The following is a 53549-nucleotide window of genomic DNA, read 5'->3' as shown; positions in this document are numbered from 1 at the left end:
CGGCTGCGACGACGGCCGCCGCCGCCCGCAGCCGGGCCCGGCGGTGCGTGTGCTCGGGCCAGATGAGCGCGTCGAGCCAGGCCAGATCCGCCGGGTCGGTCACGTCGAGCGGGTTCAGGTCCAGGCCGGCCCGCCACACCACCTGGGGCAGGGTGGCCGGCGGCGTCAGGCCGGCGGCCGTGCAGGCGATCACCGGGTCGCCGGAGCCGACCAGGTGATCGCCGTAGCGGTAGCCGTACCGGTCGGGGTAGAGGCACAGCCCGGCGGACGCGCCGACCTCCAGCAGCGCGAGCGGCTGCGGGAGCGCGTTGAGCACCGGCAGCAGGACGGCGCACCGTCCGGCCTCGTTCGTCTGGGTGGTCCGGGTGCGCATCTCCGCCTCGATCGCCGGCCAGTTCGCCACCGTGTAGTCGTGGAAGGCGGCCGGATCGTCGACCGGCCCGCCGAGCAGCCGGACCACGCCGAACAGCAGGTTGGGCTGCCGTTTGGCCGGCGGAAGCCCGGCGAGCAGGTCCAGGAGGCCGGGATCCCGCGCCACCGCGGAGGCCAGGCGTTCGTACGTGGGCGACACACCGTGCGCCTCGCGCGCGGCGAAATCAGCGTAGATCGCGGCGATCGTCATGTTCCGATGATCGCAGCCGGGTGCGATCCCGGACGGCCGTGTCCTATGCGCCGCTACGGGCACGGTCGTCCTGGGCGTGCGGGAGCCGGCGCACGGCGGCGGAGGCCAGCGGGAGGACGGCCGCCACGGCGTAGACCAGACCGGCGGTCGCGGCCACCTGGAAGCCGTCGAACCTGTCGGCCAGCAGTCCCACGGCCAGCTGGCCGACGGGGATCGCGAGGTAGGACAGCAGGTCGTCGTAGGACGAGACGCGCGAGAGCACGTGCGCGGGAACGTGCTCCTGCAGGGAGGTCTCCCAGCTGACGGCGGCGGCCGAGGAGCCCAGTCCGGCGGCGAAGGCGACCGCGATCAGCCAGGGGGCGTCCAGGCGCGCACCGAGCGCGAGCAGGGGGATCGCGCCGAGCGCGCTCATCAGCTGGCCCAGCCGCAGCAGGTGCCTGACCACCAGCCGGTAGATCAGCGCGCTCATGACCAGCATGCCGACGCCGCGGGCGCTGAGCACGAACCCCCACGTCTCCTCGCCGCTGAGCTGCCTGGTCAGTACGGGTCCCAGGATCTGCCAGGTGCCGACCTGAACCAGGTTGACCACGCAGAAGCACGCGGACACCGTCCACACCCAGCGGATGCGGCGGAACTCGCCCCAGCCGTCGCGGATGTCGGCCGCCATCCCGGATGAGGGCCGCGGCGCGGCCGGCGCCGCGGGGAGGGACAGCCGGGCCAGGCATCCCGCGGCCAGGAGGTAGGTCAGTGCGTCGAAGGCGATGGCGGGGCCGCCGCCGACGGCGGCGACCGCGATCCCGGACAGGCTCGGCCCGAGGATCTTCGTGGCGTTCCGCACCGATCCCAGCAGCGCGTTCGCCTGCCGTATCCGGTCTTTGGCGACAAGCTGCGGCACGATGCCGCGCAGGGCCGGCGTGGTGAACGCGGCGAGAGTGCCGTTCAGGAACCCCAGCGCGGCCACCGGCAGCAGCGCGTACCTGCCGGTGAGCAGCAGCGCGGCGACGCCGCCCTGGGTGAGGGCCGAGCCCAGATGGGCGGCCGTCAGGACCGTCCGGCGCGGGAGGCGATCGGCCACGGCCCCGCCCACCAGGAGAAAGGCGAGCAGCGGAACCATGTAGGCGGTCAGGACGACGCCGAGGTCGCTGGTGTTGCCCGAGGCGTCCAGCACCCCGAACGCCAGCGCGACCGGCGCCATCGAACTGCCCAGCAGCGACACCGCCTGCGCGGAGAGGAACCAGCGGAAATCGGTCTGTCGCAGGAGGGCTGAGAGCATGGGCAGGAGTCTGCCGACATACCGGATCGCACACTATCGTTTCGGCAGGAGGCGAAAGATGACGCTGCTGCGGTTGAGCACCCTGGCCCTGTCGCGGTCGCGGTTCGCGCTGTCGCCGCTCGCCGAGACGCTGGGATCGCTGATGGTGCTCGACAGGCCCTGCGCCGATCCGTGGCTGGCGTCCTGGCACGGCCGCCACCGCGGCGCGTTCCGCGCCGTCCTGGAGGCCGATCCTTTCGCCGGGGGCCTGGTCAGGTTGCTGAGCTCGACCAAGTGGCTGCCGAGCCACGTGGTGCTTCCGCCGACGGGCGGCATGCGCACCACTCTGGACAGCGAGCTCGCGTCGGTCGCGCGGGTGCCCGACGAGGAGGTGCGCGCCGAGCTGGCGGAGTCGGTGGCGCACAGCTGGAAGCAGCACGATCTGGCCTGGCTGACCGGACGCGGCTGGGCGGCCCGTACCGCCGACCTGCTCAGGTACGTGTGGGACGCTCATGTGGCCCCCGACTGGCCGCGCCGGCGGGCGCTGCTGGAACGCGACGTCACCTACCGGGCGGGGTTGCTGGCCGCCTACGGGTGGCCGCGCGCGCTGCGGCACATGAGCCGCCGCAGCGCCTGGGTCGGCGACGACGCCATCCGCTTCAGCGACCAGCCCTCCCCCGACCGGGTCGTCGGCGACGAGGGCATGCTGTTCGTCCCGGTCAGCGTGCTGAGCAGCGGCACGTGGCTGTGCGAGGCGCCGCCGACGTCGTACGCGCTGGTCTATCCGGCCCGCGGATCCGCCGACGGCACGGCCCGTTCCCCCCGCGCCCGGTCGCTGGAGCGGCTCATCGGCGCCGGTCGAGCGGCCATCCTGGACGAACTCGAACACCCCGCGACCAGCAGCGAGCTCGCCGCGCACCTGGGCCTGTCACTCGGCACCGTCGGCGGCCACCTGGCCGTCCTGCGCGACGCGGACCTCGTCGTCGGCACGCGGGCCGGCCGGCGGGTGGTCTATCGGCGCACCGAGACCGGTCACCTGCTCGCCGGCCAGGGAGAGGGCTGAGCGGGACGGGCCGGATGATCCCCTTGCGTTTTCATCCCCCGCGACGGATCATTTCGTGCGCATCGTACCGTTTCCCTGCGAATCAGGAAGGACGATCCATGATCCGTCGCGTACTGGCCGTCGCGGTTCTGGCCGCCGCCACGCTCGCCACCGTCCCGGCCGCCGCGCAGGCCCTGCCTGCCTGCCCGGTCGGTTACCTGTGCAACACCCAGTACTTCTCCGACGCCGCGCGCACCAACCTGGTGGGCGTCAGGACGCAGTTCTGCGACCGTTCGGTCTCGACCTGGGGCACGCTCAGCGGCTACGTCACCTGGTCCTCCAGCCCCTGCAACTGATGGCGGGCCTCCGGCACAGGGCCAGGAAGCCTCAGCCACTCGCCCTCCTGCCGGAGGCTCGGGGACGGCGTGGGCTCGGTTCGCGGCCGGGCGGCTGGTGGATCCGCTGCTCCGGCGCCGGTCGCGACGGGTTGGGCCGGGTGACCTCCGTCCCGTCCAGGAGGATCTGCTCGCCGTGGTGGGTCACCGTGATCGACGGCCCCCGCAGCAGCCGGTAGACCGTCGACTCCGGGGCGACGCCGACGCTCAGCAGGCTGCCGCGGTAACGCAGCCGGAAGGCGAGCCGGGTGATGCCGGGAGGCAGTGACGGGGTGAAGCAGATCCGTCCCCGGCCCGCGCGCATCCCGCCGAAGCCCGAGACGAGGGCGATCCACGCCCCGGCCAGCGAGGCCATGTGCACGCCGTCCATGGTGTTCTTCTCCAGATCCGCCAGGTCCATCAGCGCCGCCTCGCCGAGATAGCGATAGGCGAGCTCCAGATGCCCCACCTCGGCGGCGATCACCGCCTGGGTGCAGGCCGACAGGGACGAGTCCCGTACGGTCAGCGCCTCGTAGTAGGCGAAGTTACGGGACTTCTGCTCCGGGGTGAAGGCGTCCCCGCGCAGATGCATGGCCAGCACCAGGTCCGCCTGCTTGACCACCTGCTTGCGGTAGAGGTCGAAGTACGGGAAGTGCAGCAGCAGCGGATACTGGTCGGGCCTGGTGGCCGCGAAGTCCCAGGCCGCGTGCTGGGTGAAGCCCTCGCACTGCGGGTGGACCCCCAGCCGCTCGTCGTAGGGCACGGACATCGCCTCCGCCGCGTCCCGCCAGCGGCGGATCTCCTCGGCGGTGACCTGGAGCCGTTCCGCCGGGCCCGGATGGCGGTCCGCGGCCTCGGCCGCCGCGCGGAGGTTCTGCTGGGCCATCAGGTTCGTGTACACGTTGTCGTCGACCACGGCGGTGTACTCGTCGGGGCCGGTCACACCGTCGATGCGGTAGTGCCCGGCCGGGTCGTGGTGGCCGAGGGCGCACCACAGCCGGGCCGTCTCGACCAGCAGCGGCAGGCCGGTCCGCTGTTCGAACGACAGGTCCTGGCTGGCGTCCACGTACTGGATCGCGGCGTGCGCGATGTCGGCGTTGACGTGGAAGGCCGCGGCTCCGGCGGGCCAGTAGCCGGAGCACTCCTCGCCGTGGATGGTCCGCCAGGGGAAGGCGGTGCCGTGCAGGCCGAGCTGCTTCGCGCGCTCGCGGGCCAGCGGGATCGTGGCCCGCCGCCAGCACAGCGCGTCCGCGACGGCCGCGGGATGGGTGTAGGTGAGCACCGGCAGCACGAAGATCTCGGTGTCCCAGAAGGCGTGCCCGTCGTAGCCGGAGCCGGTCAGGCCCTTGGCCGGGATGGCGCGCTCCTCCAGGCGCGCGGCCGACTGCACCAGATGGAACAGCCCGAAACGCACCGCCTGCTGCACCTCGGCGTCGCCCTCCACCTCGACGTCCGCGCCCTCCCAGAAGTCGTCGAGGTAGCGTCGCTGGTCGGCGTGCAGGCCGTCCCAGCCGTCCAGGCGGGCGGAGGCCAGCGCGGCGGCCACCTGGTCGTGCAGCGCGGCCCGCGAGCGCTGCGCCGACCATCCGTAGGAGAAGAACTTGACCAGCCGCAGTGTCTGGCCGGGCGACAGGCGGGTGGCCACGGTCAGCCGGCTGACGTCGTCGCTGCCCTGCGCCTCGATCCGGGTGCCGTCCGGCCCGTCGATCTCGTGGCACATCCCGGCGGCCACGCGCAGGCCGCTGGCCCGGGTGCGGTGGACCATGATCGCCGTTCCGTCGCTGCTCGGGACGTTCTCCTCCGCGACCAGCGGCGCGTGCAACGGGGCGGCGGCGCGCGGGTCGGCGCCCTCGTAGGTCTGGGTCTCGTTGGCGATCAGCTCCGACTGGAGGACCACGCGCAACGGCCGCTCGACGGCCTCGACCTCGTACAGGATCGCGGCGACCGCGCGGTGGGTGAAGGACACCAGCCGGGTGGACGTGATCCGGACCGGGGCCCCGGTCGGGGAGCTCCAGTGCGCCGTGCGCGTCAGGGTGCCAGCGCGCAGGTCGAGGACCCGTTCGTGCTGGTGGAGCGTCCCGTACCGCAGGTCGAACGGCTCGTCGCCGACCAGCAACCGGATCACCTTGCCGTTGGTGACGTTCACCACGGTCTGTCCGGATTCCGGGTACCCGTAGCCCGCCTCCGCGTACGGCAGCGGCCGCACCTCGTAGAACCCGTTGAGGTACGTGCCCGGCGTCCCGTGCGGCTCGCCCTCGTCCAGGTTGCCGCGCAGCCCGATGTGTCCGTTGGACAACGCGAACACCGACTCGGTCTGCGCCAGCACCCGCAGGTCGAGATGCCGCTCCCGGACCGCCCACGGCTCGACGGTGAACGCCGGATGCCGGATCATCCGGCCTCCCGGGACGGCGCGCCCCGCTCCAGCAGGTCGGCCAGGTCGGTGACCACGACGTCGGCGCCGTGCTCGCGCAACGCGTCCGCCTGCCCCGCCCGGTCCACGCCGACGACGTAGCCGAAGCCTCCCGCCCGGCCGGCGGCGACTCCGGCCAGGGCGTCCTCGAACACCGCCGCCTCCGGCGCCCGCAGCCCCAGCGCCTCGGCGCCCGCCAGGTACATGTCCGGAGCCGGCTTGCCGGCGAGCCGCCGATCCCGGGCCACGACGCCGTCGATCCGGGCCTCGAACTGCCCGGCGAGCCCGGCGGCGGCGAGGACCTGCTCGGTGTTGGCGCTGGAGGACACCACCGCGCGGCGCAGCCCCGCGTCCCGGACCGCGGCCAGGTAGCGGACGGAGCCGGGGAACACGTCCACGCCGTCCCGGTCGATGATGGCCTGCACCAGGGCGTTCTTGCGATTGCTCAGGCCGTACACGGTCATCGTGCCGGGCGGGTCGTCCGGCGTCCCCTCGGGCAGGCTGATGCCTCGGGCGTCCAGGAAGCTGCGCGCGCCGTCCGCCCGTTTCCTGCCGTCGACGTAGCGGTCGTAGTCGGCGCCCGCGTCGAAGGGGACGAACGCGGCCCCGGTCTGTTCGCTCCAGGCCCGCAGGAAGTCGTCGAACATCGACTTCCAGGCCCTGGCGTGCACGGTGGCGGTGCGGGTCAGCACGCCGTCCATGTCGAACAGGCACCCTCGAATGCCGTCAGGCAGCCCCAGCATGGATCCCCCGTTCGCCCTCACGCCAGCTCCCACCTGCGCATACCCTCCGCCTGCGGTCCTCACCCGCGCCGCCGCCCAGGCGGCGTTTGCCCACTTCGCCCAGGGGCATGTCGGCTGGACGGCGTGCGGTGCCATCGGGGGGAAGGGGAACCCATGCCACTCGTCAACGTGAAGGTGATCGAGGGTGTGTTCAGCGCCACCCAGAAGGCCGAGATGGTGCGGAAGCTGACCGACGCGATCGTCGCCATCGAGGGTGAGCACATGCGTCCCCTGACCTTGGTCGTGATCGAGGAGATCAAGAGCGGCGACTGGGGTGTGGCGGGACAGCCGGTGACGGCCGCGGAGGTGAAGGCGCTGTCCTCGGGCGGGCCCGGATGACGTCCTTGGGACGGTACGCGTCCGCCCTCTAGACGCCCAGCGCTGCCAGGGTCTCCCGTAGCCAGCCGATCTCGGTCCTGCTGGTGGCGGTGGCGATCGTGAACAGGCCCTTGCGGAACGGGTCGTCGAAGTCGGCGGCCCGCAGGGGCCGGTCGCCGTCCCAGAAGAAGCTGGCCGGTTCGGTGAGGAAGGTCAGTCTGCGTCGCAGCACACCTGCCTGGAGCGCGGGGTCGTCGAGGTGGCGCAGGAACGCCAGCATCGTGAACCAGCGGTTCTCGTCGGTGATGAACGGCTCGTCCGGCTTGGCGAGCCGCCGCCGGAGCTCGGCGCGCCCGGCGTCGGTGAGGGTGAGCACGTGCCTGGGTGCGGCCTGGGCGCCGGGCTGCAGGTCGCGCTGGAGCAGGCCGTCGCGCTCCAGACGTTTGATCGCCGGGTAGAGGGTGCCGTCGGCGATGGGCCGGACGTGGCCGGTCAGAGCGGCGACGCGTTTGCGCAGCTCGTATCCGTGGAGCGGTTCGTCGTAGAGGAAGCCCAGGATCGACAGCTCAATCATGCCGCTATGCTATCTCGATGTCTTGGTACATCGGCATCGAGGTATCTCGGAGGGGATGGTCATGAGGGACGCGCAGGTGCTGCCGGACGGGAGCCGCATCCGCTGGGCCGAGGTGGCCGGTCGCCAGCCGGTCCGCGTCTACGTGCATGGGCTGGGCGCGGCGGCGGCGCCGTACTTCCTGGAGGTCGCGAGCCGGCCGGAGCTGGCCGGGCACCGGAGCCTGTTCGTGGACCTGCTGGGGTTCGGCACCAGCGACCGGCCCACCGCGTTCGGCTACACCATGGAGGAGCACGCGGACGCGCTCGCGACCGCATTGCGGGCGGCGGACGTGCGCGCGGCGCAGGTGGTCGCGCACAGCATGGGCGGGACGGTCGCGGTGCACCTGGCCGAGCGGCATCCGGAGCTGGTGGCCGAGCTGGTGCTGGTGGACGCCAATCTGGACCCGGCCGATCCCGCGCCGCGGCCGGGCAGCTCGGGCATCGCCGCCTACACCGAGGCGGACTTCGTCCGGCACGGCTGGGAGGAGACGCTGACCCGGGTCGGGCCGCACTGGGCGGCCACGATGAGGCTCGCCGGGCGGGAGGCGCTGCACCGGAGCGCGGTCCACCTGGCGCGCGCGGATGTGCGGGAACGGCTGCGGAGGCTGCCGATCCTGCGCGCCTACCTCTACCCGGAGGCGGACGGCGAGCTCGGCGGGGCGGCCGAGCTGGCGGCCTCCGGGGTGCGGCTGGTCGCCGTCCCGGACACCGGCCACAACATCATGATCGACAACGTGGACGGATTCGCCAGAGAGGTGAGCGGCCTCCTCGTCGGCCGGTGAACAGGCCGGCCGGCCCGTCGTCCCACCACGCAGGAAGGCCGAGGGCTGTCGTCGGCGTTCCTCGCCTGGCCGTCAGCCGTCGACGGCGGAGGTAGGTGACGGAACCGCGCACGAGGCGGTTCGGCGGCGGGTTCATTCCTCGGCGGCCGACCGGATCCGGGCATCGTCCTCGTAGGCGGCGAGTTCCGCGGGCGTGCCGGCGAAGGCGGGACCACAGCCGGGCGGAAGGTGTTCGACGACGACGGCGATCGCCTCCTCGGCGGTCGCGGCGGGCCCGATCGACTGGGTGCGGAGGGGGCCACAGATCCGGTAGCCGCCGCCGACGGCGGGCTGGACGTAGGGGATGTCCCAGGTCCATCGCTTGCCGGTGCAACGGCTAAAGTGGAGTTCTCCCATGCCGGTCCAGGGGAAGAGCTGTCGCAGCCGGGGCTCGGCGTAGGCGGCTTCGGCCAGTTCCTTGCGCACGTGGCCGTCGTCGCGGATGTCCCGCCAGGCGGCCTCGACCAGGTCGTGCGCTGTCGCATCGGCGCTCATGGCGACATCCTCCCCCAGTTCACCCGTCCCTGAAGGGCCCCGGAGAACGACGTGGCGGGCGCCGGGCGGACATGGCCGGATGATCTCTGTGGACCGTGCCGAGCTCCTGCCCCTAGCATCCCGCTTCATGATGATCCGCGTGCTGGCTGCCACGGCGGCCGGACTGATGGCGTTCTCCGGTACGGCAGCCGCCTACTCGGCTGTCTGAACGATGCCTGGGGGCCGTTCATCCCCGACTTCAAGCCGGTCCAGATCGATATCAGAGCCACCTACGAAAAGGGCCCCTGCTACAACGGCATCGGGATCACCGGCTCGTTCGTCACCACCTGTTACTCCCAGCTCCAGGTCCAGCTCGCCGCCGACTGGAGGCGCCAAGGACGAACTGCCGATCCGCACCCAGGTCGTCCAGGCGTGGAGCGGCGTGGTCATGGGCCAGACAGGCATCGGTGCGGCCTACTGGGCCATGCCGAACGACGCCGACGAGAAGCAGCTCGACGAGCAGGGGCGTCGCTTCGACATGCAGCGGCTGTGCCTGTCCGGCGTGACGCTCAAGGCCCTGGGCGCGAAGTCCAAGAACTGGAAGGCCACGCTGAAGGCCGAGGAGCACACGCCGAAGGACAAGCGCTGGCGCGACCGCTTCAGCAAGGACAAGCTCAGCGCCAACGATCTCCACTGGTTCACGCAGGGCTACACCAAGGGCACGCCGGGCGCGTGCAACACCTGGAAGGCGCCGGAGTCCAAGGTCGCGTGACGAACTCCTCCGCCGCCTTCTCCCAGGCGGCGGGATTCACAGCGCACCACGCCGAGCGCGGCCACGTGCTGTCGTGGATCTTGGCCCTTCATTTGTGAGCGATGCTCATGTATGGTCGCCGTCACTATGAGGAACCGCTGGTTGTCGCCGATCGTCGTCGTGGTACTGGCCGCCGTCATCGCGCTGGGAGCGGTGTTCGACCCGTCGGGGCTGGCCGCGCCGTACACCTGGACCGGGGCCGATCTGCTGCCCGTCGCCGGGCTCTGGCAGGTGGCCGCGCCGGCCGTCTACGTGCCGCTGCTGCTGGCGGGGGTCGGAGCGCTGACCTGGACGGTCGCCCGTGGACGTGCCCCGCTGCGTACGGCGCTGCTGGTGTGGGGCGCGGTGGTGTGGTCGGCCATGGCGGCGAAGCTGCTGATGTCGCTGGCGATGACCTTCGACGACGTGCTCTACCTGGTGTGGTCGACCGGCTTCACCGGCGTCAAGGCGGCGGTCTTCGGCCTGCCGGTGGCGGCGGCCGCCTGGCTCGCCCAGCTTCTGCACCGCCGCCTCGTCCCACCTCCTCCCACGTCGGCGTCCACGGAGCCCGCCGAGGGCTCGGGGGCGTCGGCGCCGGGATGGGTTGCGGCGGGAGTTGCCGTGGTCCTGGCCGCGTCGGTCGGCGCGGTGTGGTGGGGCGGCTCGCCCGTCGGCTATGCCATCGGCGACTCGCCGCTGGCCCCCGCGCCCGAGGCGGGACCGCTGGGCTGCCTGGCCGCCGTCACTCTGCTCGGCGTGCTGACCTGGGCGTCGCACCGCCGGTTCAGCGCCACCACCTCGCCCAGGGCCGTCGTGGCCGGGCTCTCCGCGCTGGGGGCGGCCGGGACGCTGGGCCTGGTCGAGGCGGCCGTCGGGATCCCCGGTGACCTGGCGGGCGGCGGCCTGTTCTGGGCGCCGGCGATCATGCTTCGCCTCGCCCCCGCGCTCTCCTTCGGCGCCCTGCTCGCCCTGGCGACGGCACTGCTCGTCGCCCTCCTCGACGCCACCCGTCCGGCGCGCAGGGGCGTCGCCCTGGCCGCGCCGATCCCGATGGCGGTCGTCGTGGCCGCGGCGGCGCTCGCCTTACCGCTCCTGCAACCCGGCGCCACGACCGCGCAGCCGCCGCCGCGCACCCCGGGGCTGACGCTCTCGGCCGACCGCAGGATCGTCGACGCCGACGGCAACGAGGTGCTGCTGCGTGGCGTGAACGTCAACCAGCTCGAAGACTATTTCCAGCAATTTCAGGACAAAGCGGTGACGCGGCCGCTCACCGAGGCCGACTTCGCCGGCATGGCGCGGATGGGCTTCAACGTCGTCCGTCTCGCCCTGTCCTGGTCGGCGCTGGAGCCCCGGCCCGGCCACTACGACCCGGCCTACCTCGCCAAGATCTCCTGGGCCGTCGAGACCGCAGCCCGGCACGGCCTGCGCACGGTCATCGACATGCACCAGGACGCCTGGGGAAAGGGCGTCGCCGCCGCCCCCGGCACCACCTGCGCCACCGGCTCCCCGATGCACGGCTGGGACGGCGCCCCCACCTGGGCCGACCGCTTCGACGGCGCCCCCAGGTGCGAGTTCACCGGACGCGACATCTCCCCCGCCGTCGCCCGCGCCTTCACCAACTTCTACCAGGACCGGGACGGCATCCAGACCCGCCTGGTCGCCGCCTGGGGCATGCTGGCGGAGCGGTTCGCGAACGAGCCGATGGTCGCCGGATACGACCTGCTGAACGAGCCCGGCTTCGGCGAGGCGCCGCCGATCACCTCCGGCGTCCTGCTCGGCCGCTACTACGACCGGGCGATCAAGGCCATCCGGGCGGGCGAGCGGCGCGGCTTCCCCCACCTGGTCTTCTTCGAGCCGTCCGTGCTCTGGTCGGGTCTTGGCTTCGAGGTCCCGGTGCCCAAGGACTTCACCGACGACCGGCTGATCGTCTTCGCTCCCCACCTCTACAACGAGTCGATCACCATCGAGCAGGGCACCGGCCTCACCGTCACGAGCATCGAGCGCGGTTTCGAGCTGGCGAGCCGGGCGGCGAAGTACTACGGCGCCGGGCTCTGGTCGGGCGAGTGGGGCTGGTTCGGCGACCCCGCCGCCGCCCCGATCGCGCGATACGCCGACCAGGAGGACCGGCACCGCATCGGAGGCGCGTTCTGGGTCTGGAAGCAGTCCTGCGGCGACGCCCACGCCAGTGCCGGCGCCGAGACCGGCGGCAACCTCATGATCGAGGACTGCGCCACCGGCAAGGACCTGACTCCGCCCGCCGAATACGTCGCCGAGCTCTCACGTCCCTACCCCCGCTCCGCCCCCGGCCGCCTGACCGGCCTGACGTCGGACCGCGCGAGCCTCACGGCCCGGGGCGAGGGCAGCGGGTGCGGGCTCGACGTCTGGTTCCCCGGCGACGCGCGGCCGGCCGTCCGCGGCACCGGGCTCAGCGGCGTCGCCGTCCGGCAGGCGCCGGGCGGCTGGCGCGTCACCGGCTGCACGTCGGGCTCCTACAGCGTGACGGCGGACGCGTAGCGCCCCGGTGGGGGCACGACCGGTCACGTCACCGGTGTTCACCGGCGTGGAAGGCGCGGGCGGCGAAGCCGATCCATTCGGGGCGTTCCCAGGTGGTCCAGCGGGCGCGCGCCTGTTCGTCGATCCGCGCGGCCGTCTCGTCGGCGGAGGCTCCGGCGTCGCGCAGCCGTGCGACCTCGCCGTGCACGTAGCCGAGGTAGTCGCGGACGTCGCGGATCAAGGAGACGCCGCCCACCTCCCCGTGGCCGGGCACGACGATCTCGGGCGCGCCGGCGATCAGGTCGTCGAGCACGCCGATCCAGCCGGGGCCGTCCACGTCCACGTCGTACGGCGGGAAGTACGGCGCGATCGGGAAGATGCGGGTCTCGATCAGGTCGCCGCCGAACAGCACCCGGTCGTCGATGACGACGACCTGGTCGGAGCCCGTGTGCGCGGGCCCGACCGCCCGCAGCGCCGCCTTGCGCCCGCCCAGGTCGATCTCGGCCCGGCCCTCGTAGACCAGGTCGGGATCGACGAGCTCGACGCCTTCGAGCTCGGCCGCCGCGGCGGCGCTCAGCCCCTTGAACATCTCGACGTAGGCGGCGCCCTTACGGTGCAGCTCCGCGCGCTGAGCGGCGTTGTAGACGATCGTCGCGGCGCCCTTGAACGCCTGCGCCCCGAACCCGTGCTCGGGGTGGAAATGCGTGATGGTCAGGTACAGCCGCCGGTCGCCGGCCAGGCGCCGGGCCTGCTCCAGGACATGGTCGCCGTTGCGGGGGCCCATGCCGGTGTCGACGACCAGCGCGGCGTGCTCGCCCACGACGATGCCGACGTTCGGGACGAGCTCGACGCGGTTGTCGGGGATGACGTACACGCCGTCGCAGACCTCGACGGGCTCGCCGCGCACGACCGGCGGCGGGCTCGTCCGCACGTCGGGAAGGTCGGTCAGGTCAGGGGACGGGTTCGGCGTCACATCGGCGGGGCACATGATCCGGCTCCAATCTGAACACTGTTGAGATGCTGGCGAGCGTAGCAGAGATCTGATCAGTGTTAAGATCGGGCGATGGCGAAAGGGCGATACCACCACGGTGACCTGCGCAGCGCGCTGCTCGACGCCGCCGAGGCTCTTGTACGTGAGCGCGGCGCCGACGGCTGGTCCCTGCGCGAGGCCTCGGCCCGCGTCGGCGTCAGCCCCAGCGCCGCCTACCACCACTTCGCCTCCCGCGACACGCTGGTGCGCGCCCTGTCCGAGCGCACGCTCGCCTGGCTCGGGGAACGCCTGCGGCAGGACTGTGAGCGCGCACCCGGGCAGGCCGACGACCCGCAGTTGCGGCTGATCGCCCTGGGGTGCGGCTACGTGCGCTGGTCGCTCGACGACCCGGCCGTCGCCCGGCTCGTGCTGCGTGGCGGCGCCACCGCCCCCGACTCCGCCATCTCCCCTCACCCGCACGACGTCCTCACCGCGGAGCTCGACCGGCTCGCCGGGGCCGGCGGCCTGCCGGAGCCCGCCCGCGAGGGGGCGGAGTTCGTGGTCTGGGCCGCGCTGCACGGGCTGGCCGTGCTGCTGGCCGATGGCCTGGTGCACTTCGACGACCCGCGCGCGGTCGATCTCCAGACCACGCGCGTGGTCCGGACCACGCTCAACGGCCTGGCCCAGGAGGCCTCGCACGCGGCGGGCCGCCCCGCGGGCCGCTCGGCGCACACCGACCGCCTGGCCCGCCGTTCTCCCGGCTGACCCCTGCAACGGGTGCATGCGCGTACACCGATCGGTGTACGCGCAGGTGTCCGCGCATGGACGACGCGGAGCACCAGAGGCCGCTCATAACGTCTGGGCCATGAAGAAGACAGTTCTCGCCGGTGTCGGCATCGGCGTCGCGGCATTCGCCGTCTCGGACGTGGTCAACAGGGAAATGAGCCCGATCGGCGAGACGATCAGCAGGTTCGTCAACACGGGGGCCGGTTGGCTGGTGCCGCTCGGGCTGGTCGCCCTCGCGCTCGGCGCGGCGGCGCTGACGGTGGCGGTGGCTCGTACCCGCACCAGCCGCGCGGGCACCTGGCTGCTGGGCGTCTGGTCGCTGGGGCTGCTGCTGGCCGCGATCTTCCCCGCCGACCCGCCGGGGCGGTGGGACGACCCGTCGGTCTCGGAGAGCGTGCACGGCTTCTCCGCCTGGGCGGCCTTCGCCGCCTTCACCGCCGCCGCCGTGGTGCTGACCAGGGCGTGGCCGCGGGACGGCCTGCTCACCGGTGCGACCGTGGCCTTGGTGTCTGGAATGATCCTGTTTGTGGTCACTCTTGTCGATGTCATGGCCTCCCGGTCACTTCCTCCCGTTGTGGGACTGACCGAGCGCATCGCCATCGCCGCCGCCCTCGGCTGGATGGCACTGGCCGCCGTCCGTCTGCCCCGCACCGGCCGATGATCTCCGCTGTCCTGGCCGTCGTGCTGCCGGGGGTACTCACGACCATCGCCGTCCTGACCGGGACGGCGGCGGTCGGGGCCCCGATCGGCTGGCCGGTGGTCACGATGGCGCTGCTGCTCGGCGGGTTGCTGGTGGCGCGGCGGCGCCGGCCGGTCGGCGTCCTGCTGGCCTCGGCGCTGGTGCTGGTCGCCTTCCAGGGAGCGGGGCTGTTCGAAGGGGGCTGGGTGTGGCCGCTGACCGCGGCCGCCTACACCGTGGCCGCGGCCGGCCGGACCCGCTGGGCCGCCGGCGTGGGACTGTTCCTGCTGCTGTACGCGCCGGCCTGGGACTGGGCCGTCGCGGGCGGCTCACCCGCCCGCGCGCTCGCCTCCGGCGGCGCCGAGGTGCTCTGGCTGGCGCTGGTGCTGGCGGTCGGCAACGCCCGCCACCTCCAGGCGCGCTGGCGGGCGCAACTGGAGCAGGCACGCGAGGCGGACGCCCGCCGCCGGCTCGCCGAACAGCGGCTGGAGATCTCCCGCGAGCTGCACGACATCATCGCCCACACCCTGGCCGTGGTCGGCGTGCATCTCAACGTGGCCGCCGACGCGCTGGACGACTCTCCCGAGGAGACGCGCGCGGCCCTGCGCACCGCGATGGACGTGCGCGGCAAGGCCATGGCCGACCTGCGCTCGCTCATCGGCGTGCTGCGGATCGACGGTGACGCCGCCCCGCAGCCGGACCTGGGCGGCATCGCCGATCTCGTCTCCGCCGCCCGGGCCACCGGCCTGAAGGTGGAGCTGCACGAGGAGGGCGATGCCGCCACGGTCACCGGCCCGCAGGCCGTCGCGGCCCACCGGCTCGTCCAGGAGGCGCTGACCAACACCATCAAACACGCCGACGCCACCCGGGTGTCGGTGCGGCTGCGCTATGCGAGCGACGCGGTGACGGTCGAAGTGGCCGACGACGGCCGCGGCGCGACCGCACCGGCCGATGGCGTCCTGGCCGGGGGCCACGGACTGACCGGCATGCGCGAACGTGTCACCACCCTGGGCGGCACGCTGAGCATCGAAGGGAGCGAGGGGTTCGCCGTGCGCGCGATCATCCCCATGGCAACATGACGATCAAGGTGCTGCTCGCCGACGACCAGGCCCTCGTCCGGGCGGGTTTCCGCAGCCTGCTCAACCGCTCCAAGGACCTGACCGTGGTCGGCGAGGCCGCCACGGGCGACGAGGCCGTCCGGCAGGCGCGCGCCACCGAGCCCGACGTGATCCTCATGGACATCCGCATGCCGGGGATGGACGGTATCGAGGCCACCCGCCGGGTGCTGGCCGAACGTCCGGGGACCAAGGTCGTCATCCTGACCACGTTCGACACCGACGACCACGTCTTCGCCGCGCTGCGCGCCGGCGCCAGCGGGTTCCTCACCAAGGAGGTCGAACCGGCCGAGCTGCGCCACGCCGTGGCCGTGGTGGCCGCGGGCGAGGCGCTGCTGTCGCCGAGCGTCACCCGGCGGGTCGTCCAGCAGTTCGCGCACCGGCCCGCCCCGCTGAGCGGCGACCGGCTCACCGCGCTCGCCGTGCTCACCGATCGCGAACGCGAGGTCGTCCGCCTGGTGGCGGAGGGGCTGTCCAACGACCAGATCGCCGCCAGGCTCGTGATCAGCCCGCTGACCGCCAAGACGCACATCACCCGCGCCCTGATGAAACTCGGCGTCCGGGACCGGGTGCAGCTGGTCATCCTCGCCTACGAGAGCGGCCTGGTGCAGCCGGGCTCCTGATCGCGTCCTCCGCCGAAGTCGGCGGCCACGAGCCGGCCAACCGGTGAGGCACTCCCGGGAGCGTCGTGCAACAGCAGGGCCTCCGTCCTGATCCTTGGTTTCGCGGAAGATCTCGACGAGTTCGTCCGAGCACGGGGGGACGCGCTCCTTCGGTACGGCTACGTGCTGACAGGCAACTCCGAGGACGCGGCCGATCCCGTGCAGGAGGCGCTGGCCCGCCTGGGGGGACGCCTCAAGCGCGTGTTTCAGCAGGCACAATGAGCGACGAGGCCAGGTTGGCCATGATCCGCCGAAGCATGCCCGTGACCTGCTCGATCTCCTCCCCGGAGAACCCGAGATGGGACGCCGACGAGAAGTCCTACGAGCGGTGCGCGAACAGAGGGAGCACGGCCGCGCGAGGGCGGCCTCGGTAGGGCTGGCCCTACCTGTTCCAGGCAGTGCGTACGCCGAAAAATGCGCAGGTCAGCGGCATCGTCTGGGCATCCGGGCGCGTCATACGGTTCTTGGCGTCAAGTAATGGCGACACCAAGGAGCAAGTGACATGACCGTTGGCCGGAAGCTCGCCGCCCTCGCGGCGGGCCTGACCCTCGTGCCCGTCCTGGCCCAGGCGGCCTTCGCGGCCGCGCCCGCCGCGCCCGCCGAGCCCGTGCGAGCTCTGGAGGCGGCGGCGCAGGAACTGCGCTCGACCGAGCCGGGCGCGGAGTCGGGCGACCTCAGGGCGTTCGGCCGGATGGTGGGTGACGCTCGGGTCGTCGGCATGGGCGAGGCGACCCACGGTTCGCATGAGTTCTTCACGGTGAAGGAGCGGGTCTTCCGTTATCTCGTGGAGCAGAAGGGTTTCACCACGTTCGCGCTGGAGGCCAGCTGGTCGGGAGGGGTGCGGCTGGACGAGTACCTGCGGACGGGGAAGGGCGACCTGCGGGCCATCGCCAAGGAGGTGCTGCGGGCCTCGCCGTGGGAGCGTGCGGAACTCGTCGGGATGCTGGAGTGGATGCGCGAGCACAACCGCCGCAACCCCGGACGCCCGCTGCACGTCATGGGCGACGACGTCGGCGCGCCGAAGGTGGGCGAGGAGGTCTTCGCCCGCATCGCGCGGTACGTCCGGGGCGCCCACCCCGACTCCACCGCTCCCCTGGCCGCGCTGTACGAGGGGCTGCGCCCGCTCGACGACGTCTTCGCCTACCTGAACCGGCCGCTGGACGAACGGCGGCAGCTCGCCGCCAAGGCTCAGCAGGCACTCGACCTGCTCGTCAGCCTGGGAGGGCCGCAGGCGTCGGCCGCGTACGACAGCGCCGTCCAGGATGCCCGGTTCATCGCCCAGACCGCCAAGTTCGCCGGCTACGACCTGGCCGACAAGTCGTGGCTGAGCGTCATCGAGCGCTACCGCGACCAGGTCATGGCCGACAACACCGTCTGGTGGCTGCGACACCACGGCGGCAAGATCCTCATGTCCGCGCAGAACACCCACGCCGGTTACGTCGCCGGCGACCCGAAGCTCTACCCGAAGACGCAGGGCGCCTACCTGCGCGACATGCTGGGCAAGAAGTACGTCGCCGTCGGCTTCACCTTCGACCGCGGATCCTTCCTGTCGAAGGACGCCGCGCTGGGCGGCGACTGGAAGCAGTTCACCGCCGGTCCCGCCGAGCCCGGCAGCAACGAGCACACCCTCGACCGGGTCCGCTACGACGACTTCTACCTCGACATGCGCACCGCGCCGGCCGCCGCGCGCGACTGGCTCGCGGTGGCGCGCCCGACCCGCAGCATCGGCACGCAGTACCCGTACCCGCTGCTCGACACCGCCCTGTCCCGCGCCTTCGACGTGCTGGTCCACCTGCACGAGGTGCGTTCGGCGCAGGTGCTCAAGTAGCGAGGCGGTCGGTGGGGCCCGCGGCAGACGCCCCGGGCCCCACCTCATTCAGCTGTCCGTCCGGTCATCACCCGGTACGCCGCAGGCGTCCCGGACGGCTCAGTACCAGCCGCCGGTGGTGGTGATCGTCTGGGTGTTCATGGTGGACCCGCTGCAGTTGACGCTCACGTCGAAGCAGGTCATGTCGCAGTACATGAGGCCGGCCTCGTCGGCGGCCGGCAGCATGTCCAGGGCGGAGACGTTCAGCTCCATGGCAATTCCCTTCCCTATGGTGGTGAGCGGGCGGCCGCCTCGCGCGGCGCCCCTTTTCACGGCCGGTCCCGGAGCGCGTCCGTACCGGCCGAGCCGGTGAGCTACGCGCCTGGGCCGGCGCGGAGGAAGTCGACGACGCGGTCCAGGGCCGCGGTGTCGCGGACGTCGTGCTGCAGGTCGTGGCCCCCGCCGGGGACCTCCAGGTAGGTCGGTGCGGCGCCCTCGGGCCACTGGTCCGCGCGCAGACGCGCGTACAGACGGCGGGAGTGCTCGACGGGGATGATCGGGTCGTCGTCGCCGTGCACGATGAGCAGCGGCAGCCGCATGCGGCCGGCGAGCCGCAGCAGGTCGCGGGGGCCGAGTTCGTCGTCGATGCGGGTGCGTCCGCCGAGGCGGTCCAGCAGGGCGCGGACCGGGGGCGGGCCGTCCTCGTACAGCTCCCGTCCGGACAGGAAGGGCGCGACGACCGCGGCGCGGGACCACAGGTCCGCCTGGGCGGCGCAGGCCAGCAGCGCGAGATAGGCGCCGTAGCTGGCCCCGTACACCATCGGCCGCGGTTCGCCGGGGTCGCGGGCGGCGGCCAGCGCGTGGCCCAGGGCGAGGACGTCGGCGAGGTCCGGGCCGCCCCAGGCGTCGCGGATGGCGTCACGGTGGGCGGCTCCGTAGCCGGTGCTGCCGCGCTGGTTGGGCGCGACGACGGCGACGCCCGCCCCGGACAGGCGCTGGAAGAGCGGTTCGTGGGCGAACCGCCAGGCGGCCTCGGGGCCGCCGTGCAGCGCGACCACCACCCGGTGGCTGGTCGCGGGATCGCCGTACACGATCGCCTCGATCGGGCCCGCCGCCCCCGGGCAGGACAGCACCCGGGCCGGGGACGTCTCGCCGCCCGCGGCCGGCGGCCGCGACACGGAGCAGCCGGCGATGCCGACCAGGCCGGCGGGGCGGCCGGGGGCGCTGTGGACCAGGTGCAGGCCGCCGGTGTTCCAGCGGGCGGCCGGATGGATCACCCCGGCGGGCAGGCCGGCCTCGGCGCCGGCGTCCTCCGCCAGGTCGTGCAGGACGAGGTGGGAGCGGGTGCGGCGGTTCACCGCGAGGGCCAGCCGCCGTCCCGAGGGGTTCAGCGCCAGCGGCGTCACCTCGCCGTCGAAGGCGTTCAGCCGCTCGGGGTGGCGGGTGGGCCCGTCGTCGTCGCGGTGGCGAACGCCCAGGCGGTACGCGCCCTCGCGGCGCACGGCCGTCAGCAGCACGCCCGCGCCGGGGGCCGCCAGCAGGACGTACTCGTCGCCCGCCGGCCCGGCCAGCGGGGTGAGGACGCCGTTCGAGGTGTCCAGGACCACGGTGGCCGGCTCGGTCCCGGCCCTGGTCAGGGCGAGCCGGTGGCCGGCCGCGTCGAGCCAGATCCCGCCCCTGACCGGGTACGGCGCCGTGGCGATCCGCTCCGGCCGTTCCGCCCGGCCGGACAGGCGCCACACCGAGGTGCGACCGTCGGCGCCGGTGGCCAGCGCCAGGGCGGCGATCCCCGGGGCCGCGCCCGCCACGCCCCTGACCACGCCGCCGCGGAAGACCGCCAGCTCGTGCTCCTCGGCGTCCGCGTCGTCGTGCGACGGCGCGGTGACCAGCGTCAGGCGGTGCCCGTCCGCCCCGGCGCGGCACAGCAGCACGTCGCCGCCGTCCGTGGGCGTCGGCACGCTCGCCGAGGTCTCCCCGGCACGGGTGGGGAGGGTGCGCGGGCGTGCGCCGGCGACGTCCCACACCTCCGGGACGAGGAGGCCGCGGCCCCGCCGGGCGAGGCAGGCGGCGTACCGGCCGTCCCCGGAGAACCGGAAGTTGATGCGGGTGACGTCGGGCAGGCGGCCCTTCTCCGCTGTGGTGACGTGGCTGCTCATCGGGCGGGCCCCCTGGAGTCGTCGTCCGCCGTCCAGGGGCGGGGCCCGCCGTGCCGGAGCCTGTCCAGGAAGCTCAGGACGCCCGCCAGCCCGGTGTTCCAGCCGACGCCCGTCGCCGTCCCTCCCTCGTCCGGCGTGACCAGCGAGCCGCCGCGCACGACGGCGCGGCTCCACAGGACCGCGGCCAGCTCCTCGGCCTGCGCCCGGTAGCGGGGCTCGTCCAGGAAGGCGGCCAGGTCGAGCAGGAACTGCCCGTCACCGGCCAGGCCGTGGCAGGCGGAGGTGCCCGAGGCCAGGCGGCGGGCGTACACGGTGGCGGCGGCGCCCTCGGCGGCCTGCCGGAAGCGCGGGTCGCCGGTGGCCACGTGCAGGCGGACGAGGAACGTCCCGATGCCCGACGATCCGCTGCACCAGTGAGGGATCCTGCCGCCGCCGCCGGGAGAGTCCGGCCACCAGGCCGTCCCGTCGCGATCCTCCGCCGCGGCCAGCAGCGTCTCCCCCGCCGCCACGGCGGTCTCCAGGCAGTCCGCGCGATCCAGCGCGGCGCCGGCGGCCAGCAGGAACGTCGCGATCCCCGCGACCCCGTGGGCGAAGCCGTAGTGCACGAGGCCGGCCAGCGTGGAGTCGAAGTCGGCGGGGACGGGCCACAACACCGCACCGTCGGCGTGCCGGGCCGCCTTGATCAGGGCGTCCGCGCACTCACCGGCGCGGTCGCCGAAGCGGGCCTCGCCGGTCTCCCGCCGGAAGTGCAGCAGGGCCAGCCCCGCGCCGGCCAGGCCATGGCACACGTCCGGGTTCGGCCAGGTCACCGGCAGGGTGAGCGCCATCTCGACGCCCGCGGCGCGGACGGCCTCGTCGCCGAGCCGGCGTCCCGCCTCGAACAGGCCCCAGGCGATGCCGGCCCGGCCGAAGTACAGGCCGGGGGACGGCCGGTGCTCACCCTCCAGACGGCGGATCGTCCAGGCCGCGGCCTCCCGCAGGACCGTGCCGGCATCGTCGCGCGCCTGCGGGGTGAGCGCCCGGTCACCCGCGAGGACGGACGCCAGCAGGTGCAGCACCCCCGCCGAGCCGTACTGGACGGCACACGGATCGGCCGTCGCCCCGAACCCGGAGGCGGGCCACAGGGCGCCCGTGGGCCGGGAGGCGGCGAGCGCCTCCGGTGACATCGCGCGCCGGAGGTGGGCGATGCCGTCGTGGAGGAGGCGATCCTGGCCGGCCCCGTCCAGGCGGCGGACGTCGGCCGCCACGAACGGCACGTCGCGTCCGGACAGCTCGCCCAGGAACTCCTCCGCCCGGCGCAGGTCCCACCGCTCCTCGGGGTCCTCCGCCATCAGGCCGAGCAGCAGGGGCGCCATCGCGGTCGCCACAGGGTCGCCGGCGGTGGCGACGCCGACCAGCGTGGCCAGCCGCGCGTCGCGTGACCGCCCGCCGGGGGCGTCGTCGTCCAGCAGCATCGGCGTGGACGCGGTGCACAGGTGGTACAGCGTCGCGCCCAGCGCGTACAGGTCGGCGGCGCGGCCGGGCGCGGGCGCGTGCACGGCGGCGGCGCGCTGCTCGGGAGCCGCGTAGCCCGGCGTGTGGCTCCGCTGGACGACCGTGCCGGGGACGGCGGCCAGTTCCAGGTCGATCAGCCGGCATTCCCGCTCGGGAGTGATCATGACGTTGTTCGGCGTCAGGTCGCGCAGCACGTACCCCTGGTCGTGCACGGTGGAGACCAGGGCCACCAGACTCCTGGACAGGCGCAGGACGTCCTCCGGCCACGCCGCGTCGGAGCCGGCGCGGCGGTGCTCGCCGGCCCAGCTGCTCAGCGTGGTGCCGGGCAGCAGTTCCTGCGCCAGGAACAGGTTGCCGTCCTGCTCGAAGAGCGCCACCTTGCGCGCCGTGACGCCCGGCGGGCCGAACAGGTCGAGCATGCGCGCCTCGTGACGGAGCAGGTCACGCATGTCACGCCCGTCGATCGACGCGCCGAGGTGGGGGCGGGCCTGCTTGATGACCACCTCGCCACCCTCGTGCCGGTCCTCGGCCAGGAACACGCCGCCCTTGGCGCCGTGCCGGACGGCCTTGCGCACCACGAACCGGCCGGCGAGCAGCACCTGCTCCGGGCGGGCCGCCTCCGGCGGCGTCTGTTCCGGCTCGAAGGGGCACGCCGCCCACGACGGCGGGGAGTACCACGCCGCACGCCGGTCGATCTCCTTGGTGCCGTCGGGCGCGGTCAGCCGGGAGACGTAGGCGCCGTCGAGGCCGAGTTCGCTCGGGGCGGCGAACACCCCGTAGCGGTAGTGCACGAGGCTGCCCGGCCGGTAGGCGCGATCGGACAGGATCGGCGGCCCGCTCAGGGCGTAGGTGGCCGCGTGCAGGTCCTCGGCGATCAGCACGGCGGTGCGGTCGTCCGGCGGGTACACGGTGACGAACTTGCCGACCGAGCCGCGCGGCGTCTCCCGGGACAGGAGTGCGGCCACCTCCTGAAGGCCGGAGGCGAACTTGAACGCGCACCGGTGGCGGCCCAGCACCTCGACGACCCGGGTCAGCACCAGGGGCGCCGACAGCGGGGTGGCAGACACGTGCAGCTTCCAGCCCTGCGCCCGCTGGACGGAGCCCACCGGGGTCACGTAGGTCCACGGAGTGCCGGGGTGGATCTCCCAGCCGGCGATCGCCGCCTGCCCGGTCGCCCGCGCCAGTGCCGCCCTGGCGACGTCCTGGAGCAGGAGACGATCCCCCTCGGGGCGCTCACCGTTGTCCATGGGCTCACTTCCGTCCTCGCGTCTGTGCCGTTCCCGTTCCGCGCGGCGTCGCGCGGAACGGGGACGAAGGTACGGCGAGGAGTTGTGGCCGGCTTGTGGCCGAGCCCGGCGCACTGGACCGCCGGGCTCGCCCGGAGCGGCCGGTCGCCACAAGTGATTCCAAGGTCCTGCCAGGACGGGGACGGCGAACCGTCACCGTCGGATGAAGGCGCCTCCTCCGGCGCCGCTCCGTCAGTACACGTCGAACATCACCAGCCCCTCCACCACGGTCCTTCCGCAGCCGGTGAACCCGCAGCTCATCATGCAACCGGAGAGCTGGGCCTCCTCGTGGGCGGGAAGCATGTCCAACGCGAAGATGTCGAGTTCCATGCGGACGACTGTTCAGCACCGACCTTGTGGCTCACATGTGGCCGGGGATGAGAACTCGCGGACGGCTCACTTCTCGGCGATGAACCCGTGGTACCGGCCCATCCAGTACGGCAGCAGGTACGAGGTGCCGTCGTTCTCGCCGTGGCCGTCGCCGCCCTGGTCCAGCTTGTACGGGTCGTGGTTCCAGTGGCTGATCACCCGCTCGTCGATCGGGAGCACGGTGCCGCTGCGGAGCATGCCGAGCTTCTTCGGGTCGGCGTCGGGCCGGATGTGCCGGCCGAGGTTGACGATGTCGAGGCGCTGGCTGTTGCTCTGCTTCCAGTCGATCATGTTGATCGGGAAGCGCTTGAGCGTGTCGATCGACTGCTCCAGCCAGGGCCCGGTCATCTCCAGCGGGAAGGGGCCGTAGGCGTCGGTCCAGACCTGGTCCTTCAGCGTGAGGCCGGCGATGAAGTTGAAGAACGGGTTGAGCTCGTACTGCTCCTGCTGCCAGTAGTCGTAGAGGGAGCGGGCCCAGGTGGCCTTCAGGTCGGCGTCCTGCTCGTAGCGGAGCAGGTGGTAGTAGTTCATGAACGCCATCTCGTCGTCGGACTGGTTGCCGCCGCCGACGCCCGGGGTGACCTTGGGCTGCTGGGTGTTCAGGTCGTAGCCGTGCTCGTCGATGAGCTTGGCCTTGGCCTGCACGTACTTTTCTGGATTTTTCGCGACATGCTGGGCGATGGTGAGGAATGTGATGATCGTCTGGCTGTTGAGGCCGCGTTCCTCCCGCCGCCACGGGTTGCCGTTGAGCTCCTTCGGGTTGAAGAAGCCCCAGCGGGTGGGCTTGCCGTCGTGGTCGACCAGGGAGAAGTCGTGGTCGATCAGGTGGTCGGTGAGCCTGGTGATCACACCCGCCACCTCGTCCTTCTCCGCGCCGGTCGCGACCAGGTCGTGGTAGAGCGCGTAGAGGAAGTAGTGGCCGACCAGTTCGTCGGAGCTGGCGTCGGTCTTCCAGAACCACTTGCCGTCGGCGCTCTTGGGCCAGCGCGGGACCAGGATCTTCCAGTACGCGTCGCCCTTCTGCTTGTCGCGGTCGTGCTGCTCGTTGTCCTTGATGTTGGGGTCGGTGGCGGTGGTCTCCAGGATCGTGCGGGCGATGAAGCCCTTGGGCGCCGGGTTGGTGCCCGCCTGGGTGACGTCGCCGAGGAACTTCAGCGCCTCGAACGCCTTGCGCGCGTTGGCCTTGGCCGTGCCGTCCTTGGTGGCGGCGTACCTGAACGCCTCGGCCGCGCCGTACATGCCCGTCCAGAGGCCGTCGTTGTCGCTCGCGCCCTGGCCGTACTGGGTCAGGTCGCCCGGCCTGGCCAGCCCGATGCCCTCGACGAAGCCGTACGGGGTGCGCTTGTGCCGGGCGTCGATGGCCTGCTCGTAGACGGCCGCCTTCTCCGCCAGCGTGGTCCGGCGGGCCTCGATGACGCCGGCGGCCGTGGCGGTGCCGAAGTAGGCGTTGGCGTTCCCGTCCACGGTGATCGCGGCGACCGCGTCGTCGGGCAGCCAGCGGCGGCCCTGCCGGTACTCCCAGGTGACGCCGTCGAAGTGCACGGCGCCCTTGGCCGTGCCGAGCCAGACGTCGCCGCCGGCGCCGGGGGCGATCGCGGTGAAGCCGAGCATGGGCAGCCCTTCGGCGGGGCCGTACTGCTTGAGCGTGGCGCCGTCCCGCAGCGTGAGGCCGGTGGGGCCGGCCAGCCAGAGGCGGCCCTTGGAGTCGTAGGCCAGGTGGGTGGTGCCGGAGGCGGGTGAGATCTGGGCCCACGACCGGCCGGTGTGCTCGAAGACGCCGGTGGCGGTGGCGACGGCGACGGCCCCGGATCCGGCGCGGGCGGCGGCGGTGGCCTGTCCGGGCAGCCGGTCGGGACGCCACGAGCCGCCGGGCCCCTTGCGGTAGAGGCGGTCGCCCTGGACGAGGATCACGTCGTCGCCGCCGAGCAGCAGGGCCGTGGCCGGATCGACGCCCGGCGGCAGCCGATCGGCGCCCTTGGCGACCTCGTCGCCCTCCCCCGCCTTCTGGCCGGCCTTCGCCGCGTTCTTGATCGTCAGCAGGCCGCCGGCGGTGAGGGCGACGAGGTCGTCGCCGCGCCAGACGACCTTGTGGGCGGCGGTGGCCGACAGGGAGGTCCAGGCGCCGGCGGCGTACCGGGCCAGGCCCTTGTCGTGGGCGGCGGCGACGACGCCGCCGGGGCCGGCCGCGAGTGCGGCGATCCTGCCTTGCGGAGCCGGCAGCGTGGCGCCGACCTGGAGGACGAAGGGGTCGACGACCGTGGCGGCCGAGGCGGGTGCGGCGGTGACGGCCGGTCCCGCGCCGAGCGCGACGGTGGCGGCGAGCAGGAGGTTCTGGAGTCGTGCCATGGGGTTCCTCCGGATGAGGGGGCTGCGAGATACAGTAAAGAGTCTTTATTGCATCCGGGCAAGAGTCTTTACTAGAATTCGGGCCATGTCCCAGCATGCGACGCTCACCACCCTGCGCGAGATCAACGCGTCCGTGGTCCTGGAGGCCATTCGAGCCGACCCGCCGATCTCACGGGCCGAGGTGAGCCGCCGCACCGGCATGACCAAGCCGACGGTGGCCAACGCCCTCGACCTGCTCGCCTCCGCCGGCCTGGTCCGCCAGGCCGAACCGCCCGGCGAGATGCATTACGGCGCCGTCTACTTCGAGCCGGTCCACACGCTGGCCCACGTCCTGGCCCTGGACATCGGCACCCGCTTCGTCCGCGGCGCGCTGTGCGACCTGCGCGGCACGATGCTGGCCAGGCACGACGAACGCATCGACGACTCCGACCCGGCGACCATCCTGCGCGCCGCCGTGGCCGTCCGCGACACCCTGTCCCCCGGCGGCCCGGCGGCGGGCGACGGGGGGATCGAGCTGGTCGCTGCCGGGGTGCCGGGCGTGGTGGATCCCGAGGAGGGGGTCATCCGGCAGAGCAACCGGCCCGCGCTGGAGGGCATGGCGATCCGGTCCGGGCTGGAGGCCGCGCTCGGCGTGCCGGCCGAGGTCGAGACCGACGTCAACCTGGCGGTCATCGGCGAGCACGCCCTGGGCGCCGGGCGGGGGGTCGCCGACTTCGCGTTCCTGTCGATCGGCGCCGGCGTCGGGGCCGGGCTGATCCTGGGCGACCGTGCCCATCGAGGGCATCGGGGGGCCGCCGGCGAGGTCGACGACCCCGCCCCCGGCGAGGACGAGCTGCCCGACAGCCCCTCGGGGGACGCGCTGATGAAATGGGCCCGCGCCTGGATCGCGGCAGGTCTGCGCGACGGCGACACCACGCTGCGGCTCGACGCCACGCCGGAGGCCATCTTCGCCGCCGCGTCCCGGGGGGACGGGCTGGCCTCGGCGATCGTCGCCGAGGAGGCCCGGCGGATCGCGTCGCGGATCGCCACCATCTCCCGGGTCGCCGACGTCGAGCTGGTCGTGCTCGGCGGGGGCATCGGGCTGGCCTGCGCGAGCATCCTGCCGGAGATCGGCGCCGCGCTGGCGGGCATGCTGCGCCACCCGCCCGCCGTCGAGGTCTCGGCGCTGGGCAACGCGCCCGTGCTGACCGGCGGCCTGGCCCACGGCACGCGTCTGCTGAGGGAGTCGGTCGCCACCCGCCGCATCTCGGCCGCGGCCAAGGTCTCCGCGGCGGCCAAGGCCGCCGGCTCCGGGGCGGAGGCCCGATGAAGGTCACCGTCGTCGGCGGCGGCTCCACCTACACCCCCGAGCTGGCCGGCGGCCTGGCCGCCCTGGAGCTGGACGAACTCGTCCTCCTGGACCCCGACCAGGAACGCCTCGCCGTCGTCGGCGGCCTGGCCACCCGCATGCTGCGCGGCAGGATCGGACGCGTCCGGCTCACCACCGGCCTGGACGACGCCGTCGAAGGCGCGGACGCCGTGCTGCTGCAATTACGCGTCGGCGGCCAGCGAGCGCGGCACGGCGACGAGACCTGGCCGCTGGAGTGCGGCTGCGTCGGCCAGGAGACCACCGGCGCGGGCGGCCTGGCCAAAGCCCTGCGGACGATCCCCGAAGTGCTGCGCATCGCCGGCCGGGTCCGCGCCCTCGCCCCCGCCGCCTGGCTGATCGACTTCACGAACCCCGTCGGGCTGGTCACCCGCGCCCTGCTCGACGCCGGTCATCGCGCCGTCGGCCTGTGCAACGTGGCCATCGGGTTCCAGCGCCTGTTCGCCCGGCTGCACGGCTGCGCGCCCGCGGAGCTCACGCTGGGACATGTCGGGCTCAATCACTTGTCGTGGGAGCGTTCGGCGTGGGTGGACGGGGTCGACGTGCTGCCGGGGCTGATCGAGCGGCACGTCGCCGAGCTGGCCGCCGAGTGCGAGCTGCCCCCCGAGTTGATCACCGCTCTGGGCGTCGTGCCCTCCTACTACCTGCGCTTCTACTACGCCCACGACCAGGTGGTGGCCGAGCAGCTCGGGCGCCCGACGCGGGCGCAGGAGGTGCTGGAGCTGGAGCGGCGGCTGCTGGCGATGTACCCGGCGCTGGACGACAAGCCGGAGCTCCTGGAGCAGCGGGGCGGCGCGTTCTACTCGACGGCCGCGGTCGACCTGCTCGCCTCGCTGCTCCATGACCGGGGGGATGTGCAGGTGGTCAACGTCCGCAACGAGGGGACCCTGCCCTTCCTGCCCGCCTCGGCGGTGATCGAGACGCCGGCGCGGATCACCGCCGCCGGGGCCGTCCCGCTGGCCGTGCCGGCGGTGGAGCCCCTGCAGGCGGGGCTGATCGCGCACGTCAGCGCGTACGAGGAGCTGGCGGTGCGGGCGGCGTCCCGCCCTGATCGGGCGCACGTGGAGGCGGCGCTGCTGGCCCATCCGCTGGTGGGGCAGTACGACCTGGCGCAGGGGCTGGCCGACCGGCTGCTGGCGGCCCACCAGGTCTGGGCCTCGTGACCGGGCCCGCGGTCCTGGCGATCGACGCGGGCAACAGCAAGACCGACGTGGCGCTGGTCGGCGCCGACGGCGAGTTGCTCGCCTGGGTGCGCGGCGGCGGGTTCCAGCCGCACGGGCCGCGGCTTCCCGCCGCGATCGGCCTGCTCGCCGACCTCGTTGCGGCGGCCGTACGGCAGGCGGACCGGCCTCCGGACAGCGGCCGCCGCGGCTTCGTGGCCGAGCGGGTGTCGGCGTTCCTGGCGCACTGTGACCTGCCGGTCGAGCAGGAGATCCTGCAGCGGGCCGTCGAGGCGCAGGAGTGGGCGCCCGAGGTCGTCGTGGACAACGACACCTTCGCGATCCTGCGGGCGGGGGCGGACGTGCCGTACGGCGTGGCGGTGGTGTGCGGCGGCGGGATGAACTGCGTGGCGCGCGGCCCCGGCGGCCAGGTCGCCCGGTGGCCGGCGCTGGGCCGGCGCTCGGGCGACTGGGGCGGCGGGGAATGGCTGGGCGAGGAGGTGCTGTGGTGGGCCGTGCGCGACGAGGACGGCCGCGGCCCGCGCACCCTGCTGCGCCAGGCCGTGGCCGCCCGCTTCGGCCTGCCGGACGTCACCTCGGTGTGCGTGGGGTTCCACCTCGGGCGCCTGCCGGAGGAGCGGCTGCACGAGCTGGTGCCGGTGCTGTTCGAGGTGGCGGGCGGAGGGGACGCCGTCGCCGTGTCGCTGGTGGAGCGCCTGGGCGACGAGGTCGCGGCCTGGGCGGGCGCGGCGATCGAGCGGCTGGACTGGGGCGGGGTGAGCGTGCCCGTCGTGCTCGGGGGCGGGGTGCTGACCGGCCGGGACGCCCGGCTGCTGGCCCGGATCGGCAAGGGGCTGCCCGGGTTGGACGTCCGGGTGCTGGACGCGCCGCCGATCGTGGGGTCGGCCCTGCACGGGCTGGACCGCCTCGGCGCGACGTCCGAGGCGGTGGAGCGGCGGCTCAGAGCCGGATTCGCCACTCGGCGGCCGTCATGCCCATGAACACGACCGTGTCCTCCCGTTCGAGAAGTCTGGTAAAGACTCTTGCCTAGATGAGATAAAGACTCTTTACTGTCTTCATGAAGTCAGCAGGCTTTGCGGTCCGCGGGGTCATCGAAGGGTTCTACGGCCGTCCATGGAGTCACGAGCAGCGGCTCGACCTGCTCGGCTTCCTCGGCGCCCGGGGCATGAACACCTACGTCCACGCCCCCAAGGCCGACCGGCCGTCGTGGCGGGAGGCCGGCGACGTCCAGGCGTTGTGCGTGGCGTTCGAGCGGGCCATGGAGGCCTTCGCCACGGTCGCCGACTACCTGCGCGACCCGGAGGGCTACGACCCGGAGGAGAGCTGGGAGCGAGCCCTGGCCGACGTCGTCGGGGACGGCGCGGATCTGGCCGCCTACCGGCTCTTCGCCGACAACGTGCGCGGCTCCTGCCTGGAGCCGTACGACGCGCCCAGGCTCACGGGGGTGCTGGAGCAGTGGGCGTTCGAGCGCGAGTCCGGCGACGCCGCGGCGGGCGACCGGCTGCCGGCCGCGCACGCGGAGGAGCTGCTGGCCGCGGCCGGGCACCTGCTGCGCGGGCCGGCGCGGCGCGGCGCGCTGGTGGCCGAGGCGCGGCCCTGGCTGGAGGAGTTCGAGCGGGGCGCGCCGGCGCTGCTGGCCACCGCTCGTCGGAACGTACGACCGCACCCCCGTCGGCCCGCACCCAAGCGGGTGTTCGGCGACTGTCTTGAGGAGTTCTCATGGTGAACAGGACGGCCGGGGCGCTCGCCCTGATGCTGCTGGTGTCGGCCTGCGGTGGCGGCGGGCAGAGCGCGGCCACCGACAAGGTGTTACGGATCGCGATGAGCTCCCCCGGCGAGGAGCAGATCAAGGTGTGGAAGGACGTCGCGGCCCAGTACGAGAAGGCACACCCGGGCGCCAAGGTCGAGCTCAACTTCCAGGAGGACGACCTCTACCAGACCATCGGCCTGCAGAACCTGCTCAACGGCCGGCAGGCGCCCGATGTCTACTTCGAGTGGGCCGGCGACCGCCTGCGCACCCGGGTCAAGGACGGCTTCGCCGCCGACATCTCCTCCCAAGTCGTCACAGGTCCCCTCAAGGGCCTCATCCCGGACGAGGCGTACAAGCGCACCACGGTCGACGGCAAGACGGTCATGGTGCCGTTCGCGGCCGATGTCACCAACGTCCTCTGGTACAACACCAAGATCCTGGCCGACGCCGGCCTGCAACCGCCCAAGACGTTCGAAGAGCTGCTCACGGCCTGCGACACGCTCAACGCCAAGGGCGTCACCCCGATCGCCTCGGGCAACAAGGACCTGTGGGCCGCCGGAAACTGGCTGTCCCACCTGGTCTCCCGGGTCGTCGGCGAGCAGTCCTACCAGGACGTGCTGTCGGGCAAGGCCCCCATGACCGACCCCGCCTGGGAACGCGCGCTCGGCTACGTGGCCCAGCTGCACGACCACAAGTGCGTCAACAGCAGCGCCAACGCCGCCAACGACAACGAGGGCGCGCAGCTGTTCTTCCAGGGCAAGGCGGCCATGCACCCGATCGGGGCGTGGCTGGTCAGCTGGGCCCTGGACGAGGCCCCGAAGCTGGACTTCGACTACGTCAACCTGCCGGCGATGACCGGCGGCGCCGGCGACCAGGACAGCGTGATCGGCGTCGTCACCGGCTACGTGATCAACGCCAGGAGCAGGAAGGTCAAGGAGTCGGCCGAGTTCCTGGCGCTGCTGAACTCCCCGGCCAACGCCGCCGCGTTCGTCAAGGCGGGCACGGTGCCCCAGGCCAGGGCGGCGGGCGCCGGGCAGATCGACGCGCGCACCACCCGGCTCAACGACCTGCTGGCCGAGGCCAGGACCGTGGTCTCCCCGCCGGACACCGGCTATGACCTCAAGCGCGCCGACGCGCTCTACCGCGCGCTGGCCGCGGTGCTCGGCGGGGTGAAGTCTCCCAAGGAAGCGCTGGCCGTCGCGGGATGAGACGCAAGCTCACGCCGTACCTGTTCGCCGCCCCGGCGCTGCTGGTGTTCGGCTTCGCGGTGCTCGTGCCCGCGCTGGCGACCGGGGCGTTCAGCCTGACAGAGTGGACCGGTTTCGGGCCGATGGAGTTCGTCGGCCTCGACAATTTCCTCAGAGCAGCCCAGGACACGATTTTTCTGGATTCGTTCGTCCATGTCGGCATCTACATCGTTGTGACCATCGTGCTGGAGGTCGCCGTGGGCCTCGTCCTGGCCGGGCTGCTGGTCACCCGGCGCGGCGGGGCGCCCTGGTTCCGGGTCGCCCTGTTCACCCCGGTCATGTTGCCGATGGTGGTCGTGGCCGTGCTCTGGGCGTTCGTCTACAACGCCGACTTCGGCCTGGTCAACGCGTTGCTGGGGCTCGTCGGCGTGCCGGGCGAGGTCTGGCTGGGTGACGAGAGCACGGCGCTGCTGGCCGTCTGCGTCGTCTCCGGGTGGGTGTACGCCGGGTTCTACATGGCGATCTTCTACGCCGCCTTCGCCCAGATCCCGTCGGACGTGATCGAGGCCGCCCGCCTCGACGGCGCCGGCGAGCCGGCCATCTTCCGCCGGATCAAGGTGCCGATGATCAGGGACGCGGTCGAGGTCTGCCTGCTGCTCTGCGTCACGGGCGGCTTCCAGACGTTCGACCTGTTCTACGTCATGACGGGCGGCGGGCCGTACAACGCGACGGAGATCCCCACCACGTACCTGACCCGGGTGGTCTTCCGCGACGGCGAGGTCGGCTACGGCTCGGCCATGGCGGTGCTGATGACCGCGGCCGTCGTGCTCATCGGCCTGGCGTTCATGCGACTGCGCAGGAGGCCGGCCCGATGAGACGGCTCTCGACCGTGCTGCTGGCCGTGGTGTCGGCGGCGTTCTTCCTGCCGCTGCTGTGGATGGCGGCCTCCAGCTTCAAGTCCAACGCGCAGATCTTCGCCGACCCGTTCGCCCTGCCCGAGTCGCTGGACTTCGGCCGCTGGGCCGAGGCGTGGGAGGTCGGCGGCATCGGCGGGTACGCGCTCAACAGCGTGATCGTGACCTCGGTGTCGGTGCTGCTGATCCTGGCGCTGTCGTCGGCGGCGGCGTTCGCGTTCAGCCGCTTCGACTTCCGCGGGCGGGGGCTGTTCATGGGCCTGCTGGCGCTCGGGCTGCTGCTGCCGCTGCAGTCGTACTTCATCGCCCAGAGCACGATGTTCACCGAGCTGGCGCTGAGCGACACCCGGTGGGCGCTGATCATCCCGTACACGGCCATGGGGCTGCCGCTGGCCACGTACCTGATCAAGGTCTACCTGGACGCGCTGCCACGGGAGCTGTTCGAGGCCGCGCACATCGACGGCGCCTCCGACCTGCGGGTCTACCTGCTGATCGCGCTGCCGCTGCTGCGGCCGGGGCTGGCGACCGTGGCGGTGTTCTCGGCGCTGTCCTGCTGGAACGAGTTCCTGCTGGCCCTGCTCTACATCCAGGACGACTCGCTCAAGACGATCCCGACCGGCCTGCTGGCCTTCTCCAGCCGCTACGTGACCGACTACGGCCTGCTGTTCTCGGCCCTGTCGATCATCACGCTGCCGATGATCGCGGTCTACGTGGTGTTCAACCGTCAGGTGGTGAGCGGCATCACGGCGGGCAGCCTCAAATAACCCGGGGCCGTCCGACGTCAGGGGCTCTCCCCGGTGATGCGCAACGCGAAGTCCGCGTAGGTGTCCGCGACTTCGTGCGGTTCGTACGGCAGGGCGGAGTCGTACCAGTTCGCCACGCGCATCCCCATCCCGCTGATCGCGGTCACCGCGAGGAAGGCGTCCGGCACGGCGAAGACGCCCGCGGCGATGCCCTCGTCGATGATGTCGAAGAGCAGTTGCCGGCCGGCCGCGCGCAGCATGAGCGCGGGGCCGGCCAGCTCGGGAGACAGGGCGTGCAGCTCGTTGTCGGCCACGACGGCCAGCATGGGGAACTCCGCGTGCGCCAGCACGTGGGCGCGCACCACCCGGCGCAGGCGCGCGGCGGGATCCGCCGGGCCCGCCGCGGCCGCCTCGGTCAGCCGCCGGTGGTGCTCCTCGTGACCGATGCGCACCAGCTCCGCCAGGACGTTCTCCTTGGTCGGGTAGTGGGAGTAGAGCGTCGCCGAGCGGATCTCGCAGGCCACCGCGAGGTCGCGGATGGAGGTGCCGTAGAAGCCCCGCTCGGCGAAGAGCTGCAGCGCCTCGCGCAGGATCCGGCCGGAGGTGCCCTGGAGCAGGATGTGCTCGGGCAGCCGGATGTCGGAGGCGGCGATCCGGCGCTGGGTCGCCGGAGCGGCCGATCGGTCGTCAGTCACGCGCTCATTCTGCCAAGACGCCGCTCCGGCCGGTCTCCTCGCACGTCAGGACGCCGACGGGGCCACGGCCGGAGGGCCCTTCGGTCACTGCGGCACGAGCGCGTTGCGGCGCACGTCCGACCAGGTGCCGTGGTCCAGGCAGATGCCGCAGTCCGGGCCGTGGAACAGGGCCCGCGCCTCGGGGTCGTCCATGAGCTGGAAGCGCCACCAGGCGGTGGTGGGCGCGGCGAACGGCCCGGGGTCGCCGACGACGGTGAAGTGGTCGGCGCCGCGCACCTCGCCGTAGATCGCCGGGATGTGGTCCGCGTCGTCGAAGAAGGCCCTGACCAGCCAGGGCCAGACGATGGAGTCGTTCTGACCGGCCATCAGGAAGGCGGGCCCGTGGACGCCGTCGATGTCGGCCAGCGGACCGGGCTGGATGGGCAGGACGGTGTCCACCCGGGCGTCGGCGCCGACGACGATGGCCGCCGCGCCGCCCTGGGAGTGCCCGGAGGCGCCGACGCGGGTCAGGTCGACCTTGCCGTGGAAGGGACTCGACGGGTCGGCGTCGCGGCGGGCGAGCGCGTCGATGCCGGCCCGCATGGAGACGCCGAGGTTCGACATCGGGGTGTTGGCGGCCGAGACGATGAAGCCGTGGCTGGCCCACTGCAGCAGCAGGACGCGGTAGACGAGCGGGGCGCCGCCCGTGCCGTTGCCCCACACGATCACCGGGTGGCGGCGGTCGCTGCGCGCGATGTCGCGCGGGTAGTAGAGGGTGTTGACCACGCCGACCTCCACGGCGGTCGCGTAGGGGCCGGGCGCGCCCCAGTCCGTGGTCGCGGCGTGGGCGGGAGCCGTGCCGAGTGCGTGCACGACGAGCAGGGCGGTGAGCAGGCGTCGTAACAAGGCGGCCTCCTGGCTGGGGGGTTTGCACGAATCCTGTACACGACGGAGGCCGCCGTCTCTCCGCATTCGGGCCAAGAATTGACGGGCCGGTTTGGGCAATGTGACGATCACGGGATGTCCGACCTGCACAGCCGGATGCAGCCGAGGGTGCGCGGGCTCACCGCCGCGGTGATCGCCCGGTGCGCCGCCGAAGTGCCGTTCTACCGGGAGTTGCCGCCCGAGACCCTGCACGGCGAGGTGGCCGGCTCGGTCTCGGCCGTCCTGACGATCCTGCTGCGTGCGCTCAGCCGCCCCGACGCCATGGGCCCGGCCGACCTGACCCGCGTCATCGAGTGGTCCGCGCGCCGCGCCGAGGACCACCTGCCGCTGGACGCGGCGGTGACCGCCTACCTCATCGGCGCCGAGGTCTGGTGGCAGGCGCTGACCGAGGTGGCCGCGCCGGAGGAGCTGGCCGCGGCCGGCCGGCGGATGCTCGGCTGCCTGCGCGCGGCGATGCCCGCCGTCGCCCTGGCGCACCAGCAGGCCCAGGAGGACATCAGGAGCGAGGACAAACGGGTGCGCCGCGCGCTGATCGGCGCGTTGCTGAGCGGCCACCCGTACGAGAGCCTGGCCGCGGCGGCGGGGGTCGAGGTGGGCCAGGAGCACGAGGTGCTGCTCCTGGACCTGGGACAGCCCGCGCCGCCGGCCCGGCTCGTGCAGTCGGCCCTGGACGCGCACACCGGGACGCTGGTGCTGATGGACCACGTCGAAGGAGTCGCGCTGCTGCCCGGCGGGCACGCCCTGGACGCGCTCCCGGGCAGGCTGGCCGAGGCCGTGGGCCGCCCCGTGCCGGCCGCCGCCGCCCGCGCCGCGACGCCCGCGGCGATCCCCGACGCGGCGCGGGAGGCCCGCGAGGTGCTGGACCTGGTGCGCAGGCTCGCCCGGCCGCCCGGCCTCTACCGCCTGGACGACGTGCTGCTCGAACACCAGCTGGCCCGTCCGGGCGCGGGGCTGGCCCGGCTGGCCGCCAAGCTCGCGCCGCTCGACGGCCACCCCCACCTGCTGGAGACGCTGCGGGCCTTCGTCGAGCGCGGCCACAACCGCCGCCGGACCGCGCTCGACCTGCACATCCACCGCAACACGCTGGACTACCGGCTGCGCCGGGTGAGCCTGCTGACCGGGCTCGACCTCGCCGAACCCGCGCAGGCCCGGCTGCTGGCGGCGGCGATCACCGCGCGCGAGCTGACCAGACCCTGAGCTCCTCGTCGCGCGGCGCGTGCACGACGCCCGAGCCCGGCGAGTCGAAGACCATGACGGGACGGGAGGAGTCCCACGGCTGCCAGCCCGGATCGCCGGTCGCGGCGAAGGCGACCCAGGCCCGGTGCATCGCGTCGGCCAGTTCCTGCGGGGGCTCGTCGCCGGCCAGCTCGCGGGAGTGCCGCAGGTTGTCGAAGACGAAGCCGATCTCCAGGGCGTGACAGGCGCGCAGGTCCATGACCTTCGTCCGCCACGCGAACTCGTAGACGTGGGCCCGTTCCACGCTGTCGGCAAGGCGGTTGACCGGGGCGCGCAGGAGCAGGTCGGTGGCCATCTCGCCGAGCAGCTCCCCGGGCGTGGCGCCGGGACGGGCGGACCGGTAGAGCCGCAGGGCCCGTCCCGGGACGCGCAGCTTCAGCAGGGCCAGGCGGAGCGTGAGCCGGCCGACCCGGTCCACGGCCCCGCTCGGGACGAACCAGAGCCGGTACTCCTCCCGGTTGGCGCCGATGAGCAGGGCGGCCTCGACCGGACCGGCGTCCGGCTCGGTCACGATGTGGAAGCCGGGGCCGCCGGTGATCGGGTCCGCCTTGCCGACCACCTCGGTCTGGACGTCGAGCAGCCGCTCCCGGTCGATCGCGGCGAACGCCTCGGCCGTGGCCGGCACCTTGAGCCGGTCCGCCATCAGCCGCACTGTCCGCGCGGCCTCGGCCCGCGTCACGGTGTGCGGCGGACCGCTCTGCATGATCGCCCGGCGGAACAGGCCCCTGGCGCGCGGGCTGGTGAGCAGCGCGCCGATGCTGACGGCGCCCGCCGACTCGCCGAAGACGGTGACGTTGCCGGGGTCGCCGCCGAAGGCCGCGATGTTGTCGCGCACCCATTCCAGCGCGGCGATCTGGTCGAGCAGGCCGCGGTTGTCCGGCGCGTCGGGGAAGACGCCGAAGCCCTCGACGCCGAGCCGGTAGTTGATCGAGACCAGGACGACGCCGTCCCTGGCGAAGGCGTGGCCGTCGTACAGGGGCAGGCTGGAGGAGCCGTTGCGCAGGGAGCCGCCGTGGATCCACACCATCACCGGACGCGCGCCGCCGTCCGCGCCGGGGGTCCAGACGTTCAGGTTGAGGCACTCGTCGCCGGGGATCTGCTGCTCGGGGATGAGCCGGTCGAGCGGCGGCCGGTAGGGCCGCTTGGGGGCGGTCGGGCCGAACTCCGCCGCGTCACGGACGCCGTCCCAGCGCTCGACGGGCGCCGGGGCGCGGAATCGGTGGGCGCCGAACGGCGGCGCCGCATAGGGGATGCCCCGGAAGACCTGGATCCCGTCGTGGAGTCGGCCGCGCACCTTGCCGTGCCGGGTGGCCGCGATGATGTCCATGAGCCGGATCCTACCGATCGATCGGTCGGCAGCCGAGGGGCCGAACTCGCGTGGAAGGGTGGGCGGCGACCGGGCAATCAGTAGTGTCCGACATTCCCGGCGAGAGAGACCCGTGCATGACCACGTTCCTCGACGGAGCGGTCGCCGATCCCGAGCGATTCTCCGCCCTCTTCGATGCCCACTACGAGGAGATCCGCAGCTACATCGGCCGCCGCCTCGACCTCGACGTCGCCGAGGACCTCGCCGCCGAGACCTTCCTGATCGCCTTCCGCCGGCGTGCCGGATTCGACGCCGCCAAAGGCGGCATCAGACCTTGGCTGTACGGCATCGCCACCAAGCTCATCGGCCGGCACCGGCGTGCCGAGCTCCGGCGATACCGGGCGCTGGCCAGGTCCGGGCCGCCCGCCGACGAGGACAACCACGACCAGCGGGTGGTCGATCGGGTCGCGGCGCGGGTGACCGTCCGGCAACTGTCGGCCGCACTTGCCGGGCTGTCGCGCGGCGAGCGCGACGTGGTGCTGCTCGTCGCCTACGGCGAGCTGACCTACGACGAGGTGGCGGCGGCGCTCGGCATCGCCTACGGCACCGTCGCCTCCCGGCTGAGCCGGGCCAGGACCAAACTTCGTGACGCGTTGGGAGTTGAGGTGTGATGAAGGAATTCCAGCTCATCGACGAGGTGATGCCGCAGGTGCCGCCCGCCGGGCACGCCACCATGACGGCCGCCCGCGCCCGCATGACGGGCGCCGCCCGGCGGCGGCGCCGGCCGGTCTGGCCCAAGGTGACGCTCGCGGCGGCGGCGGTCGGCGCGGTGCTGACCGGCGGTTTCGTGGCGGTGCCCCTCCTGGGCGGGACGGGCGTCCAGACCGCGACGATCCCGCGGGCGGACGCGGTGCTCGACGCGGCGGCCGACCGGCTGGCCGCCCAGCCGCCGGGAACCGGGGCGTGGTGGCGGCGGGAGATGACGCAGGTGTTGCGGACGAAGACCGCGACCTACACCGTCGAGCAGCGGGTCAGAGACGTGCTGTGGGCGAACCGGGACCTCGGATACCGGACGCGGCGCGGGCCCGTCTCCGCCAAGCCGCTCACGCCCGCCGACGAACAGGCGTGGAAGGCCGCGGGCTCGCCCGACCTGTGCGACGGCTGCCTGTCGGGAAAGACCTACTTCACCCCGCTGAAGTTGACGAGGAAGCCGGTGACGGAACTGCCCGCCGAACCCCAGGCGCTCAAGGCCGAGATGCTGGCGGCCAACGACGAGGAGGCCCCGGAGGCGTGGTTGTGGGGGGCGAGCAAATGGCTGCTCCTCGACGTCGAGAGCACCCCGGCCACCAGGGCCGCGCTCTACCGCGTGCTCGCCGGACTGCCGGGGGTGCGGGTGGAGAACGACGTCACCGACATCGACGGCCGTACCGGGGTCGCGCTGACCTACGGCCAGGCGTCCACCCGTCAGCAGATCATCATCGACCGGGACAGCGGGCAGCTGCTCGCCGTCCAGGAGGCCGACGGCTCCTCGGCGTACGTGGTGGAACGACTGGGCTGGACCGACGACCCGGCCCCGCAGCAGTCGCCCCCCTCGTGAGCGACGCATCGGAAGGACGCTCCCCGGTCCGCTCGCGACGCGATGCCCCGTGCCCCCTGGATCGAGCTGCGAAGATCAGCCGAGCGTGAACGTCCTGGCGCTGGTACGGCGCCGGCTGGGAGGGTGGACCTCATGATGGAAGACTTGCGGGACGCCGAGCGCCGGCTCCAGGCCGCGCAGCTTGCTGGAGATGTCGAGGCGCTGGATCGGCTGCTGGATGATCGGCTGATCTTCACCTTCGGTGCGAACGTTGCGACCAAGGCGGACGACCTGGAGCTGCACCGCACTCGGACGCAGGTGCTGACGAAGGTGGCCGAGGAGGAGTTGACCGTGCTCGCCGATGGGCGCACCGGGGTGACGTGGTTCCTCGGCACCGTCGAAGGGACCGTCTCCGGCACGCCGTTCGCGGCCAGGATGCGCTACACCCGTACGTGGCTGTACGACGAGACGCACGGCTGGCGAATCATCGCCGTGCACGCCGGCACGACCGACTGACATAGCCGGCACGTCGTCCGACGACCGGCCGGCCGGATGGTCGCCGGCGAGGTGCGACGCCCCGGAGGCGAGCCGCCGGGCTTCGGGCCCGTCCACACGGACGAGCCCGAAGCCGGGCGCGACCCTACTTCTGGGCGCAGAGCATGGCGTCGAGGGTGCTGTCGACGCGGTCGGCGCTGTCGTCTGAGGTCGGCAGCGCGGTCACGGTGAGTGTGGCGCTCCGGCCGTCCTCGGTGACGCCGTTGCGGGTCTCGTAACCGGGGATGTCGCCGCCGTGGCCCCACGCGTGGCCGCCGCAGCTCAGCTTGATCTTCAACAGGCCGAGCCCGTACCCCCAGCCGCGCGGGAGTGCCGGAGAGTCGGTGGTCTGCTTCATCTCCTTCAGCTGGGCCGGCTTGAGCAGGTCGCCGCCCAGCAGCGCGCCCAGGAAAAGGGTGACGTCGCGCGGGGTGCTGATGAGGTTGCCGGACGTCCAGCCCCAGGAGGGGTCCATCTCGGTGAACTTCACCAGCTTTCCGCTCTTGTCGGCGTGGTAGCCGTTCGGGTGGTTGCCGCGGATGGTCTGCTCGCCGACGCCGGGCCAGTAGGTGTCCCGCAGGCCGAGCGGCTTGATGATCCGGTTGGTGACCTCCTCCCCCATGGGCCGGCCCGTGACCTTCTGCACGATCAGGCCGAGCAGTACATATCCCGTGTTGGTGTATTTCCAGCTCTTGCCCGGGGCGAACTCCGGCTTCTGTGTGAGGGCTTTGTCGATCAGGTCCCGCGGCTCGAAATAGGTGTGCCGGACGCCGAACAACGTCGTGAAGTTCGTGTACTCCGGCAGGCCGGAGGTGTGCTGCAGCAGCTGGCGGATCGTGATCCTGTGGCCGTCGTTGCCGTTGCCGCGGACCACGCCGGGCAGGTACTTCTCGATCGGCGCGTCCAGGTCGAGCTTGCCCTCGCCGGCCAGTTGCAGGACGACGGTGGCGGCGAACGTCTTGGTGTGGCTGCCGATGCGTACCGTCCCGTTGGCGGGCACCTTGGCGCGCGTCTCCAGGTCCGCCACGCCGGCGGTGTAGTCGCGCACCCGGCCGTCGCGTCCCCGCACCGCGGCCACGACGCCGGGGAAATCGCCAGGGCGAACCAGCTTGTCCAAGCTTGTCTGTACGGCGTCGCCGGAAGCGCTCGGCGTCGCGGCGCCGGCGGGAGCCGGCACTTATGGGCTCCTTGCTTGGAATGCAACATTTGACGCTGACCAGCATCTCGACGGAGATATGTCACTAACAATCCCGCGTACCCGATTTGCCGGAGGAGGGCTGCCCCACCAAGGCCTTCCGCCCGCGATCGCGCCCCCCAAGGTGTCAGGTTACAAGTTTTGACATCTGTTACCGATCCGGCTTAGCGTTTCTCGTATGGAGCAGAGAACCTTCGGCACCGACGTCTGCGTGGGGGCGGTCGGCCTCGGTTGTGCGGGCATGTCCGGCGCGTACGGACCCAGCGCCGACGAGCAGAGCATCGCGACGCTTCGCCACGCGCTCGACGCCGGGATCACGTTCATCGACACGGCCGACCACTACGGGATGGGGCACAACGAGACGCTCATCGGGCAGGCGCTGCGACCCGCCGATCGCGACCGCGCCGTGGTGAGCGTGAAGTTCGGCGCGTTGTTCGGCGTGGACGGCAGCATGCGCGGCATCAACGGCCGGCCGGACGCGATCCCGAACTTCCTGGGCTACTCGCTCCAACGGCTGGGCACCGACTACGTGGACATCTATCGCCCGGCCAGGCTGGACCCGGCCGTCCCGATCGAGGAGACCGTCGGCGCCGTCGCCGAGATGGTACAGAAGGGCTACGTGCGCGGCATCGGGCTGTCCGAGGTCGGCGCCGAGACGATCCGCCGCGCCCACGCCGTGCACCCGATCACCGACGTCCAGATCGAGTACTCACTGTTCAGCCGCGGCGTCGAGGACGAGATCCTGCCCACCTGCCGAGAGCTGGGCATCGGCGTCACCGCCTACGGGGTGCTCGCCCAAGGAATGCTGACCGGGACGTGGCGACCGTCGGCCGGCGACGCACGGCATCGCGGGCACCTGCCCCGCTTCGCCGCCGGCAACATCGAGACCAACCTCGCGCTGGTCGAGCGGCTGCGGGAGATCGCCACCTCCCGCAGCGCCACGGTCGCGCAACTCGCGATCGCGTGGGTGCTGGCTCAGGGTCGCGCGCATCGGGACATCGTCGCGCTGGTCGGGGCCGGCCGACCGCGCAGCGTCACCGAGGCGGTGGACGCCGCCGGCCTGCGGCTGACCGAGGACGACCTGGACGCGATCGAGCAGGCCGTCCCCCGAGGGGCGGCCGCGGGAGAACGCTACGCCCCCGCCCTGCTCGCGCTACTGGACAGCGAACGAACCGGCGGCAGGCGCTGATGCCCGCCCGAACCCCGCTGGACGCGAACGCCATCCTGGCCGCCACCGAGGAGATCCTGCGCCGCCACGGACCGGACAAGGCAACGGTCGTCGACGTCGCCCGGGCTCTCGGGGTCAGCCACGCCGCCGTCTACAAGCACTTCCCCTCCAAGCAGGCGCTGCGCGAGGCCGTGACCCGGCGCTGGCTCGACCGCAACCGTGACGCCCTCGCCGTCATCGCCGCCGACCGCGCGGTCCCGCCGGCGCGGCGGCTGCGCGCCTGGCTGCACGCCGTCCTGGCCGTGAAGCAGGCCAAGATTCGCGAGGACCCGGAGCTGTTCGCCGCCTATGGAATCCTCGCGGCCGCGCACAGCAGCGTCGCCACCGACCACGTCGCCGACCTCCTGGGCCAGCTGACAGCCATCATCGCCGACGGCGCCGCCGACGGCAGCCTCCGCACCGGCGACGCGCAGGCCACCGCCCACGTGGTCTTCAACGCCACTGCCAAGTTCCACCACCTCGCCCACGCGGCCGAATGGCAGAACCCCGGCATCGGCGCCGAACTCGACGAGGTGTGCAGCCTGCTGCTGGAGGGTCTGCACGCCCCCACATCGCCGTAGCCGAACCGGGTCGGCCAGACGCCGCGACTCGTCGGCGGCGCGGCCGGACCGTGCCCATCGCCGCCCAGGCGGCGACGAACAAGGAGGACGAACGACCATGGTCCAGGCAATCGGAGTGACGCAGCCAGGCGGACCGGACGCTCTCGGCGAGTTCGACCTGGTGGCCGAACCGATCGGTCCCGGTCAGGTCAGGATCGGGGTGAGCAGTGCCACGGTGAACCCGGCCGACGCGATGATCCGTTCTCGTCCGCGGCAGGACGAGGCGGACGCGGTGCGGGTGCCGGGCATGGAGGTTGCCGGCGTGATCACCGAGATCGGTCCCGCCGTCGAGCGTCCGTTCACGATCGGGGACGCCGTCATGGCCATCGTGGTGCCCTCAGGTGCGCACGGCGGCTACCGGGCAGACCTCGTCGTGTCGGCGCGCTCGGTGGCGAAGATCCCGGCCGGGCTCTCGGACGTCCAGGCCGCCACCATCCCGATGAACGGGCTCACCGCCCGGCTCGCACTCGACACGCTGGCGCTCCCGGCCGGCGCGACGGTCGCCGTCACCGGCGCAGCGGGCACCGTCGGCGGGTACGTCGTCCAGCTCGCCAAGCAGGCCGGGCTGGTCGTCGTGGCCGACGCCGCCCAGCGGGACGAGACGTTCGTCCGCGAGTGCGGAGCCGACGAAGTCGTGCCGCGGGGCGACGACTTCGCCGCAATGGTCCGCCGTCACCACCCGGGTGGCGTGGACGGGCTCGTCGACGCGGCCGTGCTGGAGGCCGCCGTGCTGCCTGTGGTCAAGGACGGCGGCACCGTCGTCACCGTCCGCGGTTACCAGGGTGACGGGACCGACCGGGTCCGCGTCGTCCCGATCTTCGTCCGCGACTACGCCGAGGCCGCGGCCGAGCTCGACCGGCTCGCCGAAATCGCCGGTGAGGGACGGCTCACCGTCCGCGTGGCCGGCGAACTGCCGGCCTCCCGAGCCGCCGAGGCGCATCGCTCGCTCGAACGGCGCGGCGTTCGCGGGCGGTTCGTCCTGCGGTTCGGCTGACCGGCGCAACTGCTGGAGGACGAGCCGGCCCTGGTTGAGGCCGCGCGCGGGAACGGCCGGTCATGGCACGAGATCGGGACGCTGCTCGGCGTGCCGGTGACTGCAGCGAAGACGCGTCCGGCGAAGATCCGGCGCGCCATCAAGGACCTGAATCGGCCAGATCAGCTTCCGGTGGGGCCGCTGGACGGCGGGGAACGCCCGGCCAAGGCCGCCGACCACATCCCGCCAGGGCCGGCCGGGGCATGGGCGTTCGAGCCCGAACTGGACGGATTCCGCGGCATCGTCCTGGTCGACGGCGAACAGGGCTTGCGGGGTGGAAGCGCCATATCGGCACCGGCCTGGAGCTGGCCGTCAAAAGTGCGGGCATGGCTGTTGATCGGCGGTCCAGGGGCTGGTGCTGCGGCGCCGGTATCGCTGATAGAAGCCCTGAGCGTGCGCGTACTGGCCGGTGGTGTACCAGGTCAGGCTCGGGTGGCGGGTCTCCAGCTCGCGCAGGGCCAGCGTGCCGAACCCGCAGCACTGCCACTCGGGCGAGAAACTGATCTTCTTGAGCAGGCCGACTCCGCACGGCTCACAGATCGCGTACCGGACGCGTCCGAACGAACCCTCTTCACCCGCGGCGATCGAGAACTCATACGACACGGTCGGCCCGTCATCCGACCCTCGGCGACGGCCCGGCGTGGCCGCGGCCCGCGCGATCGCCTCTGCTCGGGCACGGCTGGCCGCCTCGTACAGGCTCCATCCCAGATCGGTGTCCAACTCGGCGATGACGATCTCGCCCCAGCCCGTCACCTCGACGCTCTCCTGTGCCAGGAAAGCGGCCAGACGGGCCTTCCACGCCTCAGCGAACAGGGCCGGTCCGCGATGCTCGCCGTCCTGCTCGGCCACCGTCTGCTGGAAGGACTCACGGACGATCGCCTGCATCGCCCCCCGCCGCATGCGCCGCTCGACATCGTCGTCCCGCGACGCGCCCGCGGCCATCCCCCGGATCCGGGCGACCAAGCCGCGCAGCCCCGCCGGCGGCGGGGGCGCCGCTTGCGGCCACGACTCGGGCAGAGACTTCCACAGCAGGCGCACCAGCATGCCAGCACCGTAACCGGTGGCGAGTTCCCCGCCATGAGGTTTGCCGAGTCGGTGTCAGCCGCTGGGGATCCGAGCCGGCTGGTCAGCGCCCGCGACGGTGCGTTGCTGGGTCACCGCGTTGCTGTGCGTGGTGCTGGTGCCGAGCGGCGTACGGACGCTGCGAGCTGGTGCAGGGTGAAGCCGCCCGAGGCCTGCTTGAACAGGTACTCGGCGCGTTCGTAGGACAGGCGGCGTCTGCCGGTCTCGGGGCACAGGTCGGCCGGGTCCGGCGTCCGGGCGGGGGCGGGCCTGCGGTCGGCCAGGAAGAGGGGGCCGCGGGTCCGGCCCGCGACCAGCTCCTCCAGCAGGGGCGCGGCGCCGTCGCCCCACGTGATCGTAGCCGCGCGGCGGGCGGGCAGGTCGAGGTCCTCGACGTTGAGCGTGAGGACGGCGGCGGCCGAGGCGCCCGACTCGTGCACCAGCCGCCACAGTGCCCTCTCCCGCGTCGACGGGTGCCGCCAGAGCGCGGCCAGTGCCCGGTCGTCGACGGCGGGGCGTCTCCTGCGGTCGTCGTGCTTCCTGGGCAGCTCGGCCGTCAGGTCGCCGAGGCCCGCCCACGCGCCGAACGACCGTACGGCCGCGCGGTGGCGGTTCCAGGTTCTGGGCGCGGCCGTGCTCCAGGCGGCGGCGAACACCCTGGCCACCAGGGCGGGGGTGATGTCGGCCAGCGGCGTGGCGGCCCCCAGGTCCAGGCTCAGCCGTCGCAACGTCTGCCCGTACGACCGGATCGTCCCGGCGTCCAGGTCCGTACGTGCCAGGAACCGGTCCGCCGCGTCGCCGAGCAGGGCCATGTCCCCAGTGCCCGCCGTACGGGCGAGGGGGGAGGCGGTGCGGTGGCGGGCGGCGCGGGCGAGGAGGAAGGCGCGTTCGGCGGCGTTGCGGGTGAGGGCGGCGGCCCGCTCGAACGCCGTCGCGGCCTCGGTGTCACGTCCCGCCCGCGCCAGCAGGTCGCCGTGGACGGCGGACAGCGGCGGGTAGTCCCGCAGCGCCGGGTCCGACAGCAGCGGGTCCATCAGCGCCAGCCCCGCCTCCGGCCCGGTCGCCATGCCGACGGCGACCGCCTGGTTGAGCCGGACCACCGGCGAGGGCAGCAGCCGTACCAGCGGGCCGTAGAGGGCCGCGATCCGCTCCCAGTCCGTGTCGGCCGCCCCGGCCGCCTGCGCGTGACACACCGCGATCGCCGCCTGAAGGACGTACGGCCCGAGCCCTCCGCCCGCCTCCCGCGCCCTCAGCATGGAGGCGAACCCGCGCGCGATCAGCTCCCGGTCCCACCGTCCCCGATCCTGCTCGTGCAGTTGCACCAGCTCCCCCGACGGCCCGGTACGGGCGTCCGCGCGCGACTGCTGGATCTCCATCAGCGCCACCAGCCCGTGCACCTCGGACTCGCCCGGCGCCAGCCCGGCCAGCAGCCGTCCGAGCCGTAGCGCCTCCAGCGCCAGGGCGGGCCGCGTCAGGTCCTCGCCCGCCGTGGCCGAGTAACCCTCGTTGAAGATCAGGTAGATGACCTCCAGCACGGACGCCAGCCGTACGGCCAGCTCGGGCCCCTGCGGCAGCTCGAACGGCACCCCCTCGTCGGCGAGCGTGCGCTTGGCGCGCGCGACGCGTCCGGCCACGACCGCCTCCCGCACCAGGAAGGCGCGGGCGATCTCCGCGGTGGTCAGGCCGCCGAGCAGCCGCAGCGTCAGCGCGGTCCGCTCCTCGGCGGGCAGCACGGGATGGCTGGAGACGAACATCAGCCGCAATACGTCGTCGCCGGCCTCGGCCTGTTCCGGCCGTTCGCGGTCTCCGGGCTGCTCGGGCTCAAGGTCGCGGCGCGCGTGGTCCTGCCGCCTGGTGCGGCGCAGGTGGTCGAGGGCGCGCCGCTTGGCGGTGGTCGTCAGCCACGCGCCCGGCCTGTCCGGTACGCCGTCACGGGGCCAGGTCTCCAGCGCGGCGACCAGCGCGTCCTGGGCGAACTCCTCGGCCAGGCCCACGTCGCCGAGCATCAGGGCCAGCCCGGCGACGATCCGCGCGGACTCCTCCCGCCAGACCGTCGTGACGGCGTCCATCAGTAGATCTGGCGCATGTGGCACTCGCCGTCGCCGACGACCGCGAAGAAGCGCCGCGAGACCTCCAGCGCCTCCTCCCGCGAACCGACCTCGACCAGCGCGAAGCCGCCCGCCATCTCCTTGGCCTCGGCGAAGGGCCCGTCGGTCACGGTCAGCTCGCCGCCCGCGGACCTGAGCACGGTGCCGCCCAGCTCCATGCCTCCGGTGGCGAGCAGCACGCCCGCCTCGGTGAGCTCCTGGATGAACCTGCCCATCTCGACGTGCAGCGTCTCGTCGTCGCGCCGCTCGCTCACGTTCGTCAGCAGAAATCTCATGTGCGTTCCCTGTCACATCGCTCGTTCGTCGCGTATGCAGTAGAACACGAAAGGACACGGCACATGACCGCCATCGCCCCCACCTCCCCCACCACCTCCTCGACCCGCACCCTGCTGGCCGCGGGCTCCGTCGCCGCTCCCCTGTGGACGGCGGTCAACCTGGCCCAGGTGCTCACCCGTGAGGGCTTCGACATCGTCCGCCACCCGCTCAGCCAGCTGTCGGTCGGGTCGCTCGGCTGGGTCCAGGTGGCCGACTTCCTGGTCGTCGGGGCGCTGGTGATCGCCGGCTCGTACGGGCTGCGCCGGACCGTCCCCGGCCGGTGGCTGCCCCGCCTCCTGCTGGTCAACGGCATCGGGATGATCCTCGCGGGGATCTTCCGGATGGACGCCGGCGACGGCTTCCCCGTCGGCACCCCCGCGGGCCCGCCCGCGACGATGAGCTGGCACGCCGGGCTGCACATGGCCTCCGGCTCGATCGCCTTCATCGCCCTGGCGGCGGCCTGCTTCGTGCTCGGCCGCCACTTCTCCCGGGCCGCAGCTGCGGGCTCGGCCGTCGCGTCCTTCCTGGCGGGCGTGGCCGTCATCGCCGGGAACGGCTGGACGATGAGCGGCGGCCAAGGGGGTTCGGTGTCCCTGGCCGTCGGCGTGACCAGCGCGATGTTGTGGGTGTCGGCGGTCGCCTTCCGGCTGCGCCGCCGGGGCTCTGTCACCTGGTAGCAGGCTTGCTGATCCGCGGCGCCACCGACCGCCCGGGCCGCGGAGATCCTGGCGCTGAACGTCGAGGACGGTGCCGGCCGTCTTCGCCTCATCGGCTGCCAAGTCGGGGCTTGACCGACAAGGGAACGGCCGGTGGCGACCGACAAGCCGTCGCAGCCCCCCGTTGCGCGCGGCGAACTCGCCGCCGACAACCGAGCCACGCTGCTCTGTCAGGTGCTGCGTTACACCTCTAGGTGAGAAGCACCTGGTCGAGGACGTGTTCGCCGATGGCCGCCATGCTGGGGTTGTCGGCCGAGTGGGCGGCCAGAGCGGTGCCCATGACGAGGGCCCAGCCTCGTGCGCGTTCCCAGGTCATCTCGTCAGCGTCCACGTGCGATCGGAAGACGTCGCGCGCGTTCTCGTCGAACACCAGCCACGCGGCGGCAAGGTCGGTGGCGGGATCGCCGCTGGTGAGGTCGCCGAAGTCCAGGACAGCCGCCAGCTCTTCCCCGTTGAGCAGGAGGTTTCCCGGGTGCGGATCGCCGTGGAGCCAGAGCGCGGGGCCCTGCCAGGGCGGGAGGGCGGCCAGCTTCTCCCAGAGGGGGAGAAGGTCAGCTGATCGGGAAATGGACTGTAGGCGTTGCCGTACCACTTCGTCGCGGGCGGTGAGCGGGACGCCGCGGACGGGGTTACGCGGCGCCTCAGGCGGTGCGGGCCGGTGGAGGCCTGTCATGAAGTCGGCCAGCGGAACGGCGATGCCGGAGCGGTCGGGCGGCGGCACGTCGGCGACCGTGCGGCCTTCGAACCAGGGCGCGATCGTCCACGGCCACGGGTAGCCCTCGCCGGGCACGCCGACCCGGACGGGGATGGGCAGTGCGACCTCGACGTACTCGGCCAGGACCGGCAGCCAGCGTTGCTCGTTGACGATGAGGTCGACGGCGACCTGGCGGCGCGGCAGCCGTACGGACAGGTCCGTCCCCAGGCGGTAGATGACGTTGTCCCAGCCGTTGGCGACGGGGGTGAGCGGGCCTGCCAGATCCGCGTGCTGCACGCGGATCAGGCGGTCGACAAGGTCGACGTCGATGTCGGCTTCCGCCGCCGGGGTGTTCATGCCGCAACGATAGTGCGGGATGTCCTTGACAGACGGAGGCGCCGAATCCGGACATGCCTGGTTGTCTCCGTGGTGCGCTTGGCGACCCAGTGTGAGGGCAGCCTGTCTGCCGACCGACGGCGGCCGCGCTGGTCGCTTCGGTGTCCTGTCGGTTGCTGGAGGGCGATCGCCGTGTCGTTCTCGGAGACGTCGTCCGCGATAATTCGTTTGTGTGTCACCACAGCCCGCTGTCACCATGAGGGCCCATGCGCCACCCTCTTGACACGCTGGACTGGCCGATTTCCACCGAGCGGCTGCTGTTGCGCCGAGCTGCCCCCGACGACCTGGACGCGACCTGGGCCTACCGGCAGCTGCCGGAGACCCAGGAATGGATCGCGGCCGCCACAAAGACCTACGACGACTACCGTGAGCGTTTCCTCAGCGCGGAGCGGCTCGCAGACCTGCTCATCATCGAACTGGACGGCCGGGTGATCGGCGACCTGACACTGAGGGTCCAGGACGCTTGGGCCCAGGAAGAGGTCGCTGACCAGGCGAGAAGCGTCCAAGGAGAGCTCGGGTGGACGCTCGATCCCGCCTACGGCGGCAAGGGCTACGCCACCGAAGCGGTGCGCGCCCTCATCGACATCTCCTTCAGGAGTCTTGGCCTGCGCCGCCTGCACGCGGACTGCTTCTACGACAACGAATCCTCGTGGCGGCTGATGGAGCGGGTCGGGATGCGCCGCGAACAGCACACGGTGAGAGACTCACTCCACCGCACCAAGGGATGGCTCGACGGTCTCTCATACGCGCTCCTGGCCGAGGAATGGCCCGCTCAGGAGTGATGACGGCGGAGACGCCTGTGAGCCCTCGCCGGGACGAAGATCAGGCTGTCACTCGTGCACGCGGCCCCTCTCCTGCCTGCGCTGCGGCAGGAACCCAAGGACGCCACCGCGCCGGCACGGCTCAGTGCGTGGGGTGAAGCGCGGTGAGAGGCGCCGGACTTCGGATCTCGCAGAGTCCGTGACCGGTCCCAGGGTCAGGGGTCGGCCGAAGAAGTGATCAGTGTGCGGGCAGCCGCTCCGTCCCGGCGACACCGACGGCATGGTCGCCCGCAATCTCGGCGAGGTCTGCGGGCCGCCAGGGCCGCCTCGCCCTGGCCGTGCACCGTGAGACCGGCCACCGTCCGGGAGAGGTCCGCGTCGCCCCGATCCGTGACTGTGCCGAGGCCGCGGCCGAGCTCGACCGGCTCGCCGAACTCGCCGGTGAGGGACGGCTCACCGTCCGCGCCCGCCGCCCGCACACCGGGACCCTCGCCAAGGTCGCCGAGCTCCTGGCGCCCCGTCGCCGGTCGCCACCGTTGTTTTGCTGCGATCAGCCTTCTCCAAGGCCGTGGACGGGGATGACAACTTCCAGCAGACCGGACCATCACCTTCGCCGGGAGGGCAGTCATGAAGGACGGGCCGCCGTGGCCGGACGACGACGCCATGATGCAGATCGCGATCGAGCAGGCGCGGACGGGGTTCGATCAGGGCGGGATCCCCGTCGGCGCGGTGCTCGCCACTCCCACCGCCCTGCTCGGGGCGGGTCACAACGAGCGCGTCCAGCGAGGTGATCCGACGGCGCACGGCGAGATGGCCTGCCTGCGCGACGCGGGATCGCGATCCTCCTACGCCGGCACGACGCTGTACACGACGTTGTCGCCGTGCCCGATGTGCAGCGGGGCGATCATCCTGTTCCAGATCCCGCGGGTGGTCATCGCCGAACGGGTGACCTACGCGGGGGACGTCGGCTTCCTGCGCGGACACGGCGTCGACGTCGAGGTCCGGGCCGATGAGCGGTGCATCGCGCTGATGTCGGAGTTCCAACGGCGCTCGCCCCGGCTGTGGAGCGACGACATCGGCGGCCGGTGAGCCGCGTCCGGGACCGCTCGCGCCGCTCGGCGCGAGCCTGCGCCTTTATGTGTGCTTTGCGGAGTCGGCTACTATGAGTCACGTTGTTCCACCTCAGGCTGAGGGGCCCGCGACGTCGCCGCCAGTGACGGAGCCAGTGGAGCGGCCCGGCGAGTTCCTCCACGCCGGGCGAGCGGGCCCCGTGGATCTTTCCCCTGTGCAGGACACCTCCTCTGGGCTCGTGTGCTCATTCGATCTCAGAGATGTCAAAGGAAAGAACCTTGGCCCGCTTCGACACCATCGTCGCCCTTCGCCTGGCGAAGGCGCTGCTCACCTTCACCGTCGGCGGCTTCGCGCTGCTCGTCGTGTTCGGCAACCTCACCGACTACGGCACGAACTTCGAGTTCGTCCGGCACGTGCTGGCCATGGACGCGCAGAAGCCCGAGCTCGCCGCGGTCAGCCAGATCAACTACCGCGCCATCCCGTGGACGTGGGCGCATCACGTCGCCTACGTCGGCGTCATCCTCACCGAGGCGGTCATCATGGTGACCTGTCTCGTGTCGGCCTGGCAGCAGGTCAGGGCCGTCGGCCGCGACGACGCGGCCTTCCAGCGGTCCAAGCGGTGGGGCGTCGTCGGTTGCACGGTCGCCCTGCTGCTGTGGTTCTTCGGCTTCCAGGCCATCGGCGGCGAGTGGTTCGGCATGTGGATGAACGGCACCTGGAACGGCATCCCCGACGCGGTGCGGCTGTGCACCTACATCGGGATCGTGCTGGTCTTCCTCAGCCTCCGCAATGACGCCCGCGAGAACGCCTGACCCGATCGCCGGCAAGGGTCATGGCCGGACGTCGCCGTGGCGGAGCCCGTTCAGCAGGAGGGTGAGCAGGCGGTCGGCGCGCGCCGGGCTGTCGGGGGTGTCCTGGGCGGCCCAGGCGATCGCGCCGACCATCCTCAGCACGTCCGCGTCGTCCGCCTCGGCGACGATCGCGCCTGCCCGCCGCGCCCTGGCCAGCAACGCGGCTCCCACCTCGAACATCTGCGCGTGCCAGTTCGCCACCGGGTCGGTCTCGCGATCAAGCGCCGCGTTCATCACGGCCGCCGACAGACCTCGATAGGTCAGGCCGTGCGCGAGCGCGGCACGCAACCACCCGGACACCGCGTCGAACGCGTTCTCGGCCGCCAGCAGCCGGTGGCCGAGGTCGACCAGGTCGGCCATCTGCCCGGCGAGCACCGCCTCGATGAGATCCAGCCGGGTGGGGAAATGCCGATAGAGCGTCCCGCTGGCCACCCCTGCCCGCCGGGCGATCTCGTCCAGGGAGGCGTCGACGCCGGACTCGGCGAACGCGATTCTCGCCTGCTCGACCAGCTGCTCGTAGTTGCGCCGGGCGTCCGCGCGCATCGGACGCCCCTCGCGGGATCGTGGATCGTGGCCTGCCGTCACGGTCGCCCATCCTTGCTTACCGGGGACACAGTCCGCTACCGTGCCCACGTAACCGGACTATGCCTCACCTTACTGGCGTGGCTCACCCGGAGCATGGAGGGCCGCCCCCATGGCGCTGACGGAACAAGACAGAACCGACATCACCGACGTGATCCATCTTCACGGCCACCTCACCGACGCCGGCGAGCTGGACCGGGCCGACGAGCTGTTCACCCCGGACGTCGTCTACGACCTGGACGACTTCGGCCTCGGCTGCCTGCACGGGATCGCCGCCGTCCGCGCGGCCGCGTTCGCGGTGGGCGACGCCAACCCGGTCGGCCATCACGTCACCAACATTTTGATCACGCCGATCGACGATCGTTCGGCCCGGGTCCGGTCCAAGGGGATCGGCATCAAGGCCGACGGAACGGCCGGCAGCGTCGTCTACGACGACGTCCTCATCCGCCGATCCGACGGCTGGCGGATCAGCCGCCGCAGGGTGACCGCCCGGCGGGCGGCGCTCGACGGGCAGGAAGCCGGTCCGCGTGCGGTGCTGGAACGCTGGCGCCGGGCCGCCGTCACGCGGTCCGCCGACGAGCTGCGGCGCCTCTACGCCCTCGACGCGGTCCACGAGTTCCCGTTCACCGGCCCGGGTCTGCCGTCCCGGCTCGCGGGCCGGGACGAGATCGTGAACTGGATCACCGCGGGCTGGCGGGACCACCCGCTGACGTACGAGCGCTACCGCACCCTCGCCGTCCATGACACCGGCGATCCGGGAACGATCGTCGTCGAGCAGGAGGCCCTCGGGACCAGCGCGGCCACCGGCGAGTTCGCGCTGCCCAACCTGATCGTCCTCACCGTTCGCGAGGGGCGGATCACCCGTCTGCGCGACTACGTCAACCTCTCAGCAGCCGCGGCCGCCATGGGCGGGGACATCTGAACGGCGGCCCGCCCGGACGAACCCGGAACTCGGCGCGCGCATCCGCCGGCGACGTGAAGGAGCCCCGGCCGGAGGACCGGCCGGGGCTCGCCACCTCTGATTGACGACGCTCAGAGCGTGATGCTCCAGGTGTCCAGGAATCCGGTGTCACCGGCGTAGACGTCCCTGATGTCGAGCGTCCAGGTGCCGGCGGCCTGCTGGCTGACCGGGACCGAGAAGGTCCTGGTGCCGTACTGCGTGCAGCTGGTGCCACCGTAGGCGTCGACCAGGTAGAAGGTGCCGTTCGGGCCGCGGAGCCGGATGTTCAGGTCCTCGGCGCAGGTGTGGCTGATCGTGATGGACAACTTCACCGGGGAGACCGCGGTGCCCGTCGCGTTGGACGTGATCGAGCTCTGGGTGGTGGAGTAGTCCCTGATCTGGTAGTCGGTGTTGTTGGTGAACGTCCGGCCGGGGCCGCCGGTGCCGACCGTGAGGGTGTAGGTCGCGGTGTGCGTGGTGGAGCCGGTGCCCGTGATGGTGATCGGGTAGGTGCCCTGGGCGGTGGAGGCGCCGACCGACAGGGTCAGCGTGGAGGAGTTGCCGGAGGTCACCGAGGCCGGGTTGAAGCTGGCGGTGGTGCCGCTGGGCAGTCCGGAGGCGGTGAGGTTGACGGTCTGGGCGCTGCCCGAGGTCGTCTGGGTGTTGACCGTGGTCGTGGTGGTGGCGCCGGGCTGGGCGCTGCCGGAGGACGGGTTGAGCGACAGCGAGAAGTCGGGGCCGGCGGTGCCGCAGGCGGGCTCGCCGGAGGCGGCGGCGACGCTGACGGCGCTCCAGGCGGCCTTGGTGCTGTTGCACTCGGCGCTGTTGGCGCCGTACAGCTCGATGGCCGCGGCCACGGAGGCCGAGCGGATGTTGGCGTAACGCCAGGAGGAGGTCTTGCGGTTCAGGGCCCCCATGTAGATCTT

At 72.5% G+C, this 53549-nt stretch carries 52 protein-coding genes (1 of these 52 running past the window's edge); 30 read left to right on the top strand and 22 right to left on the bottom strand.

All coding sequences use genetic code 11. The features are described from left to right. Window positions 1-622, bottom strand: the 5' portion of a protein-coding gene (locus ACWEJ6_RS38860) for a DUF2332 domain-containing protein (protein ID WP_452430363.1). Its footprint begins 314 nt before the window's first position; 622 of the gene's 936 nt are visible here — the first part of the coding sequence; its start codon is at window positions 620-622; its stop codon lies off the left edge, out of view. Window positions 623-665: 43 nt separating this feature from the next. Then, window positions 666-1895 carry an MFS transporter gene (locus ACWEJ6_RS38855; protein WP_452430361.1) on the bottom strand — a complete coding sequence of 410 codons (1230 nt, stop codon included), beginning with the start codon at window positions 1893-1895 and terminating at the stop codon, window positions 666-668. A gap of 58 nt (window positions 1896-1953) precedes the next feature. On the opposite strand from ACWEJ6_RS38855, the gene ACWEJ6_RS38850 reads away from it, so the two are divergent. Then, window positions 1954-2937: a helix-turn-helix domain-containing protein gene (locus ACWEJ6_RS38850; RefSeq protein ID WP_452430359.1), complete on the top strand. Its 984-nt coding sequence runs from the start codon at window positions 1954-1956 to the stop codon at window positions 2935-2937. Window positions 2938-3035: 98 nt separating this feature from the next. Beyond that, the gene (locus ACWEJ6_RS38845; protein ID WP_358299760.1) at window positions 3036-3272 is read left to right on the top strand and encodes a DUF6289 family protein; all 237 of its coding nucleotides are present in this window, start codon (window positions 3036-3038) and stop codon (window positions 3270-3272) included. Between the two features lie 31 nt (window positions 3273-3303). On the opposite strand, the gene ACWEJ6_RS38840 is transcribed toward ACWEJ6_RS38845, so the two are convergent. Both ACWEJ6_RS38840 and ACWEJ6_RS38835 read right to left on the bottom strand, forming a co-directional pair. Beyond that, the gene (locus ACWEJ6_RS38840; RefSeq protein WP_452430357.1) at window positions 3304-5682 is read right to left on the bottom strand and encodes a glycoside hydrolase family 65 protein; all 2379 of its coding nucleotides are present in this window, start codon (window positions 5680-5682) and stop codon (window positions 3304-3306) included. Continuing rightward, the gene (locus ACWEJ6_RS38835; RefSeq protein WP_452430355.1) at window positions 5679-6443 is read right to left on the bottom strand and encodes a beta-phosphoglucomutase family hydrolase; all 765 of its coding nucleotides are present in this window, start codon (window positions 6441-6443) and stop codon (window positions 5679-5681) included. The genes ACWEJ6_RS38840 and ACWEJ6_RS38835 overlap by 4 nt, the downstream gene beginning before the upstream one ends. 153 nt (window positions 6444-6596) lie before the next feature. Here ACWEJ6_RS38835 and ACWEJ6_RS38830 point away from each other — a divergent pair, with 153 nt between their 5' ends. Next, on the top strand, window positions 6597-6821 hold the full coding sequence (locus tag ACWEJ6_RS38830; RefSeq protein ID WP_387683164.1) for a tautomerase family protein: 225 nt from the start codon (window positions 6597-6599) through the stop codon (window positions 6819-6821). 28 nt (window positions 6822-6849) lie between these two features. On the opposite strand, the gene ACWEJ6_RS38825 is transcribed toward ACWEJ6_RS38830, so the two are convergent. Continuing rightward, complete coding sequence (locus ACWEJ6_RS38825) at window positions 6850-7374, bottom strand: PadR family transcriptional regulator (protein ID WP_452430352.1); 525 nt, start codon at window positions 7372-7374, stop codon at window positions 6850-6852. A gap of 61 nt (window positions 7375-7435) precedes the next feature. Between ACWEJ6_RS38825 and ACWEJ6_RS38820 the strand changes: the two genes are divergently transcribed. Continuing rightward, window positions 7436-8194, top strand: a complete 759-nt coding sequence (locus tag ACWEJ6_RS38820) for an alpha/beta fold hydrolase (protein ID WP_452430350.1) — start codon at window positions 7436-7438, stop codon at window positions 8192-8194. A 132-nt stretch (window positions 8195-8326) separates the two neighbouring features. Here ACWEJ6_RS38820 and ACWEJ6_RS38815 read toward each other — a convergent pair whose 3' ends face one another. Continuing rightward, window positions 8327-8728 (bottom strand): DUF6193 family natural product biosynthesis protein, encoded by a 402-nt coding sequence (locus tag ACWEJ6_RS38815; RefSeq protein ID WP_452430348.1) that lies wholly within the window; start codon window positions 8726-8728, stop codon window positions 8327-8329. A gap of 427 nt (window positions 8729-9155) precedes the next feature. Between ACWEJ6_RS38815 and ACWEJ6_RS38810 the strand changes: the two genes are divergently transcribed. Then, on the top strand, window positions 9156-9479 hold the full coding sequence (locus tag ACWEJ6_RS38810) for a hypothetical protein (RefSeq protein WP_452430346.1): 324 nt from the start codon (window positions 9156-9158) through the stop codon (window positions 9477-9479). 126 nt (window positions 9480-9605) lie between these two features. Further along, entirely contained in the window at window positions 9606-12011 is a 2406-nt protein-coding gene (locus ACWEJ6_RS38805; RefSeq protein ID WP_452430344.1) for a glycoside hydrolase family 5 protein, read from the top strand. A 28-nt stretch (window positions 12012-12039) separates the two neighbouring features. On the opposite strand, the gene ACWEJ6_RS38800 is transcribed toward ACWEJ6_RS38805, so the two are convergent. Further along, on the bottom strand, window positions 12040-12978 hold the full coding sequence (locus ACWEJ6_RS38800; RefSeq protein ID WP_452430342.1) for an MBL fold metallo-hydrolase: 939 nt from the start codon (window positions 12976-12978) through the stop codon (window positions 12040-12042). Between the two features lie 75 nt (window positions 12979-13053). Here ACWEJ6_RS38800 and ACWEJ6_RS38795 point away from each other — a divergent pair, with 75 nt between their 5' ends. The 5 genes from ACWEJ6_RS38795 to ACWEJ6_RS38775 all read left to right on the top strand — a co-directional run bounded on the left by ACWEJ6_RS38795 (window position 13054) and on the right by ACWEJ6_RS38775 (window position 18030). Continuing rightward, the gene (locus ACWEJ6_RS38795; RefSeq protein ID WP_452430340.1) at window positions 13054-13725 is read left to right on the top strand and encodes a TetR/AcrR family transcriptional regulator; all 672 of its coding nucleotides are present in this window, start codon (window positions 13054-13056) and stop codon (window positions 13723-13725) included. A gap of 100 nt (window positions 13726-13825) precedes the next feature. Beyond that, window positions 13826-14407, top strand: coding sequence for a DUF998 domain-containing protein (locus ACWEJ6_RS38790; RefSeq protein WP_452430338.1), 582 nt, complete (start codon window positions 13826-13828; stop codon window positions 14405-14407). Continuing rightward, window positions 14404-15504: a sensor histidine kinase gene (locus tag ACWEJ6_RS38785; protein ID WP_452430336.1), complete on the top strand. Its 1101-nt coding sequence runs from the start codon at window positions 14404-14406 to the stop codon at window positions 15502-15504. The genes ACWEJ6_RS38790 and ACWEJ6_RS38785 overlap by 4 nt, the downstream gene beginning before the upstream one ends. Beyond that, complete coding sequence (locus tag ACWEJ6_RS38780; protein WP_452430333.1) at window positions 15501-16163, top strand: response regulator transcription factor; 663 nt, start codon at window positions 15501-15503, stop codon at window positions 16161-16163. The genes ACWEJ6_RS38785 and ACWEJ6_RS38780 overlap by 4 nt, the downstream gene beginning before the upstream one ends. 541 nt (window positions 16164-16704) lie before the next feature. After that, window positions 16705-18030, top strand: a complete 1326-nt coding sequence (locus ACWEJ6_RS38775) for an erythromycin esterase family protein (protein WP_452430330.1) — start codon at window positions 16705-16707, stop codon at window positions 18028-18030. 99 nt (window positions 18031-18129) lie between these two features. Here the strand turns inward: ACWEJ6_RS38775 and ACWEJ6_RS38770 are convergent, their stop codons facing one another. The 5 genes from ACWEJ6_RS38770 to ACWEJ6_RS38750 form a co-directional block, all read right to left on the bottom strand. After that, window positions 18130-18282, bottom strand: a complete 153-nt coding sequence (locus tag ACWEJ6_RS38770; protein ID WP_387683147.1) for a hypothetical protein — start codon at window positions 18280-18282, stop codon at window positions 18130-18132. Window positions 18283-18383: 101 nt separating this feature from the next. After that, a complete protein-coding gene (locus ACWEJ6_RS38765) occupies window positions 18384-20165 on the bottom strand; it encodes an alpha/beta hydrolase family protein (protein WP_452430328.1) in 1782 nt (593 codons plus the stop codon). Next, window positions 20162-22906, bottom strand: coding sequence for a class IV lanthionine synthetase LanL (gene lanL / locus ACWEJ6_RS38760; protein WP_452430326.1), 2745 nt, complete (start codon window positions 22904-22906; stop codon window positions 20162-20164). Before lanL ends, ACWEJ6_RS38765 begins: the two co-directional genes overlap by 4 nt. Window positions 22907-23137: 231 nt before the next feature. After that, window positions 23138-23275 carry a hypothetical protein gene (locus ACWEJ6_RS38755; RefSeq protein WP_397162608.1) on the bottom strand — a complete coding sequence of 46 codons (138 nt, stop codon included), beginning with the start codon at window positions 23273-23275 and terminating at the stop codon, window positions 23138-23140. 66 nt (window positions 23276-23341) lie between these two features. Next, the gene (locus tag ACWEJ6_RS38750) at window positions 23342-25660 is read right to left on the bottom strand and encodes a hypothetical protein (protein WP_452430323.1); all 2319 of its coding nucleotides are present in this window, start codon (window positions 25658-25660) and stop codon (window positions 23342-23344) included. Between the two features lie 85 nt (window positions 25661-25745). On the opposite strand from ACWEJ6_RS38750, the gene ACWEJ6_RS38745 reads away from it, so the two are divergent. The 7 genes from ACWEJ6_RS38745 (at window position 25746) to ACWEJ6_RS38715 (ending at window position 32822) form a co-directional block, all read left to right on the top strand. After that, window positions 25746-26969, top strand: coding sequence for an ROK family protein (locus ACWEJ6_RS38745; protein WP_452430321.1), 1224 nt, complete (start codon window positions 25746-25748; stop codon window positions 26967-26969). Further along, a complete protein-coding gene (locus tag ACWEJ6_RS38740) occupies window positions 26966-28189 on the top strand; it encodes a family 4 glycosyl hydrolase (protein WP_452430319.1) in 1224 nt (407 codons plus the stop codon). Before ACWEJ6_RS38745 ends, ACWEJ6_RS38740 begins: the two co-directional genes overlap by 4 nt. After that, window positions 28186-29187: an N-acetylglucosamine kinase gene (locus ACWEJ6_RS38735; protein ID WP_452430317.1), complete on the top strand. Its 1002-nt coding sequence runs from the start codon at window positions 28186-28188 to the stop codon at window positions 29185-29187. Before ACWEJ6_RS38740 ends, ACWEJ6_RS38735 begins: the two co-directional genes overlap by 4 nt. 77 nt (window positions 29188-29264) lie before the next feature. Next, entirely contained in the window at window positions 29265-29933 is a 669-nt protein-coding gene (locus ACWEJ6_RS38730) for a beta-N-acetylglucosaminidase domain-containing protein (RefSeq protein ID WP_452430314.1), read from the top strand. Further along, window positions 29927-31165: an ABC transporter substrate-binding protein gene (locus ACWEJ6_RS38725; RefSeq protein ID WP_452430312.1), complete on the top strand. Its 1239-nt coding sequence runs from the start codon at window positions 29927-29929 to the stop codon at window positions 31163-31165. Before ACWEJ6_RS38730 ends, ACWEJ6_RS38725 begins: the two co-directional genes overlap by 7 nt. Beyond that, window positions 31162-32019: a carbohydrate ABC transporter permease gene (locus tag ACWEJ6_RS38720; RefSeq protein WP_452430310.1), complete on the top strand. Its 858-nt coding sequence runs from the start codon at window positions 31162-31164 to the stop codon at window positions 32017-32019. The genes ACWEJ6_RS38725 and ACWEJ6_RS38720 overlap by 4 nt, the downstream gene beginning before the upstream one ends. Further along, window positions 32016-32822, top strand: coding sequence for a carbohydrate ABC transporter permease (locus tag ACWEJ6_RS38715; RefSeq protein ID WP_452430308.1), 807 nt, complete (start codon window positions 32016-32018; stop codon window positions 32820-32822). Before ACWEJ6_RS38720 ends, ACWEJ6_RS38715 begins: the two co-directional genes overlap by 4 nt. A gap of 17 nt (window positions 32823-32839) precedes the next feature. Here the strand turns inward: ACWEJ6_RS38715 and ACWEJ6_RS38710 are convergent, their stop codons facing one another. Then, window positions 32840-33496: a TetR/AcrR family transcriptional regulator gene (locus ACWEJ6_RS38710; protein WP_452430306.1), complete on the bottom strand. Its 657-nt coding sequence runs from the start codon at window positions 33494-33496 to the stop codon at window positions 32840-32842. Window positions 33497-33580: 84 nt separating this feature from the next. Then, complete coding sequence (locus ACWEJ6_RS38705; RefSeq protein WP_452430304.1) at window positions 33581-34381, bottom strand: alpha/beta hydrolase family protein; 801 nt, start codon at window positions 34379-34381, stop codon at window positions 33581-33583. Between the two features lie 114 nt (window positions 34382-34495). Between ACWEJ6_RS38705 and ACWEJ6_RS38700 the strand changes: the two genes are divergently transcribed. Beyond that, a complete protein-coding gene (locus ACWEJ6_RS38700; protein ID WP_452430302.1) occupies window positions 34496-35617 on the top strand; it encodes a PucR family transcriptional regulator in 1122 nt (373 codons plus the stop codon). Here ACWEJ6_RS38700 and ACWEJ6_RS38695 read toward each other — a convergent pair. Then, complete coding sequence (locus tag ACWEJ6_RS38695) at window positions 35589-36983, bottom strand: carboxylesterase/lipase family protein (protein WP_452430300.1); 1395 nt, start codon at window positions 36981-36983, stop codon at window positions 35589-35591. The two genes, ACWEJ6_RS38700 and ACWEJ6_RS38695, sit on opposite strands and share 29 nt — an antisense overlap. A gap of 116 nt (window positions 36984-37099) precedes the next feature. Between ACWEJ6_RS38695 and ACWEJ6_RS38690 the strand changes: the two genes are divergently transcribed. The 3 genes from ACWEJ6_RS38690 to ACWEJ6_RS38680 all read left to right on the top strand — a co-directional run bounded on the left by ACWEJ6_RS38690 (window position 37100) and on the right by ACWEJ6_RS38680 (window position 39054). Then, a complete protein-coding gene (locus ACWEJ6_RS38690; RefSeq protein WP_452430298.1) occupies window positions 37100-37633 on the top strand; it encodes an RNA polymerase sigma factor in 534 nt (177 codons plus the stop codon). Then, a complete protein-coding gene (locus ACWEJ6_RS38685; RefSeq protein WP_452430296.1) occupies window positions 37633-38559 on the top strand; it encodes a CU044_5270 family protein in 927 nt (308 codons plus the stop codon). The genes ACWEJ6_RS38690 and ACWEJ6_RS38685 overlap by 1 nt, the downstream gene beginning before the upstream one ends. 132 nt (window positions 38560-38691) lie before the next feature. Further along, window positions 38692-39054: a nuclear transport factor 2 family protein gene (locus ACWEJ6_RS38680; RefSeq protein ID WP_387683131.1), complete on the top strand. Its 363-nt coding sequence runs from the start codon at window positions 38692-38694 to the stop codon at window positions 39052-39054. A 124-nt stretch (window positions 39055-39178) separates the two neighbouring features. On the opposite strand, the gene ACWEJ6_RS38675 is transcribed toward ACWEJ6_RS38680, so the two are convergent. Then, the gene (locus ACWEJ6_RS38675; protein WP_452430293.1) at window positions 39179-40189 is read right to left on the bottom strand and encodes a serine hydrolase domain-containing protein; all 1011 of its coding nucleotides are present in this window, start codon (window positions 40187-40189) and stop codon (window positions 39179-39181) included. A gap of 256 nt (window positions 40190-40445) precedes the next feature. Between ACWEJ6_RS38675 and ACWEJ6_RS38670 the strand changes: the two genes are divergently transcribed. From ACWEJ6_RS38670 to ACWEJ6_RS38660, 3 genes are all read left to right on the top strand, one after another. Then, window positions 40446-41456 carry an aldo/keto reductase gene (locus ACWEJ6_RS38670; protein ID WP_452430291.1) on the top strand — a complete coding sequence of 337 codons (1011 nt, stop codon included), beginning with the start codon at window positions 40446-40448 and terminating at the stop codon, window positions 41454-41456. Beyond that, window positions 41456-42055: a TetR family transcriptional regulator gene (locus ACWEJ6_RS38665; protein ID WP_452430289.1), complete on the top strand. Its 600-nt coding sequence runs from the start codon at window positions 41456-41458 to the stop codon at window positions 42053-42055. The genes ACWEJ6_RS38670 and ACWEJ6_RS38665 overlap by 1 nt, the downstream gene beginning before the upstream one ends. Before the next feature lie 97 nt (window positions 42056-42152). Then, on the top strand, window positions 42153-43088 hold the full coding sequence (locus tag ACWEJ6_RS38660; protein WP_452430287.1) for an NADP-dependent oxidoreductase: 936 nt from the start codon (window positions 42153-42155) through the stop codon (window positions 43086-43088). Between the two features lie 351 nt (window positions 43089-43439). Here the strand turns inward: ACWEJ6_RS38660 and ACWEJ6_RS38655 are convergent, their stop codons facing one another. The 3 genes from ACWEJ6_RS38655 to ACWEJ6_RS38645 form a co-directional block, all read right to left on the bottom strand. Beyond that, window positions 43440-44171, bottom strand: a complete 732-nt coding sequence (locus tag ACWEJ6_RS38655) for a hypothetical protein (RefSeq protein WP_452430285.1) — start codon at window positions 44169-44171, stop codon at window positions 43440-43442. A gap of 110 nt (window positions 44172-44281) precedes the next feature. Then, complete coding sequence (locus ACWEJ6_RS38650; RefSeq protein WP_452430283.1) at window positions 44282-46258, bottom strand: sigma-70 family RNA polymerase sigma factor; 1977 nt, start codon at window positions 46256-46258, stop codon at window positions 44282-44284. After that, window positions 46258-46572 (bottom strand): YciI family protein, encoded by a 315-nt coding sequence (locus ACWEJ6_RS38645; protein ID WP_387683120.1) that lies wholly within the window; start codon window positions 46570-46572, stop codon window positions 46258-46260. The genes ACWEJ6_RS38650 and ACWEJ6_RS38645 overlap by 1 nt, the downstream gene beginning before the upstream one ends. Before the next feature lie 63 nt (window positions 46573-46635). On the opposite strand from ACWEJ6_RS38645, the gene ACWEJ6_RS38640 reads away from it, so the two are divergent. Next, complete coding sequence (locus tag ACWEJ6_RS38640) at window positions 46636-47289, top strand: DUF998 domain-containing protein (RefSeq protein ID WP_452430280.1); 654 nt, start codon at window positions 46636-46638, stop codon at window positions 47287-47289. A gap of 229 nt (window positions 47290-47518) precedes the next feature. Here ACWEJ6_RS38640 and ACWEJ6_RS38635 read toward each other — a convergent pair whose 3' ends face one another. Beyond that, complete coding sequence (locus tag ACWEJ6_RS38635) at window positions 47519-48379, bottom strand: aminoglycoside phosphotransferase family protein (protein WP_452430278.1); 861 nt, start codon at window positions 48377-48379, stop codon at window positions 47519-47521. A gap of 245 nt (window positions 48380-48624) precedes the next feature. On the opposite strand from ACWEJ6_RS38635, the gene ACWEJ6_RS38630 reads away from it, so the two are divergent. From ACWEJ6_RS38630 to ACWEJ6_RS38620, 3 genes are all read left to right on the top strand, one after another. Beyond that, window positions 48625-49200 carry a GNAT family N-acetyltransferase gene (locus tag ACWEJ6_RS38630; protein ID WP_452430276.1) on the top strand — a complete coding sequence of 192 codons (576 nt, stop codon included), beginning with the start codon at window positions 48625-48627 and terminating at the stop codon, window positions 49198-49200. Between the two features lie 606 nt (window positions 49201-49806). Continuing rightward, the gene (locus tag ACWEJ6_RS38625; RefSeq protein WP_452430273.1) at window positions 49807-50268 is read left to right on the top strand and encodes a nucleoside deaminase; all 462 of its coding nucleotides are present in this window, start codon (window positions 49807-49809) and stop codon (window positions 50266-50268) included. Window positions 50269-50510: 242 nt separating this feature from the next. Continuing rightward, window positions 50511-51062 (top strand): DUF2165 family protein, encoded by a 552-nt coding sequence (locus ACWEJ6_RS38620; protein WP_358299645.1) that lies wholly within the window; start codon window positions 50511-50513, stop codon window positions 51060-51062. 18 nt (window positions 51063-51080) lie between these two features. Here ACWEJ6_RS38620 and ACWEJ6_RS38615 read toward each other — a convergent pair whose 3' ends face one another. Beyond that, on the bottom strand, window positions 51081-51644 hold the full coding sequence (locus tag ACWEJ6_RS38615) for a TetR/AcrR family transcriptional regulator (RefSeq protein WP_452430271.1): 564 nt from the start codon (window positions 51642-51644) through the stop codon (window positions 51081-51083). A 151-nt stretch (window positions 51645-51795) separates the two neighbouring features. Here ACWEJ6_RS38615 and ACWEJ6_RS38610 point away from each other — a divergent pair, with 151 nt between their 5' ends. Then, a complete protein-coding gene (locus ACWEJ6_RS38610) occupies window positions 51796-52605 on the top strand; it encodes a nuclear transport factor 2 family protein (protein WP_452430269.1) in 810 nt (269 codons plus the stop codon). A 110-nt stretch (window positions 52606-52715) separates the two neighbouring features. Here the strand turns inward: ACWEJ6_RS38610 and ACWEJ6_RS38605 are convergent. Then, window positions 52716-53549, bottom strand: an 834-nt coding sequence (locus tag ACWEJ6_RS38605; protein ID WP_452430267.1) for a proprotein convertase P-domain-containing protein, incomplete at its 5' end; no start/stop codon positions are given.

It is taken from the genome of Nonomuraea sp. NPDC004702, from assembly GCF_053601695.1.
The sequence above is the reverse complement of the archived record's forward strand: the minus strand, read 5'-3'. Positions and strand labels throughout refer to the sequence as shown.

Excerpts from the sequence above, each read along its gene's own strand:
- ACWEJ6_RS38695 (WP_452430300.1), bottom strand. The coding sequence starts at position 36,983 with ATGGACATCATCGCGGCCACCCGGCACGGCAAGGTGCGCGGCCGACTC.
- ACWEJ6_RS38660 (WP_452430287.1), top strand. The coding sequence starts at position 42,153 with ATGGTCCAGGCAATCGGAGTGACGCAGCCAGGCGGACCGGACGCTCTC.
- ACWEJ6_RS38765 (WP_452430328.1), bottom strand. The coding sequence starts at position 20,165 with ATGAGCAGCCACGTCACCACAGCGGAGAAGGGCCGCCTGCCCGACGTC.
- ACWEJ6_RS38615 (WP_452430271.1), bottom strand. The coding sequence starts at position 51,644 with ATGCGCGCGGACGCCCGGCGCAACTACGAGCAGCTGGTCGAGCAGGCG.
- ACWEJ6_RS38825 (WP_452430352.1), bottom strand. The coding sequence starts at position 7,374 with ATGATTGAGCTGTCGATCCTGGGCTTCCTCTACGACGAACCGCTCCAC.
- ACWEJ6_RS38800 (WP_452430342.1), bottom strand. The coding sequence starts at position 12,978 with ATGTGCCCCGCCGATGTGACGCCGAACCCGTCCCCTGACCTGACCGAC.
- ACWEJ6_RS38680 (WP_387683131.1), top strand. The coding sequence starts at position 38,692 with ATGATGGAAGACTTGCGGGACGCCGAGCGCCGGCTCCAGGCCGCGCAG.
- ACWEJ6_RS38820 (WP_452430350.1), top strand. The coding sequence starts at position 7,436 with ATGAGGGACGCGCAGGTGCTGCCGGACGGGAGCCGCATCCGCTGGGCC.
- ACWEJ6_RS38700 (WP_452430302.1), top strand. The coding sequence starts at position 34,496 with ATGTCCGACCTGCACAGCCGGATGCAGCCGAGGGTGCGCGGGCTCACC.
- ACWEJ6_RS38750 (WP_452430323.1), bottom strand. The coding sequence starts at position 25,660 with ATGGCACGACTCCAGAACCTCCTGCTCGCCGCCACCGTCGCGCTCGGC.
- ACWEJ6_RS38635 (WP_452430278.1), bottom strand. The coding sequence starts at position 48,379 with ATGAACACCCCGGCGGCGGAAGCCGACATCGACGTCGACCTTGTCGAC.
- ACWEJ6_RS38785 (WP_452430336.1), top strand. The coding sequence starts at position 14,404 with ATGATCTCCGCTGTCCTGGCCGTCGTGCTGCCGGGGGTACTCACGACC.
- ACWEJ6_RS38620 (WP_358299645.1), top strand. The coding sequence starts at position 50,511 with ATGTCAAAGGAAAGAACCTTGGCCCGCTTCGACACCATCGTCGCCCTT.
- ACWEJ6_RS38795 (WP_452430340.1), top strand. The coding sequence starts at position 13,054 with ATGGCGAAAGGGCGATACCACCACGGTGACCTGCGCAGCGCGCTGCTC.
- ACWEJ6_RS38840 (WP_452430357.1), bottom strand. The coding sequence starts at position 5,682 with ATGATCCGGCATCCGGCGTTCACCGTCGAGCCGTGGGCGGTCCGGGAG.
- ACWEJ6_RS38855 (WP_452430361.1), bottom strand. The coding sequence starts at position 1,895 with ATGCTCTCAGCCCTCCTGCGACAGACCGATTTCCGCTGGTTCCTCTCC.
- ACWEJ6_RS38655 (WP_452430285.1), bottom strand. The coding sequence starts at position 44,171 with ATGCTGGTGCGCCTGCTGTGGAAGTCTCTGCCCGAGTCGTGGCCGCAA.
- ACWEJ6_RS38780 (WP_452430333.1), top strand. The coding sequence starts at position 15,501 with ATGACGATCAAGGTGCTGCTCGCCGACGACCAGGCCCTCGTCCGGGCG.
- ACWEJ6_RS38805 (WP_452430344.1), top strand. The coding sequence starts at position 9,606 with ATGAGGAACCGCTGGTTGTCGCCGATCGTCGTCGTGGTACTGGCCGCC.
- ACWEJ6_RS38850 (WP_452430359.1), top strand. The coding sequence starts at position 1,954 with ATGACGCTGCTGCGGTTGAGCACCCTGGCCCTGTCGCGGTCGCGGTTC.
- ACWEJ6_RS38610 (WP_452430269.1), top strand. The coding sequence starts at position 51,796 with ATGGCGCTGACGGAACAAGACAGAACCGACATCACCGACGTGATCCAT.
- ACWEJ6_RS38775 (WP_452430330.1), top strand. The coding sequence starts at position 16,705 with ATGACCGTTGGCCGGAAGCTCGCCGCCCTCGCGGCGGGCCTGACCCTC.
- ACWEJ6_RS38835 (WP_452430355.1), bottom strand. The coding sequence starts at position 6,443 with ATGCTGGGGCTGCCTGACGGCATTCGAGGGTGCCTGTTCGACATGGAC.
- ACWEJ6_RS38690 (WP_452430298.1), top strand. The coding sequence starts at position 37,100 with ATGACCACGTTCCTCGACGGAGCGGTCGCCGATCCCGAGCGATTCTCC.
- ACWEJ6_RS38720 (WP_452430310.1), top strand. The coding sequence starts at position 31,162 with ATGAGACGCAAGCTCACGCCGTACCTGTTCGCCGCCCCGGCGCTGCTG.
- ACWEJ6_RS38640 (WP_452430280.1), top strand. The coding sequence starts at position 46,636 with ATGACCGCCATCGCCCCCACCTCCCCCACCACCTCCTCGACCCGCACC.
- ACWEJ6_RS38630 (WP_452430276.1), top strand. The coding sequence starts at position 48,625 with ATGCGCCACCCTCTTGACACGCTGGACTGGCCGATTTCCACCGAGCGG.
- ACWEJ6_RS38670 (WP_452430291.1), top strand. The coding sequence starts at position 40,446 with ATGGAGCAGAGAACCTTCGGCACCGACGTCTGCGTGGGGGCGGTCGGC.
- ACWEJ6_RS38815 (WP_452430348.1), bottom strand. The coding sequence starts at position 8,728 with ATGAGCGCCGATGCGACAGCGCACGACCTGGTCGAGGCCGCCTGGCGG.
- ACWEJ6_RS38745 (WP_452430321.1), top strand. The coding sequence starts at position 25,746 with ATGTCCCAGCATGCGACGCTCACCACCCTGCGCGAGATCAACGCGTCC.
- ACWEJ6_RS38790 (WP_452430338.1), top strand. The coding sequence starts at position 13,826 with ATGAAGAAGACAGTTCTCGCCGGTGTCGGCATCGGCGTCGCGGCATTC.
- ACWEJ6_RS38740 (WP_452430319.1), top strand. The coding sequence starts at position 26,966 with ATGAAGGTCACCGTCGTCGGCGGCGGCTCCACCTACACCCCCGAGCTG.
- ACWEJ6_RS38650 (WP_452430283.1), bottom strand. The coding sequence starts at position 46,258 with ATGGACGCCGTCACGACGGTCTGGCGGGAGGAGTCCGCGCGGATCGTC.
- ACWEJ6_RS38755 (WP_397162608.1), bottom strand. The coding sequence starts at position 23,275 with ATGGAACTCGACATCTTCGCGTTGGACATGCTTCCCGCCCACGAGGAG.
- ACWEJ6_RS38665 (WP_452430289.1), top strand. The coding sequence starts at position 41,456 with ATGCCCGCCCGAACCCCGCTGGACGCGAACGCCATCCTGGCCGCCACC.
- ACWEJ6_RS38725 (WP_452430312.1), top strand. The coding sequence starts at position 29,927 with ATGGTGAACAGGACGGCCGGGGCGCTCGCCCTGATGCTGCTGGTGTCG.
- ACWEJ6_RS38810 (WP_452430346.1), top strand. The coding sequence starts at position 9,156 with ATGGGCCAGACAGGCATCGGTGCGGCCTACTGGGCCATGCCGAACGAC.
- ACWEJ6_RS38625 (WP_452430273.1), top strand. The coding sequence starts at position 49,807 with ATGAAGGACGGGCCGCCGTGGCCGGACGACGACGCCATGATGCAGATC.
- ACWEJ6_RS38770 (WP_387683147.1), bottom strand. The coding sequence starts at position 18,282 with ATGGAGCTGAACGTCTCCGCCCTGGACATGCTGCCGGCCGCCGACGAG.
- ACWEJ6_RS38845 (WP_358299760.1), top strand. The coding sequence starts at position 3,036 with ATGATCCGTCGCGTACTGGCCGTCGCGGTTCTGGCCGCCGCCACGCTC.
- ACWEJ6_RS38715 (WP_452430308.1), top strand. The coding sequence starts at position 32,016 with ATGAGACGGCTCTCGACCGTGCTGCTGGCCGTGGTGTCGGCGGCGTTC.
- ACWEJ6_RS38830 (WP_387683164.1), top strand. The coding sequence starts at position 6,597 with ATGCCACTCGTCAACGTGAAGGTGATCGAGGGTGTGTTCAGCGCCACC.
- ACWEJ6_RS38685 (WP_452430296.1), top strand. The coding sequence starts at position 37,633 with ATGAAGGAATTCCAGCTCATCGACGAGGTGATGCCGCAGGTGCCGCCC.
- ACWEJ6_RS38645 (WP_387683120.1), bottom strand. The coding sequence starts at position 46,572 with ATGAGATTTCTGCTGACGAACGTGAGCGAGCGGCGCGACGACGAGACG.
- lanL (WP_452430326.1), bottom strand. The coding sequence starts at position 22,906 with ATGGACAACGGTGAGCGCCCCGAGGGGGATCGTCTCCTGCTCCAGGAC.
- ACWEJ6_RS38730 (WP_452430314.1), top strand. The coding sequence starts at position 29,265 with ATGAAGTCAGCAGGCTTTGCGGTCCGCGGGGTCATCGAAGGGTTCTAC.